Below are 52,692 nucleotides of genomic sequence, written 5' to 3'. Positions count from 1 at the left end.
GGGCACGTCCCAGTCCATAAACAGGCCCGCGTAGAGGGGCTTCAGGGTGTCGGCGGTCAGGTTCTTAAGCGTGTACTCCAGCACCACAAAATCGCGCCGCCCGGGCTTGGCCCAGGCGTAGGCCCGCTGGCGCACGCCTACTCCCACGCTCCGGATGCGGCTGCCAGCCACTGGGATGGTGTCCTGGAACGTGGCCCGGGCTTCCTGGTCGGCCCGGGGGCCGGGCTGCGTGCGCACGGCCTGGCTGGTGCTGAAAAACGATTGCCGGGCCTGCCCGTTTTTGGTGCGCAGGCGGTCCGATACGCGGGTGGCGCTGGTGGCCAGTATCAGGCCGCCCTCGCTCAGAATGTTGCCGCTGTTGCGGTACGTGACGCCGGTGCCCACCGTGCCCGCCAGGTTATCGAAGGCCAGGTTGCCGCGGCTGGTCATCGTCACGGCCAGGTCGTTGGCGTCGAGCACCACATAATCGGGGTTCACCACGATGTTCACAAACTGGTCGTACTGGTAGCCGCCGCTGGCCGAGAGGCGGTAGCGCAGCGTAACGGTAGTATTGAGCGGGATGCCGCTCTGGGCAATAGTCAGCCGGAAAGGGGCCGTCGAGTTGCTGGCGCGGCCAAGGGTAAGCATGCTGCCCACGACAAAGGCGCCCTGGCGCACCGTGACGTACGGCGAAAGCGAGGTGAGCGACACCGTGAGGCCGGTAATGGGCTGCAGCAGGTTTTGCACGTCCACCGCCAGGCGCACGGTATCGCCGGGAAGGTAAACGCTACGCATAGGGGCAAAGGTGCTGGCTACCACACGCGCCTCCTGGCTGTTGCCGCTGCTCAGGGCCTTCTGCACGTTGAGGCAGCCAGTGCCCAGGCGCCCCACCCAGGCCGCGTTGGCGGGCAGGGCATCGATGTTGTCGGCCGATTGGCGCAGCTGCGCGGCCACTTGAGCCTGCTGTGAAATGCGGAAACTGCCAGCGCACCAGCGCCGCCGCTGCCGCCACCAGCGGAGCCGAAAATGAGGTGCCGCCCACGGCTACATAGTCGGCCTCGGCCTGGCCGCCTCCAGATACCGTGTGGTAGCCCTGGGTGGTGAGAATGCTCAGGCCCGGCGCCACCAGGTCGACGCGGTGGCTGAAGGTGGCGTTGGGGCTCTTCTGGTTGGTATTGCTCACGCCCGACACCGACAGCACGTGGTCGTAGGAAGCAGGGTAGAAGAGCAGGTCGGCGTTGGTGTTGCCGGCGGCGGCCACGAGCACGGCGTCGCGGTTTACGGCGGCGTAGGTCATGGCGTCCTGCTCGTAGCGCGAGTAGCCGCCCGGGCCGCCCCAGGCTCATGTTAATCACCTTGCAGTTGTGGTCGGCGGCATAAATCACGGCCTCCACGCCGGCAAAGTTGCCGGCAGGGGTGTTGGGGTAAATGTTCAGCGGCAGAAACCGGCACTTGTTGCCCAGGCCGGCAATGCCCACGCCATTATCCGTGCGGGCCGCGGCCACGCCTGCTACCAAGGAGCCGTGGATGATGTTGATGTCGTAGCCGGAGTCGTTGTCGTTGTTGGCCAGGTCCCAGCCGGTGAAGTTGTCCATGTAGCCGTCGTTGTCGTCGTCGCGGCCGTTGATGGGGTCAGCGTAGTTGTGCTTAATCTGCTGGCGCAGGTCTTCGTGGGTCAGCCGCACGCCGCCGTCGGTGATGCCGATGACAATGGAGCTGTCGCCGCGGGTAATGTCCCAGCCCCGATAGGCCTTGATTTGCTTGAGGTAGTACTGGCTGGCCGAGAGGCTGGTCAGCGTGGAATCGGCGAACGGGTCGTTGGGCTGGTACTGGGGCTGGCGGATATAGAGCGGCTCCACGTACTCCACCAGGCCGGTGCCCAGCAGCACGGTGCGGGCACGGTCCAGCGTGAGGGTGGTGGGCACCTGAAACTGGTAGATGCCGCGCAGGTCCACGCTGCCCGGCTTCTCCACGTTGGGGGGCGGCCCGCGGAAACTTCTGCACCACATCGGTGGCGTCGAGCGCGCGCAGGGCCGCCTGCAGGGCGGCCGGCGGCTGGCCCGGGCGGAGCTTCACCACGAAGCGGCCGGGTACGGTAGGGGGCCCGGCAACGGCTCCCGCCGGCCAAACCAGCCCAATTAGCAGCAGACAAAATAGCAGGCGTAACATTTTTCCCATCAATTAAAATAATAGATTATTCAGCGTTAGTAAAGATACCCTTATACGCGGTATTTGGTGCTCCCAGGCTGCCGGAAAAAGCGAAAATCGGGCTGCTGAATAAAACAAAGTACTAACAAGTTCACGGCGGGTTTGCCAGTGAGTGAAAGCACTGTTGGGGCTATTCGCAGGCCGCCGGATTTGCGACAAGGCCGGCGCCCTGCCGTAACTTGCGCAGCGGCGGTTTCGCCGTTCCACCATCACTAGTCTTACTTCCCACCCACGATGATTGCCAAGCACCAAGCCACCCTCGACGCCGCTGTGCAGGCCCTGCACGGGCGCACGTTCTTCGCAGCCTTTCCCGAAAATCCTTCGCCCGAAATCTACGGGGCCGACGCCGACGCCCAGGGCCGCGAGCGATTTGCCGCCCTGCGCGGCCAGCACTTTGCCGAGCTCCTGCAGGGCGAGCCCGAAGGCTGGGTGGGGCAGGAGGAGTCGCCCTACGAGCAGCAGGCGCTGGGCATCCAGTACCCCTTCTACTCGCCCCAGACCCTGATAAAGAATGCTCAGGGCGCCTTCGATGAGTGGCGCAAGGTGAAGCCCGCCCTGCGCGCGGCCCTGCTCACCGAGGCCCTGGAAGGCATGAAGAGCCGCTTCTTCGAAATTGCCTACGCCACCATGCACACCACGGGGCAGGCCTACATGATGTCGTTTCAGGCCAGCGGCCCCCATGCCGCCGACCGCGCCCTCGAGGCCATCGCGGCGGGCTACGAAGAGCAAACCCGCTTCCCCGAAGACACCCGCTGGGAGAAGCCCATGGGCAAGTACAACATTGCCCTAAACAAGACCTGGCGCGCCGTGCCAAAGGGCCTGTCGCTGGTGATTGGCTGCTCCACGTTCCCGACCTGGAACACGGTGCCCGGCATGTTTGCCTCGCTCGTGACCGGCAACCCCACCATCATCAAGCCCCATCCCAAGGCGGTGCTGCCTATTGCCATCGTCATTGCCGAGGTGCAGAAGGTGCTAAAGGAGCACGGCCTGAACCCCTGCATCTGCCTGGCCGTCGACGCCAACGACCGCCTCATCACCAAGGAGCTGGCCGAAGACCCGGCCGTGAAGCTGATTGACTATACCGGTGGCACGCAGTTTGGCGAGTACGTGGAGAGCCTGAAAGGCAAAACGGTGTTCACCGAGAAAACCGGTGTCAACAGCATCATCCTTGACTCCTGCGACGACCTCGACAAAGTAGCCCAGAACCTGGCCTTTTCCGTGAGCCTCTACTCGGGCCAGATGTGCACCGCGCCGCAGAACTTCTTCATTCCGGAAACGGGCGTGAAAGTGGGCGACACGCAGGTGCCCTATGAGGAAGTAGTGCAGAAACTCTCGGCCGCCGTTACGGGCCTGGCCACCAATCCCAAGGCCGGCGCGCACGTGCTGGGCGCCATTCAGAACCCCGCCACGCAGGACCGGGTGAAGCAGGCTGGCCTTCGACGGCGGCCGCAGCATCCTGGCTTCCGGCACCGTGGACAACCCCACCTTCAAAAATGCCCGCACCTGCTCGCCCAGCATTTTCGAAGTAGAAGCCAGCCGCGTGGAGCAGTACAGCCAGGAGCTGTTTGGCCCCATCATGCTGGTTATTAAAACCAAGAACACCCAGGAGAGCATTCACCTCGCGGCCCAGGCGGCCCGCGAGCACGGCGCCATCAGCTGCGGCGCTTACACCACCGACCAGACGGTTAAGGAGCAGATTATGGACGAGATGAGCCTGGCCGGTACGCCCGTGAGCTTCAACCTCACCGGCGGTATTTATGTGAACCAGAACGCCGGCTTCTCCGACTTCCACGTGACCGGCGGCAACCCCGCCGGCAACGCCAGCTTCACCAACCCGGAGTTTGTCATCAAGCGCTTCACGTGGGTGGGCTTCCGCGAGCCTGCGCTGTAGCGCCGGGCTTAAGAAAGAATGAAGAATGGGCGTACAAAACACCCCCTCCTCAGTTGAGGAGGGGGTGTTTGAGTGTTCGCTCAAACGGGGATGGTTGCCCTCGTTGAACGACACCCGAATGACTAACGGAACGAGTTGAGCTGGAATCGTTCGGGTATCGTTCAACGAGGGCAACCACCCCAGCTCAACTTGGCAGTTGAGCGTCCCCTCCTTAAAAAAGGAGGGGAGCTTTATCGTTCGCCCACTCTCTTTAAGTAAAAAAGCCGCCGCTTCTGATGAAGCGGCGGCTTTTTTACTTATGAGTTTTGCTTAAAAGCCCTTGGACCATTTCCAGTTTTTGGGGGCCTTAGCGGTTTTAAATTTCTCCTGGCTTTTTGGGTTCAGGTCAATGGTTGGGCGGATGTTGTTGACCTTTCTAAACTTGACTTTGGCGTTTTTGCCTTTCGAAGACTCGGACGTGTGCGTGTAGTAGTGTTTGGACTTCAGGTTGGGTCTTTTGCCTTCGGTTTGCGCGAAACTGGCCGAGGATGCCAGTAAGAAGAACATGAGAAGGGGAGAAGCTTTTTCATGGCAAATAATAACTTAGAGGATAGACGTGGGAGAAAATATGCTGGGGTAAAGCGGCCGGTGGAATGGGCCAATACTGCTGAAACGCAGATACTGTGTAGGGGGTTGCGGTTTTTTAGCCGTAGAAAAGCGCTATAGAAGCTTCCGGATATCCTCGCGCAGGGCGTCGATGCCGCGCCGGATTTGGGCCCAGACGCTCGGTTCGGAGCCGTCGGCCGGCATGGGGGCCTTGCCCAATTGCTCGGCCAAAAGCGCGCGCTTGGCTTCGAGGGATTCGGCGTGGGCCTCGTAGGTATTGGTTGAGCCGGCCGCGGTGGCGTGAGCCCGGTTGTGCAGGGTCTGGATTTTGGTATCTAGTTCGGCGAGGGCCTGGCGCAGGGCGTGTTCGGAGAGCTGGGGCGGGCGCTGGGCGTCGGGAGCGGGGGTGCTGGACATGGGGCAGGTGGAAAAACGGACCGGTGAGTTGCGGGTCGTTATTGTACTGCCTTGGGCTCAGAAAAGATGTCCACAGCGCCCACCGCCACTTCTCAAACTGCAAGCGGCTCTGACTTACAGCACCCTGGGCAGGCCGGCTTCCCGGGCCAGCGGTGCCGCGCCCGACTCCCATAGCGCGGCCAGCACGGCATTGGCGGTTTCGGCCACCTCCAGGTGGAAGTCTTCGTGCAGCCGGGCGGTTTGCTTCAGGGCCTCGTGGGTGCGCTTGGTGAGGTGCTGCAGCAGCGGCTGCGTGGGGCCGTGCAGCCGCGCCGTAACGGCAGCCTGGTGCCGGAACACGTTGGCCAACAGGCGCCAGCTTAGCTCAACTTCCCCAAAAGCATCTTCGGTAATCTTGGCGTGGTAGGCGAGCCGCGCCTGCAGCTGCCGCAGAATCACGAGCAGGTCGTTGGGGGTTTGGTGGAAGCCGCGCACGGGGTCGTCGACCTGGGCGCGCAGCACGGCGCGGCGGGTTTCCAGCGCGTCGGGCCCTTCGAGCAGGCGGTAGGCGAGTTGCTCGGTGAGCACGGCATCTTGAGCTACGAGGCGCGCCAGCAGCTGGTCTTTTTCTTTCTGCGGGAGTTGGAAAAGGGCTTTGCGCAGGTCGGGTGGGAGGGCGGGCATGTATTGGGTGGGAAATCGCAACCTCAAAATAACGCCGTCTATGCCATGCCCCAAGCTTGGATGACGCGCCAGCCGCTCAGCCCTACTATTGCTGTCAGCAGCCATACAGAAACTCGCCACTCGGGCTGCTGAAGCTCCTGCGGAAATTTGAGCCACGCAAAACGCCAGAATTTGGTTACCGCGTCATCAAAACGAATCCAGAATGGAGTAGGCGGTGGAGGGGAGGAGTGTAATGACCAACGTCATCACCGAGCCCGCAGCAATTAGGGAGAACTGTTAGTGATGGGTCGGGCGGTTTGTGAGCTTTTGTAATGACATAAAACGTAGTTGGGCTGCGTGTAATATCAAGCCAGTACCCCTTTTTTACGTTTTGCCGCATCATTAAATCGAACAGAAATATCAGGTTTGCATAGCGGGATGTCTGCTCCAAACGCACGCGTAGCCCACCGTCATGCAGGGTATCGGAAAGAATAGCCCGCAGATGCTCAGTGATTTTCTGCTGCTGACGGCCGTCAAGTTTACTGTTGCCCGTTAAGGTGCCTTCCCGCCACATGTCCCGTCGAAGTAATGAATCAGGGTTGGGAGCCATCCAGAGAATTGTAGGGCCAGACATCGCGTCGATACGGGGCCGAATGGGCATTGTCATCCGTATTGCATATCTAGGCTTTAATTGCTCCCTCCAAGGCTCAATTTCCACACTCCCCAGCCACAGCAATCCCGCCAGCGCCAGTAGGCCCGGCGGAAACAGCAGCTTGCGGCGGTGGCGGCGGGGTAAGTACAAGTTCATGGCCGAGTTAGAGAAGCGTGTTCGCGTCTTGCGGCGGAGCGATACGCCGGAACGAATGTAGAGACGCAATAATTTGCGTCTCCCGCCTGAACGGCAACGTGTGCACGGTGCGGCCAAGGACACGCAAAATATTGCGTCTCTACCTGGGCTTTAGCCAAAAAGCAAAGCCCACCGTTCCCCAGCGGGAGCGGTGGGCTTTGCGTGGGGCGCGCTGGCCGGGGCTAGCCGGCGCTCAGGGGCACGATGTTTTGGTTGACATGGAACAGGTTTTCGGGGTCGTATTTCGTCTTCACGGCCACAAGGCGCGGGTAGTTGTATCCGTAGGTGGCCTTTACACGGTCGGTGCCTTCGTCCATCATGAAGTTGACATAGGCACCGCCGGCACCGAGCGGATGCAGGGCCTGCCAGTAGTCTTTGGCCCAAGTGGTGAACTTGTCGTTGTTGGCCGGGTCGGGGTCGATGCCCAGGATGACCATCGACCACGTGGCATTGCGGTAGGACCAGGCCGTGGCATCGGGCGCCACGCGGCTGGCTGCGCCGTTGATGGGGTAGAGATGCATGGTGGAGAGCGGCGTGGGCAGCCGCTCGGCAAAATGCAGGTGAATGTCGATGGCTTGGTCGCTGAGCTCCTTCACAAAATCGGCTTTCCAGTAATACTGGTACCCGGGGGCCACCAGTGCGTCGAACATGCTCTGCAGGGCGGGCACGGGCAACTGGCCCACCAGGTCGAGGGCCGGAGGGTAGGCCTTGCGGATGGGCGCAAACTCGGCTTCGGCCCGCTCGGGCGGGCCGGTGTAGTTCCACACTATGCCGACCATCTTTTTCAGGTGCAGGTGCTCGGGGAAGGGCGGCCCGGGCGGCACGGTGAGGAAGACCAAAAAGCCGCTCACGTCGTCAGGGGCGGTTTTGATGAAGTCGCGGTACCAGCGCATCAGGGCGGGGGCGTCGCTCAGCTCCCAGAGCATGGGCCCGGCATACACCGTGCTGATGGGGTGCGACCGGAACAAGAAGGACGTGACGATGCCGAAGTTGCCGCCGCCGCCGCGCAGGGCCCAGAACAGGTCGGCGTTTTCTTCGGCCGAGGCCTTCACCAGGCGGCCATCGGCCAGCACCACGTCGGCCTCCAGTAAATTGTCAATCGACAGCCCGCACTTGCGGGTGAAGTGGCCCAACCCGCCGCCCAGGGTAATGCCGCCCACGCCGGTGGTCGAGACGATGCCGCTGGGCACTAGGGCGCCGAAGGCGTGCGTCACGTGGTCGAGCCTGGCCCAGGGTGCAGCCACCTTCCACCCGCACGGTTTTGGTGTTGGGGTCCACGTACACGCCGTTCATTTGCGACAAATCAATCACTAGGCCGTCGTCGCACAAGCCCATGCCGGCGGCGCTGTGCCCGCCGCCACGCACTGCTACCAGCAGGTGGTGCTCGCGGGCGTAGTTCACGCAGGCCATCACGTCGGCTACGTCGGCGCAGTAGGCAATGCCGGCGGGGTGCTTGTGTATCATGCCGTTGTGCACGCGGCGGCTGGCGTCGTATTCGGCGTCGTGGGGCTCAACCAACCGGCCCCGCAGGCTGGTGGCCAATTGCGAAATGGTTTCTTCGGCTATCATGGCAGTGACGGGAAAGCGACGCGGGCACGTCGATGGAAGGAATATGCCTAAGTTAGCCGGGAGCCTGGTGCTTTATTATTGGACAAATGGGACAGCCCAAGGGTACGCCGATTCGGTATTATTGAGTTGATTAAAAGCCGGATAGCCGATGATGGTAACTGTGCTGAATCAAGGTGGGCAAGTCGTGGGTAGCGCCGGTCGGCAGCTGCGAGGGAACCTCTCCGCACAGCTGCTTGACCTGCCGAATGAGATGCGACTGGTCGCAGTAGCCGCCGGCGTAGGCGGCGTCGAGCCAGGAGCTGTGGGTGGCTTGACGGGCCTGCAGCATCGCATTGCAGCGAACGATGCGGGCAAACATTTTGGGCAGCAGGCCAACTTCGGCCACGAATTTCCGCTCCAGCGTGCGCCGGCTCACGCTCAGGGCCTGGGCCAATTCGTGGATGGTCAGGTTGCCCTGGCGGCGTTGGATGAAGTGCACGGCGTCGTCCGTTACCGTGTCAGCAATCGGGCTTTTCTCCAGAAAGCGGAGCAGGAACTCTTGCACCACAGCCACCCGGCCCTGCGCCTCACCGGCCCACCGGACCTGGCTGGCCAGGTGCGCCGCCGCGCTGCCCAGCGCCCGCTCGGCATCCACGGCCCGATCGGTGAACGGAGCCACCGGCCTGCCGAACAGGTGGTGGAAACCCACCGGTTTGAAATGAACGCCGACCAGCTTCAACGCGCCGCTCGCCTCGACCACGGCGTACTTCCGCAGGGGCCGAAAACAAAGCTTTCGCTCAGCGTTTCGTTCGTTTGCTTGTCGTTGTCGAGCCGCAGCCGGTCGCCGTATTGCACCACTATGCCACTTGAACCCGTGGGCGTCAGCTTGACCCGTTGGTAGCCTTCCCACGGGTTGCCTTCCAGCACGTAGTAGCTGTCTACAAACGGCGCCAGTGGCCGGCAGGGCGGAAATACTTGGTACAGCATAGCCGGGGACGCCAGTAAATTCCTTCTTTTGCCGCTTGGCTGATAGACGGCAGGAGCAACACGTTGGTGTTAGTAATTTACTGATTTTACTCGATATTATTATAAGGAGTGCCAGCGGGCAGCCAACTCCCTAAACCGCTTCGAATTGAGCAACTTTGCAGCAGCCCGGCACCCAGAAAATTGGGCTGAAAACCTGTAGCCCGGCAACAATTTGCGTGCGCTGCCGGTCTGCGTCGTCCTACTTCCGCTGTCGTTCATGCCCTTTCGTTACCTTTTGATTTTGGCGCTGGTTCTGCCGCAGCTAGGCGCTGTGGCCCAAACCCAGCCCGATACCGCCCACGCCGTGGCCCTGCCCGAAGCTACCGTGACCGGCTACGGCCAGCGGCTGCCGCTGCGCCGGACCGCGGCGGCCGTGAGCGTGCTCGATGCCCGTGTTATCGAGCAGTTCAGCCCCACAGCCCTCACGCAGGCGGTGAACACCCTGCCCGGCGTGCGGCTGGAAGAGCGGGCCACGGCCAGCTACCGGCTCAATATTCGGGGCAGCACGCTGCGCTCGCCTTTGGGGTGCGAAACGTGAAGGTGTACTACAACGGCATCCCGTTCACGGAAGCCGGCGGCAGCACGCCGCTGAATCTGCTGGACCCCGCCATCATTGGGCGGCTGGAAGTATTGAAGGGGCCGGCGGGCAGCGTGTACGGCGCCGGTACCGGCGGTGTGGCCTTGTTTGGGACGCCGGAGGTAGCCGCGGGCACCAGGCGGGTGGCGGCGGGCGCCACGGTGGGCAGCTTCGGCCTGCGCCGCAGTACAATTATTGCCGAAACGGGCAGTGCCACCAGCAGCGTGCGCGCGAAGTATGCCCATCAGGAGCTGGATGGCTACCGCGAGCAAAGCGCCTTGCAGCGCGACGTTTTCGCCCTCGATGCCCGTACCGTAGCTTCGCCCAAAACCACCCTGGCGGCGCACTTGCTCTACACCGATATCAGCTACCAGCTGCCGGGCGGGCTCACCCGCGCCCAGTTTCGGGCCAACCCGCGGCAGGCGCGGCCGGGTACGCCCACGGCGCCCGGCACGGTGGCCCAGCAGGCGTTTTACGCGTCGCGCACGGCCTTGCTGGGTTTCACGCACGAATACCGGTTTACCGACCACGTGGAGCTGCGAACCACGCTCTACGGCAGCGGCACGGCCATTCGCACGCCGTATCTGGTAGATTATGAGCGGAACACGGCCCTGGGCCTGGGCGGCCGCTCGGCTCTGAGCTACCGTACGGCGCTGGCTGGCCGGGTGCTGCGGCTGCAGGGCGGCGGCGAGTACCAAGGGAGCTTCGCTAACGGCCGCAGCTACCAGAACCGCGCGGGCACGCCCGGTGCGCTCCGCTACGACGACGAAATCACGACCGGCACCGGCTTCGTCTTTGCCCAAGCCGACTACAGCCTCCCGGCCGACTGGCTGCTGACCGTGGCCGCGAGCTACAACCGCCTCGGCTACCGCATTGCGCGGGTGAGCAGCGCCGTCACGCAGCCCGGCAACTACCAGTTCCGGCGCAGCTTTCGGCCCGAGGTGTCGCCACGCGTGGCCCTGCTCAAGGAGGTCAGCCCCACGCTGTCGGTGTATGCCAGCGTGAGCACCGGCTTCTCGCCGCCCACCATCGAAGAAATCCGGCCCTCCGATGCCAGCTTGAACCGCGACCTGCAAGCCGAGCGCGGCACCAGCTACGAGGTGGGCACGCGCGGCAGCTTCCTGGCCAACTGGCTGCGCTACGAGGTCAACCTGTTTGATTTTGAGCTGCGCGAAACCATCGTCAGCAGCACCACCGACCAGGGCATTGTGGTGTTTCGGAACACGGGCCGCACCCATCAGCGGGGCCTCGAAGCGGCCTTGCGGGGCTGGCTGTGGCGCCAGGTTGAGCCAATGTCCAGCCCCGACGACGTGCCAACCACCGGCCTGAGCGCCTGGGTTAGTTATGCTTACAACAGCTTTCGTTTTGGCCGCTACACCAGCGCCGGGCAAGACCTGCGCGGCAACCGCCTCACCGGTACCACGCCGCACACCCTGAGCGCGGGCCTGGATTTCAGCGAGCGGCTCGGCTTTTATTTCACCCCCAACCTGAGCCACCAGGCCCGCGTGGTGCTCAACGACGCCAACACCGAAGAAGCGGCCGGCTACTGGGTATTCGGCGCCCGCGGCGGTGGCGCCGCACCCTGGCCGGCCGCCTGGAAACCAACGTGTACGCCGGCCTCAACAATGCCACCAACCGCGACTACAGCCTCGGCAACGACCTCAATGCCTTTGGCGGGCGGTACTTCCAGCCGGCACCGGGCCGCAGGCGGTACGCCGGCGCGCAGTTGGGCTGGAAGTGGTAAGGGGCGGAAAGCTAAAAAAGGCAGGTGCTTGGGGCCTGTGCCAATAGGCCGTCATGCTGAGCTTGCGAAGGACCTTCTCAAGGCTGAATAATTCGTGCAAACGTGAGAAGGTCCTTCGCGCTGCTCAGGATGACAACGAAGCGGTAGAGGTGCTTGGCTACGCCGAGCTTCGGGTCGACCAGCTCAGCATGACCTTTCATCTTACTGCCTATTTGGATAGCCTCTTATTGGGGAGCTTGCGGCTCGGGCTGTTCGGGTTGGGCGGCCTGGCCGGTAGGGTCAGCGGAGGTGCTTGCGGCAGCATATTGGAAGCCAATGACGCTTTTTTCGGGGGCAGGGGCTTCGGCGGCGCTGGGGGCCGGAGTACTGGCAGTGGGCTGGGCGGGCTGCACAGGGGTGCTCACGGATATTTCTATCGGGATAGAAAACGTGAGCTTGGTTGGGCTGTCCGCAGGTAGCGTGGAGCTTGCGCTGCCCAGGGCGCCGTAGCTGGCTTGGCTGGCGTCCGCCGCAGGAGCGGTGGCGGAAGGTGCGGCTGCCGCTGGAACGGTGGCGGTAGCAGCAGTTGGGGCTGGAGCGGGCGCCGCAGCGGTTGGAGCGGCAGCAAGTGGGGCGGCAGCTGCTGGTGCAGTGACTACCGCAGCCACTGGAGCCGTGATGACAATAGCCGCAGGAGTGGGGTTGGGGCTAGCCTCCGCGGCTGGGGCAGCGATGGGGCTGTCAGCAGCAGTCGGAGCCGCAGCTTGAGCAACGGGCTCTTGGTTTTGGGCGGCTTGGTTTTGAGCCAGTGGCGTGGAGGGGTCTTGCGTATCCATAAGAGTTGAAAGGAAAAAATGAAAATAAAAAGGGACGAGCCCAACTGAATTTTCACACATGCATCCTAATTCGCAGCGCAACTCATTTAGCCGTCGCTGTTTGTTTCCACGCGAGTAGCACCTATTTTCTCCTCACCGTCTACACTCAGGAGCTTGATTTCTGAACCTGTCCCTTTAATCTAAAGTTCAACATTATCCGCGATGAGTGCAAGACATATTAGATACATTTTAGTCCTTTCCTGACCTTCATCAACACGACATACTGCTTTGGTTACAACTAATTGATTTTCAATAATTAATACGATTTTCTAAAACCGGGTATTGTATTCGCTAGTGACGGGCTCCGCTTTAGCCCTGCTATCGGCTTTGTGCTCAAACAAAACCTGAGCTGTTTCTCCCGCACTTCATGCCGCGATGATAGCCAGGAGAAAGCACTGCGCCAGCGAATAGAAGCCCCGCAATGGGGGTAAGACTAGGTATAGGCTCAGACGCAAAAACGGCTTCCATCGGGTGATGGAAGCCGTTTTCTATATGGGAGAGCGGAGGGCTTTATTTGGGGCCTTGCTCTTCGGGCAGGGTAAAGGCGCGGTCGCTGGGGTCGGTGAGCTCGCGGGGCAGGTTTTCGTCGGACGCCGGCGCGGGGCCGGCATTCTTCAGTGCCTGGGTGTCTACGCGCAGGGAGTCGTCCATTTCATCGGCTTTTTCCTGGCCCGATGAGTTGTTGTCGTCAAGCACCTGGCCGTAGGTTTCGGCTTCGAGCATGGGCGTGGAAGCGCCGTCGCCGATGTTGGGGTCCTGGCTGTCGTTTTCGGTTTGGTCGGGGTTTTCAGGAGACATGGGCAAGTGAGTTAGCGGTGATTTGGGATTGGGAAATGGAGTGGCGCCGTTGGCAACTGGCCGCCGCAAGCCACTGGTAACGGCTCACGGCGGCCAGTTGCTTAGCGTTAGCTACCGGTTGTTTTCGGTGTCGGTGCTGGCCGATTCGTCGCGGGTGTTGTGCGTGCCACCGCCGGCGTAGCGGGGGTCGTCGAGGGCCCAGGCGGCGCGCTGCTCGTCGTTGTCTTCGTTTTGGGTGGCGCGCACGGCGGCCGGGTTTTGGTTCTGCTCCACGTGGCCGGGCTGGTCTTCGGGATTGGCGGGCGCCTGCTTGGCGTCCTTATTCCGGCTGCGGAATTCGCTGAACTCGTCGGGGTTGTCGTTGGAGCCGTCGCGGCCGGCGGGCTGCGGGGCCGCGCCCGCCGAGGGACCATTGGTGCCGGTGTTGTTGGTGGGATTTACCCCGCCAAACTCGCCATAGTTGGGGCTGGCGGCGTTCACAATCGGGTCGTTGGGGTTGGGCTGAGCCGTGGCCGCACGCTCCTGCTGGTCTTCGGGGCGGAAGTCATTTTCCGGCACATTCGGGGTGTTTTGCGTATCCATGGGAAAGAAGTAAAGTGGTAAGCAAAGCGGGACAAGCCCGTCGTTTGCTTCTTTACGCAAATCAGCCGCCGTCGGTCGTTTCTGCCCGCGGAGGCGGGATTTTCACCTTTGCCTACCCGCTGTTTAATCCCCGTAAGTCCTCTAAATCATGTCCATCCAACACAACACTGACGACCAGCAATTCACGATTTCCCGCGACGGCTACGAGGGCGAACTGGCCTATTCGTACCCTTCCGACGGCGTTATCGATTTCACCCACACCTTCGTGGACGAGGGGCTGCGCGGCCAGGGCGCTGCCGATGAGTTGGCTACCGCGGGCCTGTGCTTCGCCCGCGAACAATCCCTGAAAGTGAGGACTAGCTGCACCTTCATGGCCAAGTTTGTGAAGCGCAACCACGCCGACTACGCCGACGTGCTGGCTTAACGTGTGGTCTCATGCCCTTCAGTGCTTGTCATGTTAAGTCGGCTGTCGTACAAGAGCCCAGCGAAGCATCTTTACCTCAATACTATTCCAATCGTCTGTCATGCTGACGAAGGAAGCATCTTCTCACAGCCCAACGATTGGTTCTGACCTGATAAGATGCTTCGCAGGCTCAGCATGACAATCGGAGTAGAATAAACTTAGACCAGCTTAGCTAGACCTTATTTATATTATTGAGCTAAAAAGCCCCAGCCGTAATGCACGGCTGGGGCTTTTTAGCTCAATAACGATGCAGCTTATTGCACCACCACGCGGCCGGTGTATTCCACGTCGGCGCAGCTAACGCGCACGGCGTAGATGCCAGTGGGCAGGCCGCGCAGGTCCAGGGACGTAGCCTCGGTGGCGTTGAGCTGGGCCGTGCGCTGGCGCACGGGGCGGCCGAGCAGGTCCAGCACGGTGACGGTAGCGGTGCGGGCAGCGGTGCCGCTGGGCAGCCGCAGGCTGGGCCGTGCCGGTAGCGGGATTGGGGTAAATCTCGAGGGCGTTGCGCAGCACGGTGGCGGGGCGGTTGGCCGTGGCGACAAAGCAGCCGGCGCTGGCGTAGCTGCCCACGCCGGCGTAGTTATCCATGCCGATGGCCGTCCAGGTGGCGCTGCCGTAGGGGCCGTTCCAGCGGCCGCCCTGGCTGGTGTTGGGCAGGCGCACGAGGGTGTTGTTCAGGGTTGAGCCGTTGGAAACGGTCCAGGCGCCGCCGGTGGGGGCCTGCCCAATTACGCCTATGACGTCGAGCGTGTCGGTGCCATCAAACAAGGCAATGGAATGGGGCCCGTTGAAGAAATTCACGCCCGAGTACAGGTCCACTTCGGGCTGCACGGCCGTGCTGGTCAGGCCGGTGTTGCCGATGACGAACACGTCGCCGGGGGCCAGCGTGCCGGTGAGGTTGGCCACGGTGCCGCGGGCCGTGGAGCCCGACTGGTACAGCACCACGCTCTTGCCCGCCAGCGAGATAGTCGCATTGGTGGGGTTGTAAATCTCAAGCACTTTGGTGTTGCCCGAGCTCGACTCCACGTACTGCGAGAAGTAGGGCTTGGTGCAGGGCGCGCCGGCCGGAGCGGCGTCATCGTTTACGATGGTGAGCAGGTGAGCACTCGGCGTGCTCTTGATAATGGTGGCGTTGGAGGGCGTGCCCAGGAGCAGGCGCACGGTCTCACTAGGCTCGTAGGTGGCGTCGCCCACCACGGTTACGGTCACGGCCTGTGTGAGGTCGGTGGCGCTGGCAAAGGTGAGGGTGGCGGGGCTAACGGTGTAGTCAGCGGCGGAGGTAGCGGTGGTGCCGGCCACATCCACGGTCACGGGCACCGTGATGGGGAAGGTGAGGGTGCTGGGGTTGGCCAGCGTGACGTTGGCGATATAGGTGGTGGTGCCGGTGTTGCCTTCCGGCACGTTGCCCGAGGCGGCCGCGAAGGCCAGGGTGGGGGCGGGGCCGTCGTCGTTGGTGATGGTGAGTGTGTGGCTGCCGGGGCTGCCCACGCTGTTGCCGGTGCTGGGGTTGGCGAGGGTCAGCACCACGGTTTCGTCGGCTTCGGGCTGGGTGTCGCCGGTTACGGCGAGGGTCACGGTCTGGCTGGTGGAGCCGGCCGGGAAGGTGACCGTGGCGGGCGAGGCAAACGTGAAGTCGGTGCCGCTGGTGGCCGTTGAGCTAGCTGCGTCCAGGCTCACCTGCACGGTGACGGGCGCGGTGGCGGCCGGGCTCAGGCTGAGCGTGAAGGTGTAGATGCTGGTGCCGGCGTTGCCCTCGGTGAGGCTGCCGGTGGCGGTAGCGAAGCTGAACAGCGGGCCGGGAGGTGCCACGCTCCAGGCGGTGGCCACGGTGCCGGGGTAGGCGATGTAGGGGTTGAAGTTGCCCTGGCTGGCGGCTACGCGGTTGTTGCGCTCGATTTCGCGCGCATCAACTGGGTCGGCGAGGTGCCAGGCGTAAAGCGTGTTGATGTCGGCGGCCGAGCGATGTCGCCGTGGCCGGTCGCCACGAGGTCCGTCTGGCCGGCGTGCATGGTGTAGAAGTAAAAGATGGCCCGGGCCGCGTTGCCTTTGTGGTCTTCGCGGGGCTCAAACTGGGTGTTGGTGTCCTCGCTCCACTCCTCGATGCTGGCCGACGGAATAGTGGACTGGCTCACCAGGCCGCGCATCCAGGTTTGGGTGGTGGCGTCGGGGATTTCCGCAAACGGGTCGTTGCCGCGCAGGTTGTTCCAGTCGTCGTAGGTCGGGAACAGGTGGTGCATGTCGGACTTCATGCGCACCGTTTCCTTAAACCACGACTGCGGCACGGTATGTTCGCAGTTGATGGGCAGCGCGTTCGCCGGGCTGGTGTTGTTCGGGTCGTAGGGTCGCGCCTGGCTGTAGCCCGAGTACACGCACGTGATGGTGTTGTTGTAGTTGTCGGCGTAGTTATACATCTTGCCGCGGGCCACGTCGTAGCTCAGCTCCACGCGTTTGCCGTCGTACCAGTTGGCGCGGTACCAGTCGCGCAGGGCCACGCCCTGCAGGTTGGCGGGGGCGCGGCAGGCATCGCCGGTACGGTTTGGGCCAGCAGCGCGGCGGGCAGCAGCCCCAGCACGACCAGCAAAGAAGAGAAAAGGTGTTTCATGAAACTGACTTAGAGGGAGGGAAGTAACAAAGATAGAAACCGAACAAGGTGGTACAGTTAGCTCAACCGTTATTAAACCAAGAAGACTTCTGCTGTACTTTAGCTCACCCATTTTCTCACTCACCACACCTTTCCCACCATGGCTGATATCACCCCCGCCGAACTCCACCAGCGCCAGAAAGCCGGCGAAACCCCCACCATCATCGACGTGCGCGAGCCCTGGGAGCACGAGGAAGGCCGCATCGTCGGCGCCCAGAATATTCCCCTCGGCACGCTGCCCGAAAAGCTCGACGACCTCGACGCGTGGAAAAACCAGGAAATCATCGTGCACTGCAAAGGCGGAGGCCGCTCGGCCTCGGCCAAAGCCTACCTCACCCAGCAGGGCTTCACCAACGTGCGCAACCTGGAAGGCGGCTTCCAGGCGTATACGGCGGCTGGGATTTAGTCTGAACCTCATCCCCTGACCCTTGCCGGGCACAGCCCCGGTGGAACCTCACCCCCAGCCCCGGTTCGCTTGAGGCGCGAAGCCCGCGGAGAGGGGAGCCTGACGTTATAATAATAAAAGCCCCAGCTCAATTGAGCCGGGGCTTTTCGTTGTCAACAACTCTGAGCTGCCGTGGCTCCCCCTCCGGGAAGAGGGGCCGGGCGTGAGGTTCACCGCCGCAGCAGAAACTGCAGTGCCAGTGGCGTCCGCTTTTTCCAGGCGGCTTCGTTGTGCGGGGCGCCGGGGAAGCTGCGCGTTTGCCACGTACCGGGGCCGTAGTGGTGCGCCCGCAGCACACTGTCTACGCGCAGGCGGTGGGGCTCGTACCATGCATCGAGCGTGGCCGAGCCGTAGTCGAAATACAGCTTGGGCTTGCGCCGGCGCGGCAGTTTCTGGCCCAGGTACTGCACGATGGCCGAGGTGAAAGCCGGCGAGTTGGCTTTGAGGCTCAACGGCCAATGGGTGGAGAAGCAGGCCGCGCCGCCAAACACCTTGGGGTATTCCAGGGCCGCGTACAGCGAAATCAGCCCGCCCATGCTGGAGCCCGCCACGAAGGTGTCGGCCCGCCGGGGCGAAGTCGGGAAGTGCTGGTCCACGTAGGGCTTCAGCTCCCGCACGATGAACTTCAGGTAGTCGTCGGACAGCGGCGGGCCGGGGCGTTCCAGCTCAATTTGCGTACGTTGGGCTGCGCTCATGGCGTAGTAGGGCTTGGCCGGCGTATACTCGGGAAAGCGCCGCTCCGTATTCCAGATGCCCACCACAATGCAGGGGCGAACTTTGCCCTGTTGGCCCAGCACGGCCAGTGTGCTGTCGATTTCCCAGGCCACGCCGTAGCCAGCCTTTTTGGGGTCGAACAGGTTTTGCCCGTCGTGCATGTAGAGCACGGCGTAGCGCGTGCCCGGCTGCGGGTAGCCATCGGGCAGCCACACGTCTACGTTGCGGGCCTTCACGAAGCGCGACGGAAAATCGCCCAGGTGTTCTATCCGGCCCGGGTTGGTGGGGTTGGGCGAGTCGGCAGCGACGAGGGCGAGCAGCAGCGGCAGCGCGGCCGCCCACCGCCGGGGTTTCAGAAATTGAGCCATTTCAAGAGGAAAGAAAGCCGGGCGAAGCTACTGTTTTTCGGTCGCGACCTGCAATTTTCCGTCGGCCGCGTAGGCCAGGCTCGCCGCGGTCCACCAGGCTCGCGCACCGTGGCCGTAACCGCCGCCGCCTGCTGGGGCGCAAATGCCGCCAGCAGCTCCCTTGGGCTGGGCGCCGTTTGGCGCACCTGTTGCAGCACCGGCTCGCGCAGCGATGCCACGTCGGCCACCGTTTGGGCGGCTTTTTCTCGACCAGGCAGTTGTCGCACACGCCGCAGCGGGCCGGGTCGGCTTCGTCGAAGTAGGTGAGCAGCAGCTGCTGGCGGCAGCGGGTGCCCATCTGGTATTGGGCCACGGCGTTGACCTGGTGGCGGGCCAGGTCGCGGGCGGCCGTCATGCGTACCTGGTCGATGGGCAGCTTGGGCGCGTCGAAGCGCGGGGTGGTGAACAGGGCCTGCGGCGACTCCTGCCGGGGCTGGTAGTGCAGGATGCCGGCCGTGTGCAGGTAGCGCAGCTGCTGGCGCACCTCCACCACGCTGCGGCGTAGGTGCGTAGCCAGCGAGTTCTCCGAAATGGTCTGAAAATCGGCAAACAGCTCGCCGCCGTGCAGGCGCAGCAGGGCCTTTATCAGCTGGTCGTGCTGGGCGTTGGCCACCTGGAAGGCATACAAATCCTGGTGGTTCATAATCAGGTGCACGCGGGCCGGCGTGTTCACGGCCTCGTTCAGCTGCACAAAGCCTTCGAGCCGCAGAATCTTCAGCGAATTGTGCGCATCCACGGCCCGGATGCGGTAGGTTTCGGCAAACTGCTGCAGGTCGAACTCAAACGCGGCCAGCTCGCCACCGCCTACTGCCGTGCGCGAGTAGTTGGCCAGCGCCTGGTACACGCGCCGCACTGTATCGAGCGGCGGAAACGACTGGTTGGTGCGGCGGCGCAGGCTCGTCGGCGTCGTTGGGGCCGGCCAGCAGCACGGCAAAGGCGTACTGGCCGTCGCGCCCGGCGCGGCCGGCTTCCTGGTAGTAGGCCTCCAGGGTATCGGGGGCGTCGAGGTGAGCTACCAGGCGCACGTCGGGCTTGTCGATGCCCATGCCGAAGGCGTTGGTGGCCACGATAAGGCGCACTTTGTCGGCAATCCAGTCCTGCTGCACCTGGGTGCGCTTGTCCGACGGCAGACCGGCGTGGTAGGCGGCGGCCGAGAACTTGTGCTGCTGCAGAAACGCAGCCGTGTCCTCAGTCTGGCGCCGAGTGCGGGCGTACACAATGCCGGTTTTGCCGGGCCCCACGCCGCGCACCACTTCCAGCAGGCGGCGCAGCTTGTCCTCGGTGTGCAGCACCGAGTACGAGAGCTTAGGCCGGGCAAAGCTTCGCCGGAAGATGCCGTGCCCGGGCCGAAACTGCAGCTTCTCCACAATGTCGGCCTGCACCTGGGCCGTGGCCGTGGCCGTGAGGGCAATCACCGGCACGCCGGCCGGCAGCTTCTCGCGCAGCTCGGCAATGCGCAGGTAGGGCGGCCGGAAATCGTAGCCCCACTGCGAGAGGCAGTGCGCCTCGTCGATGGCCAGCAAACCCACGTTCATCTTCGCCACCCGCACCTGAAACAGCTCCGTAAGCAGCCGCTCGGGCGAGACGTACAGGAACTTCACGCTGCGGCCGTACACGCAATTATCCAGCGCGTGGTCGATTTCCTGGTGGCTCATGCCCGCGTAAATGGCCTCGGCCTTCAGCCCGCGCTTGCGCAGGTTGTCGACCTGGTCCTTCATCAGGGCAATGAGCGGCGAGACCACCACGCAGATGCCCGGCCGCGCCAGCGCCGGCACCTGGAAGCAGATGCTCTTGCCGCCGCCCGTGGGCAGCAGCGCCAGCGTGTCGTGCCCCGCCAGCACCGAATTGATGATGTCTTCCTGCCCCGGCCGGAACGCCGTGTGCCCCCAATGCTCGCGCAGCAGCGCCAGGGGCGAGGTTTCGGGAGGAGGGGAGGGCATGGGGCGAAGATAGTACCTCCGAAAAACTGAACGCTTCTGTTAGGAGCCAAAGAACGTCTTGGCGCGTTTTCTCAAAAAGGTTTTTCGATACGGCCGAGACTTACGGAGAGCTCAACGAAACGCTGGTGGGAGCGGGCACTGCCGTCGGTGCGCGAGCAGGTGGTCATTGCCACCAAGTTTGACTTCAAGGACGGCTCTGCTCATACGGAGGTAGATAGTCGGCCGGAACGCATCCGATTCGTTGTGGAGCAGTCGCTCCGTAGGATGAAGAGCGACTGCCCTCGTGAAAGCATTAGCCAGGGTTTTGGGCGACGGTGGCTAAGTTGTTCGGTGTTGTCATCCCACCTACCACAATTCTGATAATTCCAAGTCGTCGGCATACACGGCGTCGTTGCCGGTAGATGCGCCCGAAAACGTCAGGGCCACCCGACTCGTTGAGCTGATACTGGCCGGTAAATCCACGTTCCGGTTTATGTACTTCCAGGCTTTGTAAGGCCCGGCATCGCTCAGGTACACCCGCTGCGACAACAGCGGAATGGAATCGCCGGGATTGGTAATGGACAGCACCAGGGTAGCATCGGCCTCCCAGTTGGGCACCCACACCCACGCTCCCACGGTAAACCGCCGGGGCCGGTGGTCGCACAAGGTGCCCAAGGCAGCGCGGTAGGAGGCGCTGTATTCTTGATGGGCGTCAACGCGCACCGAAACGCGGCCCGAATGCGCTTTGTCCGAAGTGCGGGCCGGGCTCGCTTGCCTGGTTGAGTCACTGGCGGGCGTCTCGAAACCGGTGTGCATCAGGGGCCGCTGCATAACATCGGCCCGGCCATCGCGCGGGCGGCAGCCGGCTACGTTTAGCAAGGACAGCACCAGCAGGGCCCACGTTTTGGGGAAGGAGTTTGTCTTGGCCGAAGACAGGGGAGGCGCGTCGGGCAAACCGGGGAAGGGAGCTACCACGGGCGTAGAAGGTTGCGGCGGCGCAAGACCATGGCCGGGTGCTGCCCAACCACTTTGAACCCAGCAGCCAGGGCGGCGTGCTGCGGAGCAAGCTGCGCGTACACCCCTGGGGCCATCACCAGGTAATCGAGTTGGTCGGCGGCCATCCGATTCAGAAAATCCTCGGCCGTGACGGTGCCCGCGTCCGGCACGTACCATACCCGCCCCCGCCGGTTAAAATAAACCAACGAAAGGTTTGGCGCGGGCTCCTTGAACACCAGAATGTTGGCCGTCAGCGGCACGTTTGCCTGAGTCATTTCGGCTGCCCCACCGCGCATCCACACGTGACCGAAGGGCGAAAACGGCAGATAGTCGTCGCTCATGCGGCGCTGCAGCCGCTCGTAGCCATCGGCTAAGGAGAAGAACACTAGGGCGCCCAATCCCACAGTCGTGACGTAGCGAATTGTGCCGGCGTACTGCCCCACGTTCAGCAACGCCACGACCAGGAGCAACAGCGCCGGCGGGATGAGCGGGCAAATGATGTAGTAGTCGTGGTCCATAAACTGCGCGCCCATGAGCTGCACAAATACATAGCCCAGCACCACCACAGCCAGCAGCAAGAAGGCCAGGGGCAAGTGGTGACGCAGCGTGCGGCGCCCGTATACCAGCAGCAAGACGCCACACACGGCCAGGGTATAGTACTGCGCCTCCGTGCCGTACTCAGGAAGCCAGGAGCGCCGCACACTATACAGCACGTTGTGCAGCGTGTCCGGGTCCGTAATGGGCCGGGCCGTAGCCAGAAACAGCTCCGACTGGTAGGTGGCGTTCAGGTACTGGGTGCGAAAAAATAAGCCGCAATAAGGCCCAGCACCACCCCGGCCGCGCCCAGAAAGTACAGTCGCTGCCGGACGCTCAGCAAGGCAGGCTGAAAGAATCCCCACAGCACGGTGATACCCAGCACAGCCCCCAAGTGCAGGACCATCGTGGTCTTAATCAAGGCTGCCAATCCAAGCAGCAGCACCGCAGCTTGCAGGTCGGTGAAGCGGCGCTGGTCAAAAAACGCAGCCAGTAGAAATAGCCAACAAAACTCACGCTCAGGGCAAAGGGGTCGGGCAAGGTGCTGCCGGCGTAAAAGGCAAACACAGGCGAAGCCAGCAAAAAAGCCCCGGAACCAGCCCCGCCACAAAGTGCCCCGTTCGCTCAAAAACCAGTCGAAACAGATAGTAAAAGCCGAGCAGCACGACGGCAACGTCCAGCAGCCGAAAGAGCAAGCCGATGCGGCTGCGCCCAAACACCACACCGCCTAGTGCCGCCACATAGGCTTGCAGTGGAAATTCCACGCCCGTAATCCCGCCAATGGAAGCCAGGTTGGAAGTGCGCGGCGTGAAGAAGTCGAAGCCGTAATCGTAGTAGTTGAGAGCCAGGGCAAGGCGGTCGGCCTGGGCCCAGGCGTGGATGCCCCCGGGCAGTTCCGTTAAGTACGGCGCGTAGAGGGCCGCCCCCACCACCAGGAAAAACAGCGCCGCCGCCGCATGGGAAAGGCGAGAACGAAAGGAACTCACCGAAGCAACTGAAAAAAACATCGAACCAAATAAGCGGGCACCTGCCGTGGATAAGCCGGTCAAAAGTACAGCGGCTGTGCTGGCCCACCGGGGAAAGCAAAAGGGCCTGGCGCGTGCCCGCCCACCGGCAGCGGCCCTGAATTTTTTGCGGCCAACTAAAAGCTGAATAGTAAACGGGGCGTTGATTGAATGCGGTGTCCTGAGCTGGGAATTGAGCTAAACCTACACACCGAGCATCCTCTCCACCCTCATTGCGGCAAAAGTCCAGTGCCTGCTGCGCAAATAGCCCACTGCCCCTGAGCAAGGTCAACAAAAAAGCCCGGCACCTTGCGGTACCGGGCTTTTCAAGTCTCTAAGCCGAAGCTCAGGCTGCAGCCTTCTCACCGTTCTCACGGTCGTCGATGGCCTTGCGCAGCTTGGCGATGGCCTGCACCGCGCGCTCCTCGTCGAGACGGTTGATGTTGAGCAACATCTTGGTCTTCTCGGGGCGGGTAATCACCGGGTGGTTCAGCAAGCGGATGATTTCCTCTTTCTGCGCCGCGGTGGCGTACTGCACCGGAGCAGCTTGCTCGGCGGCTACGGCTGGTACCTCGGCGGGCACCACCTGCATGGCCGGCACTGCCTTGGCTACGGCCTCAGCAGGGGCAGGAGCCGCGGCCGGCGTGTTGGTGTTGTAGTCCATTTCTTCGGCCGGCGTGGGCTCGTAACCCGCCGCGCGGATAATCCACGCCAGGCAGTTGCGGTACGCCTTGCCGATGGCCCGGGTCTGGGCCATGCTCATGATGGCGAATTCCTGGTAGAACTTCTTGCCGCTCTCCTTATTCGAGCACACGGCAAAACCAGCACCTACCGTAATCTGATGGCGGATGTCAAACAGCGTCACCTTCGCCTGGTACTTCATTTCCTGGTCGCTGCTCACGTTGATGACGTGCTCCACGATGGGCACGATGCCCAGACGCGAGCCAGCGTACTGCCAGCCTTCCACGTTCACGAACTCCTTGCCCTGCACATTCGTGGTGAGCTTGTTGTCCTTGATGAACTTGGCGAGGTCCTTCGCCAGGTCCAGCGTCTCATCGGAGCGGCTGATGTCGTAGCTCTCGATTTTAACTTTTTTGGTAATGTCCTTGGTGGTTTTGGTGGCCTCGTTCATAGCAGTGTTCTTTATTAATGTGTCCAACTGATGTTCGGATGTATAACCCACGGCTTGCACGAAACGTGCCAGAAAAGCCAGAATTTTTAGTAAATTTTATCTCTGTATATCAGGTGATTGTATGCATTAACGAAAAATATAAAAACTAACAGGGTTGGGAGAGGCAGGTTCGTTGGGCGAGTGCCGGCCCAACTACCCTTAATCAAGCCCCAACGTGCCGCCCCTAAGCTCATCCAGCTAGCCGGCCTGACGCTTTCCGGCAGAGCCAGGCCACCCGATTTAAGGTTGAAACCAGTATATTAAAGGAGGCAAGCCAAAGCCGTAGTGTTACCGTCGAGTGTGAATAGTCTGGCCTAAGTGCGTGTCTGGATATAGCCAAAACATCCGTTGAACGTCATGCTGAGCGCAGCCGAAGCATCTCGCGTGCCTCAGTAAACTCAATCCATAAGATGAGTAGCGCAGGCGAGATGCTTCGGCTGCGCTCAGCATGACACAAAAACGAATTTCCCAAACACGCTCTACGTTTTGCGCGGACACACGCAAGGGCTAGGAGTAGCCCACATCAAACCCAAGGACTGCCAAAACGCTCCAAAATGCAGGGAGCGCCTGCTGTGACAAGAGCGGCCCGCTCGGCGCTGGGCCATCCGCTTTCCGGATAACCTTTTAACCTTGCTCAATTATGAAACTGCTGCTTGGGTTGAGCTGGCTGTGCTGGCTTTGGGTTGCCGCTTCCGCCGGCGAGCGGCAGGTGCAGGAAGCGGACATCCGCTTTAAGATTAGCAACGCCGGGCTGCCGGTAAACGGCACGTTTTCGGGGTTGGAAGCCACCATTCAGTTCGACCCCGCGCACCTGGAGCAGGCCCGCATTCGGGCATCGGTGCCGGTGAGCACCATTAACACGGGCATCGCCCTGCGGGACCGGGATTTGCAGAAGCCCACCTACTTCGACGCCGCCCGCTACCCCACCATTACCATGGAGTCGACCTCGTTTCAAAAAACGGGCCCCAACCAATACGAAGGCCTCTTTAAGCTAACGATAAAGGATGTGCAGCGGGAAGTGAAAATGCCCTTCACGGTTTCGGCCGACCACAAATTTGAAGGCAAAATGCGCCTCAATCGGTTGGATTACCACGTGGGCAAGAAAAACCTGATTATGGCCAACAACGTGGACGTAACTATTCGGGTGAAAGCCGCCCAAGCCCACTAAAGTGTTGGAGGCTACCCGCCCTCCAGAATGTGGCCGTCGCGCATCACAATCTTGCGGTCAGCCATATCGGCCAGCTGCTCGTTGTGCGTCACAATCACGAAGGTCTGGCCCAATTCCTTGCGCAGCAGGAAGAAAATCTGGTGCAGCTCCTGGGCGTTTTTGGTGTCGAGGTTGCCGCTGGGCTCGTCGGCGAAGATGATTTCGGGCGAGTTAATCAGGGCGCGGGCCACCGACACGCGCTGCTGCTCGCCGCCGCTCATTTCGCTGGGCTTGTGGTCGGCCCGGAATTCCATGTTGAGCATGGCGAGCAGGCTCGCGGGCCCGCACGCGCACTTCTTTTCGGAGCGACCGGCCAGGTAGGCGGGCAGGCACACGTTCTCGAGGGCCGTGAACTCGGGCAGCAGGTTGTGAAACTGGAAGATGAAGCCAATGTGGCGGTTGCGAAACCGGGCCAGGTCGTTGCGCCCCAGCGAGCTTACCGACTCGCCATCAAACAGCACTTCGCCCGAGTCGGGGTTGTCGAGCGTGCCCAGGATGTGCAGCAAGGTGCTTTTGCCCGCGCCCGAAGAGCCCACAATGCTCACGATTTCGGACTTCTCAATCGTCAAGTCGATGCCCTTGAGCACGTTCAAGGAATTGTAGCTCTTGTGAATGTTTATAGCTTGCAGCAACGGCGGGCAACGATAAGCGTGAATGATGGGGTAGTGACAAAGCTACGCAGAATCTGAGCGCAGCGCAGCTCAACCGTACGCGCCTCGCAAGCCGCCGGCTGGAAATCGTATTTTGCCCGTGACTGAGCTCTTCCTTATGCCCCAATCACCCTTCTCGTGGCGCCGCTGGTGGCCGCTGGTTTTGCTGGGCGTAGTGCCGCTGCTGGCCCTGTGGGCGTGGCCGCGGCACCCCAGCCGGAGCATCGGGAGCAGCTACGAAGCGCGTTTGTCGGCCGCGGAGCTGGCTGGTTTCGGGCCGGCCCGCAACGGCGCAAGCGGGCTGGCCGCAGTTGCGTTTGACAGCACGCGCCTGCGCGGCGTGAGCTGGGTGGGCGGCGACTCCATCACCACCGCCGAGCTGGAGCCCTGCTCAAGGCCCGCGTCACGTGGATAGCCCAGATGCCTTTCGGCTGGCAGGGTGGGGCCGCCGAGCCCTGATTCGGGTGCGCACCGAGCGACGCGCCGGCCGCGGCGGCTACTGGGGCGAAAGCGACGCCGGCCTTATTTACACGGCCCAGGCGGCGCGGCAACACGGCATCCGCACCCTGCTCAAGCCGCACCTGTGGGTGCGCGGCCGCGGCGCCTGGCCCGGCGACATCAACATGGCCAGCCCGGCCGACTGGGACGCTTGGTTTGCCAGCTACTCCAGCTTTATCCTGCATTACGCCCAGGTGGCCGAAGCCGCGCATTTCGATGGCCTCTGCATCGGCACCGAGCTGCTGCACGCCACCGAGCCGGCCCACGACAAGGCCTGGCGCCGCCTCATCCGCCATATTCGGCGCGTGTACCACGGCCCGCTTACCTACGCCGCCAATTGGAGCGGTGAGTACCAGCAAATCCGGTTCTGGGATGCGCTGGACTACGTGGGCATTCAGGCTTATTTCCCCTTGAGCACGGCCCCAAGCCCGTCGCTCGACACGCTGGTGCGCGGCTGGCAGCCGCATTTGCGGGCGCTTTCGGCGTGGCTCAGGAAAACCAAAAAGCCCGTGGTATTCACTGAAGTGGGCTACAAAACCACTGCAGACGCGGCCGTGCGGCCCTGGGAATGGCCCGAGCGCACGGCCGCGCTGGCCACCCCCGACGAGGCCACCCAGGCCCGCTGCTACGAGGCCCTGTTCCGGGCCTGCTGGGGCCAGCCGTGGCTCAAGGGCATGTTTATCTGGAAATGGTACCCCGGCCTGGCGCCCGACGGCCCGGCCCGCCGCCACGCCGATTTTACGCCCCAGCACAAGCCCGCCGAAGCGGTATTGGCCCGGTGGTATGGGCAATGACGGGCTAAGGCGTACTTTCGCGTCAGCAACCGAAGGTCAGCGAAGAATAACCCACCCCTTTACCGTTTTTATGAACATTCACGAATACCAGGGTAAGGAAATCCTGAAAAATACGGTGTCCGTATCCAAGAAGGCATCGTGGCCGATACGCCCGAGGAGGCCGTAGCCGCCGCCGAAAAACTGACTGCTGACACCGGCACCGGCGGTACGTCATCAAGGCGCAAATCCACGCCGGCGGCCGGGGCAAAGGGGGCGGAGTGAAGCTCGCCAAAGGCATTGACAAGGTGAAAGATATTGCCAATGACATCATTGGCATGCAGCTCATCACCAAGCAGACCGGCCCCGAAGGCCGTAAGGTGCACAAGGTGCTGGTAGCTCAGGACGTGTACTACCCCGGCGTTTCGGAGCCGAAGGAATACTACATGAGCGTGCTGCTGGACCGTGCGTTGGGCAAAAACGTCATCATCTACACCACCGAGGGTGGCATGGACATCGAGGAAGTAGCCGAGGCGCATCCCGAGAAAATCCACCGCGAGCACGTGGACCCCGCCGTGGGACTGCAGGCCTTCCAGGCCCGCAAAATTGCCTTCAACCTTGGTTTGGAAGGTGAAGCACAAAAGGAAATGGTGAAGTTCGTAACAGCCCTCTACAAGGCCTACGACGAAACCGACAGCGCCATGTTCGAAATCAACCCCGTGTTGAAGACCTCGGACAACAAAATCCTGGCCGTTGACGCCAAGGTGACGCTGGACGAAAACGCCCTGTACCGCCACAAGGATTTCGTGGCCCTGCGCGACTTCAACGAGGAAGACCCCCTGGAAGTAGAAGCCAGCCAGAACAACCTGAACTACGTGAAGCTCGACGGCAACGTGGGCTGCATGGTAAACGGCGCCGGCCTGGCCATGGCCACCATGGACATCATCAAGCTGAGCGGCGGCGAGCCGGCCAACTTCCTCGACGTAGGGGTGGAGCCAACGCCCAGACCGTAGAAGCCGGCTTCCGCATCATCCTGAAGGACCCGAACGTGAAGGCCATCCTCATCAACATCTTCGGCGGCATCGTGCGCTGCGACCGGGTGGCCAACGGCGTGGTAGAGGCTTACAAAGCCATCGGCGACATCCGCGTGCCCATCATCGTGCGCCTGCAAGGCACCAACGCCGAGGAAGGCGCCCGCATCATCGACGAAAGCGGCCTGAAAGTGTCCTCAGCCGTGCTGCTGAAGGATGCCGCTGCCCGCGTGAAAGAAGTGCTGGCTACCGCTTAGTTGTCGGTTGCTCGTTGTTAGTTGTTTGTAAATTTGTAAAAAGGCCCGCCTGATAGTTCAGGCGGGCCTTTTGCTTTTGCCGATGAAGCGAATTAGGACTTCATTTTAGGCGGTGATGTCGAGTGGGAAACCTCACCCCCGGCCCCGGTTCGCTTGAGTCGCGAAGCCCGCGGAGAGGGGAGCCATAGCACAAGGCTCAGCTCAATTTTTAAAACAGAAAGCCCCAGCTCAATTAAGCTGGGGCTTTCTGTTGAATGATTAACGTCAGGCTCCCTCTCTTTTGAAAGGCGCCGGGGGTGAGGTGCCCCGGCTGCGCACGGCCGGACGACTTCCGTCGAATTCCTAAACGGCTCTCAGTTGAGCTAAAAACTGACAACGAGCAACTAGCAACGAGCAACTATTTATGCTCCGCTACGCCGATGTTATCTTCAGCGTGCACCGGTACGGGCTTGCCCATCACGCGCAGGCTCAACTTCCATGTTGCCGCGGGTGCCAACCGAGTAGGGGCAGATTTTATGGGCCTGGCGCACCATGTCAATGGTTTTGGCCTCGTCGAACTTTTTCAGGTCCACGTCGAGCACGGCGCTCAGGCCGTACCCTTCGCCTTCCTGAAACAGCGTCACCGAACATTGTACCGAGCTTTCCTTGTCGAGCCGGTCGCCGGCCTTTTGGGCAATAACGAGCAGGGCCTGCTGAAAGCACGAGGCGTAGCCGGCGGCAAATAATTCTTCGGGGTTGGTGGCGCCTTTTTTACCGCCCAGGCCTTCGGGAACCGACATGTCGAGGTCGATGATGCCCGTGGCCGAGCGCACGTGGCCGCTGCGGCCGCCAACGGCCGAGGCGTCGGCCGTGTACAGATTCTTTTTCATAAATACTGCGTAGAGAGTGGGTGTTGTTAAAGAAAGAAGACTGCTGACTTAACTACTTTCGGGCCCGTTGGGTTGTGCGCCCGGCCGCGAAGCGGCGAGGAATTGTGGCCACAGATTTGGTCCCCCTCGCTTTTGAGGTTACTTTTGCAGTCCTATCCCGATTTGGTGATGTCGTACAACGGATAGTATGAGAGTTTCCGAAGCTCTTGATCTAGGTTCGATTCCTAGCATCACCACTGGAAAGCCCTCTCACATTGCGTGGGAGGGCTTTTGTTTTTTAAACGGGATTCCAGGGTGAAAACGGGCCACCAGCTATTTCTTGCCGGGGGCCGCCTGGAACTGCGCCAATGGCACTCCCAGGGTATCAGCGGGGTAGAGACTTAGGGTATTGCCGCGTATGCGATAGTGCTGCGCTTTGTTTAGGGCTTGTAAGAAGGCGACCTCGGCGGGGAGGTCGGGGCAGGCGCTGCGAGTCGTGGCCAGCGGGCCCAGCCGCAAGCGGCCCACCACCGGCGCGGTGTAAGGCCCCGAAAACTTATTGCAGCCCGCCCGGCCTTCGGCGCGGGCGCGGCCATCGTGCAATACCAGAAAGGGCGTTTGCTCCGTGAAAGCAGTCGGTTTGCCGTTGAGTTCGCTGAGCTCCCACCGGATGTCGCGCAAGGGTGCCGCCGTGGGCGCCGTATTATCGACGGCCGCGTCTACCGGGCCGCCCGTGGGCCGTTCGGCCAGGTCGTAGCTGCACGCCGTGGGCACGAGCAACACCACCGCGGCCCAACGCAAACAAGCAAGTGGCTTCATCTCAATCGAGGCTAGAATGAAACAGTTGGCTTGTTTACGTGAGCAAACTGGTTTGGTAGACAAGCACCTGCGCTAGCTCATCCACGGCTAACGGGGAGACAGGAGGAGGCGGACATCAACCGGGATTTTTGGCAAAATCTCTTGCCGGAGTTTGCTGCGGCAGGCTTCCCGCGGCTACGAGGCCGCGGCCACGGGCTTAGCAGCAGGAATTGAGCTGACCGCCCGGCGGCTCCGGAGCAGGTTAAACAGCGGGTGCTCCACCAGCTTGTACAAGGCAAACGAAACCAGGATGTAGCCCAGCAGCCGCACCCACACGTTGCCGCTGAGGTAGGCGCGGAATCCCTGGTCGATGATGCCGACATGAATCAGGTAAAAGATATAGGAGCTTTTGCCCAGCTGGTCAAACAGCTTGGTTTCCAGCAACCGGCGCAGCCAGGTGCGCTCGAGAACCAGCCCGGCGAAAAGCACCGCCACGGGCAAGCTGTAGGGCAGGTGCCAGGCCGTATCCACGGGCCAGTTAGTTTTTTTATCCCACAGATTGAGGCTGTAGAACAGCTGGAAGGCCAGCAACCCCGCTACCCCCGCCACCGTGAGCCACGGCCCCACCCGCGCTGCGGGGTGCCGCCGCAGCCAGATGGCCAGGGCCATGCCCGCGGCGAATTCTGACGCGCGCCCAAAGAAGGTAAACGCAAACAAGTGCTGGCCACCGGCCATGAAGCCCATGTAGCGGTAGGCGGGCAGAAGCTTGACGAGCAACACCCCAAGGCCCAGCAGCCCCACCACCCAGGGCACCAGCCGCCACGCCCGCTGGCGCACCGTGAGCAAAATGAGCGGCGCACACAGGTAGAACGTTTCTTCCACCGTCAGGCTCCAGGCGGTATAAACCCCCATAAATTGTAAGCGGTCGAAATAGGCACGCGTGAGCGTCAGGTTGGCGAACAGCGCGAAGAGCTTGTCGCGCGCGATGAGGGAATCCCACTGCTGCTGGTAGTCGTACCAGGTCCAGGGGCTGCCCACGTATTGAATCAGGGCAAACGTGACCACGGTGAGCAGCAGGTACATGGGGTAAATGCGTGCCACCCGGTTTTGCAGGTAGGTCCTGGCCCAGGCCCAGGCTGGGCTGGAGGCTGTCCTGGTAGCGGACGGTGATGAGAAAACCGCTGAGCACAAAAAAGATGGCTACGCCCGTGTCCCAGAACTGCACGAAAGTGGTCAGGGGCCCGGCGGAAGCCTCCTTTTCGCTGTAATGGAAAAAGAAAACCATGCCGGCGGCCAGGGCCCGGATACCGGTGAGGGCACCGAAGTATTGTTTGGAGGAGGAAGCCGTCACGGATGGAATGGGGCAATCGGAAAGCCTATGTTTCGGACAAACGCACTACTAAGTTTAATCATCAACGGCCACTTTTCGTCGGCAACAGTGGCGTAAAGCGGCCGGTGTTGCCGCGCTCTGGAAAGGCCGGAACCGGCCCGGCGAAAGTAGATTCATCAGCTCAATTGTTGGTAGAAACTGCTGGGCGAACGAGTCGGGCACAGGGGTCTGGCGCTGCCCGCTTCCGTGAGCTACCGGAAGTGGGCTTGAGGTGACTAACAGAGCCGGCGCCAGCGGTAGCGAAAACCATTCTGAAACATAGCGGTTAGCTATGTTGTGCTTTAACAATGAGATACACCCAATCGGGCTCAAAATACGTACAAGCATAAGTAGTTGAGTTAATTTCTTTTCACCCAATTTTCAGACAATGAACATCAAACCACTCTTCGCGACGCTTGCCCTGACAGTGGCATTTGCGGCCCCCGCTTTTGCTCAGGACGAAATGAAAACCAAGAGCGATGCCGAAAAGACCAAAACCAAGGCCGACGGCTCGACGACCAAAACCAAGATGGCCGACGATGGCAAGATGAAAGTCAAAGGCAAGTCGGATACGGGCGATAAGATGAAATCCAAAACCAAGCCCCGCAAGGGCGAAATGGGAATGGGCACTGACGCCACCGGCGGCAGCATGGGTACCTCCACCACGACTACTACTACCACTTCGACCACTGCCACCACCGGTGGGGTAATGGTAGGCGGCGCCATGATGACAGCCGACAAAGACATCGTAGATAACGCCGCCGGCAGCTCCGACCACACCACGCTGGTGGCCGCCGTAAAAGCCGCCGGCCTGGTAGAAACGCTGAAAAGCGCCGGCCCTTTCACGGTATTTGCCCCCACCAACGCGGCTTTCGACAAGCTGCCCGCTGGCACGGTAAACTCCCTGGTGACGCCCGAGATGAAGCCCACGCTCACCAAAATCCTCACTTACCACGTCGTGCCCGGCCGCCTCACCGCCGACCAGCTCACCAACGGCCAGGTGCTGACCACCGTGCAGGGCGAGCAGCTCACGGTGATGAAAAGCGCCAGCGGCGTGATGCTGAAAGACGCCAAAGGCGGCATGGCCACCGTGACCATCCCCAACGTCATTTCCAGCAACGGTGTCACCCACGTCATCGACACGGTGCTGATGCCCGCCAAATAGTTGAGCTAAAGCCGAGCTGGATAGCCCCCGGGTTGTCGGGCCAAGCCTTGGTATTCCTAAACAAAAATCCCCGCCAGACACATCTGGCGGGGATTTTTTGCAATAAATAGGGGCGTGACGGCCTGGATGCCTTATTCCAGCAGCAGGCGGCGGCCCACCGTGCTGCCATCGGCCAGGGTCAGGCGCACGGTGTACACGCCGGCCGGTAGGTAGGGCAGCACCAGTGTGGCCTGGCCAGACTGCGCCTTGGGCTGTTCCCACACGGTGCGCCCCACGGCGTCGAGCACGGCCGCGCGCGCAAAGCCGGGCCCGACAATGGTGACGCTGCCCCGCGCCGGGTTGGGGTAGAGGCTGTAGGCCGCGGCCTGGCGGGCTGCCGCCGTTGCGGTGGCCACGTTGTTGTTCATCACGGCGCGCATCATCAGGGCGCCGCGGCGGGCGGTGCCGCGCGGCACAAAGCTGACGGTATCCCAGGTGCCGGTGTTGTCGCGGCGCCAGAGGTGGGCCGGTGGGAAGCTGTTGTTCAGGTCGAGGCCGTAGTGCAGGTCGCGGCCCTGCGAGGGCTGCGAATAGCCCACGTAGAACGTTCCCGTGACGCGCACGGGCTGGTCGAAGGCGATTTCCACGTACTGACCGGCCCCGGAGGCTTGGGAAACGGGAATAACGACCGTCTTGGTGGCCAGGGCCGTAAGCGCGGGCTTGCCGCCGTTGTCTTCCCACACGTTGATGGTGACGGCCCGGCTGGCCTGGTCCGAGGCCGTGAACACCGGGTACAGGCGCAGGGCCCGCACGTAGTCGGGCCGGTTGAGGTCGATGCGATACGCAAACGCCGAGGCCTGGCCGGTGGAGTAAGGAATCAGCTGGGTGATGTTTTCGGCCGTGCCGTCGTCGTACGCATAGTAGTTGTTCAGCTCAACATCGCGCGAGATGGTGTCGTTGGAAAGCGTGTGCGGGTTGGTCTCCTGGGAGTTGAGGGCCAGGGTGTAGCGCATGGTTTTGGCCTCGGGCGTGGTGGGGATGGCCACCCGGTTGGGCGAGCCGAGGACGCTGTCTTGCCGCGGTACGGTGGTAAATTGCTTGGTCCGCTGGGCCCAGGTGCCCAGGGCCGCGCCATTGGGTGCCTGGCGCACTGTGCCTACCACCCCAATGGGCACGGGCAGCACCCCAGCGCTGAGGTTGCTCACGTTTACGCCCAGGCGGGTGGTGATTTCGCTGTTGGCCGGCGTGGCGGCATTGAACTGCCACACCGGCATGGCCGCATACCGGCGCAGCGGGCTATTCAAGCCGCCCGAGGGGTTGAGCCCTTTCAGGCCCGCACTGGTGGCAAAATCCACGAAGGTGGTGTCGGCCATGCCGCGGGCACGGCCCCGGTCCAGCACCACGTAGTCCACGCTGAAGCCGTCGCTGTTGTCGGAGCGGTTGCCGGTGGCCACAAACATGAACTGGAAGTCGCCATGCAGGTACTTGGCCTGATTAAGGTTGATGACTTCCTGGCGAAAAGCCGTGACCTGGTTAACGCTGCGATACACCCAGACCGACTCCCAAGCACCGCCACTCACTTTGGCGAAAAGCTCCAGCCGCACGGTGGTGTTGCCGATGTTGCGGTTGGGGGCACCTACGATGCTGCCGGCCTGCCAGGCGAAGCTCAGGTACACCTGGTCGTTCACCGAAAGGCCGCTGAGGTTGATGGGCTGTGACACCAGCGAGTCGAGGGTGCCGTAGGAGCTGGCCACGGTGCCGCTGTAGCTGCGGCCGCTGGCCCGTAGGCCGTCGAGCGTGGCGGCCCCGCGCGTGAGGGGCTGCACCGCGAGGCGGTTGCTCACCAAGGCGCCGCCGGTGGGCAGCCAGTTCTGGACTTTGGGAGCGCCTTCGAGGGGGAGGTAAAATCGTCGAAGAAGGGCAAGGCGACCGACGCCGTACCCCGCCGCTGCGTGAGGGTGCGCTCGCGCGCCGCCGGGGCAAATACCGCCCGGGCGGGGTCGGCAGAAAGCGGGAGGGAGGGTGCCACCTGGGCCGGGGCCGCGCCGGCTCCCAGCAGCAGGGCCGGCAGCACCAGGCGGCGATACGTGCGGAAGAGTGTCATCATAGAAACCGGGTTTACGAACCTAACGACGGCGGTAGAAAAAATAGTGCGGAAGCCAAAAGCGGTGCCTTGCGCCCCGGGCCGCCAGAATAAATCCTATACGGCCGGGAAACGCAAAGCACCGCTTGGCGCTGCTCCATTACGGATTACTTCGCCACCCAGATGTCGACCAGCTGGCCCATGCGGATGGTGGCATCGGGGCCGGCCAGCGGGCGCTGGCGCACCACCGTGCCGGGCACCTGGCCGTCTTCGGCGGCCTGCTCAAACACTTCGCCTTTTTGCAGGCCCTGGCCGATGAGCAGGGTGATGGCTTCGTCCTCGGGCATGTTCACGAGGTTGGGCACGGGGAAGGTCTGGTTGCCCTGGCCGTCGCCCACCACGAGGTCTACCTTGGTGCCTTTGGCAATGGGGGCGCCGGGCGCAATCTCCTTGCCGTTGACCAACTGCTTGAGCACGGCATTCTGCGCCAAATCGGGCACCAGGCTGAATCTGGCCCACCACGAGGTCGTAGCTCTTGAGGATGAGCATGGCGTTTTTGGAGGAGCCGTCGGTGAGCTTGGGCATCTTAATCACCGGCGGGTTTTTCATGCTCACCTGCAGGTAAATTTTGCGGCCTTCCTTCACCTTCTCGCCCGGGGCGGGGTCCTGCACCAGCACCGTAAACGGCCGGATGTTGGGGCTGTAGCTGGAGTCGTCCACGAAGTAGTTCAGGTTGCGCTCTTCGAGGTAGTTTTCCAGGTCGGCCACGTTCATGCCCGTCACCTTGGGCACCGTGATGGTTTCGCCGTGGTGGGTGCTCATGGGCAGGTACACGTAGAAAAAGCCCAGCACGAGCAGCCCGCCCGCCACCGCAATAAGAAGCAGGTGCTTGAAGACGTCGAGTGGGGTGTCAGCTTTTAGGAATGCCATTGTATGAAAACTAGCTGGAAGCTATGTGAGATAATGAAAGAACGTCATGTCGAGCACAGCCGAGACATCTTGCGTGCAATAACTAATTAGTTACCCCGAGCAAGATGTCTCGGCTGCGCTCGACATGACGGTTAGGCGTTGACTTGCGCTCTCTCCACCCGCGCCTTGCCGAACTCCAGAATCCGGTCGATAAACTGGTAGGGCGTGTAGCCGGCCAGAGCGGTTTGGTGGAAAATACAGGTGGCGGGCGTCATGCCGGGTAGGGAGTTGACTTCGATAATCAGCACCTCCACCTGGCCGTGCTGGCGCACGCGCACAAACGCGTCGATGCGGGCGTAGCCTTGAATGTCGAGCACCTCGGCCACGCGGTGCAGCACTGCCTTCACCTCGTCGGAGATGCGCTGGCGCTCGGCGGGGTCAGAGGCATAGCGGGCGGGGGTAATGTTCTGGCCTTCGCCGGCCAGAAACTTCTCCTCCAGGCTCAGCACCTCGCCGGTAGCCAGGGCCTCGCTGGCCTCGAACACTTCAATCTTGAGCTGACCCTGCTCGTCATAAGACGTGAGCAGGCCCCCCGTGATTTCCAGGAAGTGCGCGGCGCCGTCGCGACTGATGAGGGTTTCGACCAGGAAGGCATCCTTGCGCGGAAACTCCTCTTTGAAGCCCAGGCTGAGTACTGCGGCCGGACCCGAGAGCAAGTCTTCTTCGGTGCGAAAAATCAACTGGCTAAACGCTTCCAGCTCCAGCCGATTCTTGATTTTCTTCACCGCCGAAGAGCAGCCGTCGTCGGCAGGCTTGGCGATGAAGGGGTAAGCGAATTGGGCTTCGAGCGAGCGGTAGAAGCTTTCGGCGTCGGCCTGCCACTCCAGCTTGCTGGCCATGCGGTGCTCGGCCACCAGCAGGCCGGCTTCGCGCAGGCGCTTGTTGGTTTCGAACTTGTTGATGGTGACGCTGCTGCTAGCCACGCCCGAGCCGTTGTAGGGCAAGCGGAGCTTCTCGAGCTGTTGCTGCAGGGCGCCGTCTTCGCCGGGCCGGCCGTGCAGGGCAATGAACACCTCATCAGCCAGTTGAGCCAACTCTTCGAAGGAAATGCGGCGCGGCAAAGCCAGAGCCTGGCCTGCGTAGGTGCTGGTAATCACGCTGGCCTCGCGGCGGATGCGCTCCAGAATGGGGTGCGGGGCCTCGCCGGCTTCGGCGTGCTCAATTTTCTCGCGGATGTCGTCGGCGTTGTCCTTCAGCATCACGTTCACGGGCAGCACGTAGAGGCGGTGCTCGTCGGCCGAGCCGGTGAGGAACACCGGCACCGGCGCGTACTTGGCCGAGGAACTGAGCTTCTCGTAGATGTTGCGGCCGCTTTCCACCGAAATGTGGCGCTCCGACGAGTAGCCGCCCATTATCACGGCCACGCGGATACGCTCGGTGGCTTCGTGCTGGCGGCCGGCTACGGCTTCATCCAGCTTGGCCAGCAGTTGAGCCAATTTCACCGGGCGCAGACCGGCGCGGCGCCGCGCGGCCAGCGATGTGCGGATGAGGTAGGTGAGGAACTGCGAAGGATTTAGCCCAATTTCGGCCGCCTGGTGGAAGAAGAACGACGCCGGCAGCATGCCCGAAGTAGTGTTCGGGTCGTTCAGAAACAGCTTGCCATCGTGGCCCACGAAGCCATCCAAACGGGCATACACCTGAAAACCGAACGTGCGGAACATCTCCTCGCAGGCCTCGCGGATTTCCTGAATCTTCGCCTCCGGCAAATCAATTGGCGTGACCTTGCGGGCCAGGCCGGGCAGGTACTTCGAGCGGTAGTCGAACATCTCCTCGCCCTTCACAATCTCGGTGGGGGGCAGGGCTAGGGGAGGCCGTTGGGGTCTTCCACCACAATGCAGCTAAACTCGCGGCCGGCCACGAAGCTCTCCACCAGCACTTGGGTTTCGCCGTCCACGTTGGTCAGGAGCACCTGTTCGGCGCTTTCCAGCCGCTCGTTGAGGGCGAATAGCAGGGTTTCGGGGTGGTAGATGATGGTTTCTGGTTGCTGGTTGCTGGTTGCTGGTTGGTCGTCGTTTAAACCAGAAACCAGAGACGAGGAACCAGAAACCACCACCGGCAGGCCAATGCCCTCGCGGATGTCCGTGAGGTGCTGCACCCAGGCCAGCTTGTCCTGCTCGCCGAGGCGCTGCCACTCTTCGCGGGTCACGCGTTTGCGGAACAGGCTGCGCTCGATGGCGGCCTCAAACTTGGCCAGGTTATCGGTTTTGAGGATGCTCACGCCGATGCTCGAGCCCTGGCGCGGCGCCTTGAGCACCAGCGGCAAGCCCAACTCGCGCACCAGGTAGGCGAGCGTGGCCGCGTGGTCGGTGGTGTCCCATTCTTCGGCCTTGATGACGCGGAAACTGGGCGTAGGCCGGTTTAGGGCGTGCAGCAGGTTTTTCTGCGCGATTTTATCAATGCCGAAGGCCGAGGGTAGAATGCCCGAGCCCGAGTACGGGATGCCCAGCCACTCGAGCATCCCCTGGATGGCGCCGTCTTCGCCACCTGGCCCGTGCAGGGCCAGAAACGCGAAGTCCATGAGCTGCGGCAGCTCCTGCGCTTTCACCTCGCGGCCCACCTTGGCAATGGCGTGGAACCGCTCCTCGTGGCTCAATTCGCCCAGGCTTTCGATGTACACCTGCAGGTGGTGCACCGAGGCCGGCTGCGACTCCACGGGCGGGTAAAAGTCCCGAATGGTGCCCTTGTAAATAAACTGCCAGTCGAGCAGAATAAACTGCCCGAGGCTATCCACGAAGATGGGCACCGGTTGGAACAGGGCCTTATCTAAATTATCAAAGACGGTGCGGCCGCCGGCGAAAGAAATTTCCCGCTCGCGCGAAGTGCCCCCGAAAAAAATGCCGATTTTCATAAGTACCGCAAAGGTAAGGATAAGGTGAGGGGTTGAGATTGGCCTTCGCCGAATTGTAGCCCAGGATTGAACGACCAACTCCCCTCCTTATTTAAGGAGGGGATGTTGCCGCGCTCGCGGCAACGGGGGTGGTTGAGTCGTTGAACGACACCCGCACGATTTCAGCCCAACTCGTTCTGGAATCGTTCAACGAGGGTAACCACCCCAGTCCGAGCTAAAGCTCGAACATCCCCTCCTTAAAAAAGGAGGGGAGTTTTCGTTCTACTTTGCGGGCTCAAACCACATTTTCAGCTTCCCATGAACACCCTCGATACCTACAATTTTGCCGGCAAGCGCGCCGTGATGCGCGTCGATTTCAACGTGCCACTCGACAAGGACCTACGCATTACCGACGACACCCGCATTCGCATGGCCACCCGCTCGGTGATGAAAATCCTGAACGACGGCGGCTCGGTGGTATTGCTTTCGCACCTGGGTCGGCCCAAGGGTGGGTACGAGAAAAAGTATTCGTTGGAAAGCCTCGTGGCGCGCCTCTCGCAGGAGTATGGCCGCGAGGTGCAGTGGGGCGGCGATGTGCTCGGTGCCGAAGCCGCGCAGCGAGCCGCGGCCCTGCAGCCCGGTCAGGTGCTGCTGCTCGACAACGTGCGCTTCTACAAGGAGGAAGAAGGCGGCGACCCCGCTTTTGCCGCCAAGCTGGCTCAACTCGGTAACGTCTACGTGAACGACGCCTTCGGCACGGCCCACCGGGCGCACGCCTCCACGGCCATCGTGGCCAGGCTCGTTTGCCCCGCAGGACCGGGTGGGCGGCTACCTGCTGCAGTCGGAGCTTGACAACGCCAAGAAAGTACTGGAGAATGCCGAGCGGCCCTTTACCGCCATCATGGGTGGCGCCAAGATTTCCGATAAGATTCTCATCATCGAAAAGCTGCTCGATAAGGTCGATAACCTACTCATTGGCGGCGGCATGGCATACACGTTTTCGGTGGCCGAAAACGGCCACGTGGGCAGCTCCCTGCTCGAAGCTGACAAAGTGGACCTGGCCCGGGAGCTCATCCAAAAGCCAAGGCCAAGGGCGTGAACCTGGTGCTTCCCACCGACTCGCTCATCGCCGACCGCTTTGCCAACGACGCCAACGTCGAAGTGGCCGGCAACCACCACATCCCCGATGGCTGGATGGGCCTCGACCTGGGCCCCGACAGCCGCGAAACCTTCGCCGAAATCATCCGCAACAGCAAAACCATCTTGTGGAACGGCCCCATGGGCGTGTTTGAGATGAGCAATTTCTCGCTCGGCACCGAGTTTGTAGCCCGCGCCATTGCCGAGGCCACGGCCAACGGCGCCTACTCCCTCATCGGCGGCGGCGACTCGGCGGCCGCTGTTCAGCAGATGGGCTTTGGCGAGCAGGTGAGCTACATCAGCACGGGCGGCGGCGCGCTGCTCGAGTACATGGAAGGCAAGGAGCTGCCCGGCGTGGTGGCCCTGGGCTAGCTCAACTTCGGCTGAAAAGTGAAAAAGCCCCGGCTGCACAGGCAGCCGGGGCTTTTTTGTTAATAGACTGGCGCATCAGGCCTTTTTCTCCAGCAGGCGCAGCAGCTCGTCGGCGGCGTTTTCGATGTCCTGGTAACCCTGCTGGGCGGCTCGCTCTTTAGCGGCAATCAGGCCGTCGCGGTGCACGGTTTTGAAGTCGCCGTAGGGGAATTTGTAGCGGCCCTTGGAGTCTTCGCCCTTGGTCATGTCGAGGCCCAGGTGCCAGTTGCCGTACTCCTCGATTTTATGCTGCTCAAGAAAGGCGTTTTCCTGGTCCGAGTCGGGGTTGTGTTCGCCCCAATGGCCTTCGTCGTTCTTGATTTTGCCTTCTCGAATAAGGCGGCGGGCGTAGGTAACGGCGGCTGGGTTGAGGGAGGTGCTCATGAGAAAGGGTGGTTGGTGGACCAGCAGAAGTACGGAGCCCCACCCCCGGGTTTCTAGCGCCCAGCTTACCCCAAATGGCCTATTCCTGCCTCGCGGAGGCTCCGGCGCTACAGCTTGCTCTGCCGAATCAGGCCCCGGTAGATGCGCAGCAGCAGCGGCTGCGCTGCCCCCAGGCGGTAGAGCAGCGTGAGCAGAAAAAACACGCCCTGCAGCCGGAAAACCCCGTTTTCGCGGTACTTACGGGCCGAGGTGAGGACCGTGGCCGGCAGCACACGCAGGCGGGCGTGCCGGAGCAGCCGCCCGATGATTTCCTGGTCTTCCATGATAATCAGGTCCTCGCGGTAGCCGCCGGCTTGCTCAAGCACCCTTTTGGTCACAAACAGGCTCTGGTCGCCGAAGCGGACGGCCGCCACGTTGAAGCGCGTAAACCAGGCATTGGCCTGCAAAAACCAGTGTCGCTCGTCAAAAGCCAGGCGGAAACAGCCGCAGCCATAGCCCGCCGCTACGGCCGCCCGGATGTGATGTAGAAAGCCCACGGGCGGCAGCGTGTCGGCGTGCAGGAAATACAGGATGCTGCCTCGGGCGGCCCGGGCCCCGCAGTTGGTGGGCCGCCCGGCCTTTGCGGGGGCAGGCCAGCACGCGGGCGCCGGCCTGCCGGGCCAGCTCAGCGGTAGCATCGGTGCTGTGGCCGTCGGCTACGATGATTTCCACGGCAGCATCGGTGGCGGCGCCGGCGTGGTGCAGGTGCTTGAGCAGCGTGACTATGGCGTCCGCCTCGTTATAGGTGGGGATGATGATGCTCACCAGGGCCAGCGTTTCGGTCGGGCTGGTGGTGAGTGGCATCATGGTGTATTGGAAATGGGATTTGTTGGGCTGGGAGTGGGGAGGCAACGTCTGTCATGCTGAGCTTGCCGAAGCATCTCGCGCGCCGGAACCTCACCCCTGACCCCCTCTCCAAAAAGAGGGGGCACCGGTTCTGCGCAAACGTAGCGCGGACTCTGTAGTCCGCGTCCGCGCCAACGATACGCGGACTACAAAGTCCGCGCTACACTCGGCTGGCTCCCCTATCCTGGGGAGAGGAGCCGGGGGTAAGGTTCCACCGAGCGCGATGCTGCGCGCTGCATGAAGTTCAATTTATTTTACGGAGAGACTCTTAATTCAAATAAGGCGACTCCAGCTCCTGGCCCATGCTTTTGAGCGTGTCGGTGGTGCGGCGGCCGGTGAGGCGGGTGCTCAGGGCCTGGGCTTCGCGGGCGCTGAGCACGTTGAGCTCGCGCAGCCAGGCCACGCGGCGCAGCTGTGGCTCAATCATGCCCAGGGGGTTTACCTGGCCGTACTCGTCGCGCAGGTAGGTTTTGGTGCGGCGCTCCAGCTCGGCGACCAAGGCACGGAACTGCTTGCGCTGCCAGGGCCGGCCAGCCAGCGTGACCGCCAGGTGCGCGGTTTGCAGCCGGAAGGTGCACCACTGCTGCTCGAAGCGAATCCACATGGCCAGGGCATTCACGCCCACAATCACCCACCAGGCATACAGTTGGAAGCCGGCCTCGCCGGTGGCCAGCCAGGTACGCCAGGGCCCGTAGCCCAGAAACACCAGCAGCACGCCCGTGAGCAGCAGTTGGTTGGTGGGGATGTGGCGGTGCTCGCCGGACTTCACCGGCAGGATTTCCTCGTAAGGGACTTCGGTTTCGAGCGTGGCCACGCCCTGCGGGTTGCGTTTGCAGACGTACAGGCTCTCGGCCCGCAAGGCAACTTGCGTGGTGCCCAGAAAAAGCTGTTTTTGAGTAAAAATCATTCGAAAGAAAAAGCGGCAAACAGCCGGCGCAACAACAGAAAAAAGGTAACGGAGAACGGGTAGGTTGAGCTAATTAAAGTCACTCTCCTTCGCGGTCTGTCATGCTGAGCTGCGCGAAGTATCTTATCGCCGCGGAACGAATCGTTGAGGCGTGAGAAGATGCTTCACAAGCTCAGCATGACAAACCAGCGCTACTTGAACGGACTCGGGGTAAAGCAAAGAACAAAAATAGCCACCATCACCCAGCCCAATAATTTGCGGCCGGGGCTGAGGGGCCGCTCGTCGGGCGCGGGCGGGTGGTAGATGCCAGTGAGGCGGCCGAGCAGGAGCCCGAAAATCAGCCAGCCCGGATTGCCGGAAATGCCCGGCGCGGCCACCGCAAACGCCAGCTGCCCGGCCCACACGCTGGCGGCCAGCAGCAGCCCCTGGCGGGGCGTGGGCATTATCCGCCAGAAGATGAGCCCCAGGTACAGGGCATAGACGGGCCCGAAGTAAAGCCATGTTTCCCCGTCGGTCTGGAGCGAAAACATGCCCAGACCAGCGTAGAAAATGAAGCCCAGAAACAGCCACAAGGCCAGCCGGTTGAAGCGGCGCCGGCCCATGAGGCCGTAGAGGATGTGGCCCCCGTCGAGCTGGCCCATGGGCAGCAGGTTGAGCGCCGTGAAAAACAAACTGAGCGCGCCGGCCAGCAGCACAGGGTAGTGCATCAGGCTCGTTGGGGTGGGGCAGCCGGGCCGCGTTGGCAAAGGTGCTTTCGAGGAACTGGTAGAGCAAGGGCTTGGCCAGGGTGATGCCTTCCTGGCCGGGCGGGTACACGTAGCGGGCGTAGTCGGCCCCGTACTGCGCGTACTCGGGGTGCACTTTAAACAGGTACTCCTCCAGCGGCGGCAGTGTGAGGAAGCCGTAGATGAGCAGGGGCACCGCCACCACAAAGCCCGCCAGCGGCCCCGCCAGCCCAATATCGAAAAACTCCCGCCGCGAAAAATCCGGTCCTTGATGCGGATGATGGCCCCGAACGTGCCCAGCCCCAACGGAAACGGAATGTAGTAGGGCAGCGTGGCCCGCACCCGGTTGTGCCGCGCCGTGAAGTAGTGCCCGAACTCGTGCACCGTGAGCACCCCCAGAAACGGCAGCGCAAACCACAGGCCGCGCGCCAGGCTCGGCACTCAGGGCCGCCCCGCGCAGCGCAAACACGTCGAGCGGCAGAAACCCCACATCGCCGCGCGTGAGCTGAATGCCCGCGAGCGTGGTGGTGACCAGCGTAACCAGAAACAGCCCAATGTGCACCACCGCCTGGCGGGTCGGCGAGGCTCGGGCCGCTCGAAGCGCCGGAACAGGTGCCGGGCCCGGGCGCGCTCCCGGTTCTGGCGCAGGGAGTCGAGCGCGGGGGTGGGAGCGGAGTGGGGCCCGCGCGCAAAATCAGGGTCAGGAACGGGCAGGGGCGTATTCTCGGGGAAAGGCACGGATGGCTTCGGGCAGGGCAGTGGTGAGGGTAAGGGGCGGGGCCAGGTGCAGCACCTGCAGCCCCAGGCGCCGGGCCGTGGCCACGTGCTGCGGACTGTCTTCAATGAACAACGTATCCGCCGCCTGCCAGTTCATTTCGTTTAGGGCGTACCGGAAGATTTCCTCGCCGGGCTTGCGGAACCCCACTTCCTGGGAATAAAAAACGCGGTCGAGCACGTCGGCAATGCCGTTCCGGAAGCCGTATTTGGTGGCCAGGCGCTGGTTGATTTCGGCGATGTGCAAGGCGTTGGTGTTGCTGAGCAATGCCGTTTGGTGGCCTTGCCTGCGCAGCTCGCCAATCAGGGCCAGGCGCTCGGCCGGTACGTCGAGCAGCATGGCGTGCCAGGCGGCGTCGAGCTCGGCATCGGTGGCGTCGAGGTCGTAGGCTTCGCGCAGCCCGGCCCGAAACTCGGCCGGGGAGAGCTTGCCCGTTTCAAACAGGTCAAAGAGTTCAGCCTGTTGGGCTTGCGAGAATGCGATGGTGCTGCCGGCCCGGCTCAGGCGGCGCATGGCGGCGGGAGTGGCCTCGTAATCAATGTCGATGATGACACCGCCAAAGTCGAATAACAGATGAGGTAGCATGGGTTGGCTTGTTTTTCCGTGGGCGAAGGTCGTACTTTTGTCGTGTTGGAGGGCCGGCAACGGCAAGGGTTGAGGTGAAAGATGACTGCCTCCGGCACCGGGCCTATAGCTCAATCGGTTAGAGCAGCTGACTCATAATCAGCAGGTCACTGGTTCGATTCCAGTTGGGCCCACAAAAAAGCCCCTCGCGCTATCGCGAGGGGCTTTTTTAATGAGTTGCACCCCTTTTGCACCCCAATTACTAAAGCGGGTAAGGGTTCGGTGAGAAAGAATGTCGTGCTGTCCCCACTAGACCGTCATGCTGAGCTTGTCGAAGCATCTCTCCGGGGAACCTCACCCCCGGCCCCTCTCCAACAGAGAGGGGCGGCTGACGGTCTGTAGCGCGGACTGTGTAGTCCGCGTCCCGACGTCCGTTTGATAAAGACCATTCCGGACGCGGACTACACAGTCCGCGCTACACTCGCGCATCCTTGGCTCCCCTCTCCCCAAGGAGAGGGGCCGGGGTGAGGCCAATCGAGTATACGGACCTTGAAGCCGCGCTAAACCGGCTAACCTTGAAATGCCGTTGGTAACCAACGGAGAGCTTTTCCGGCCCTCAGCCCCGGTTTGACGTACTCGACCAGTCTGGACTTAAGTCCCGGAACAAATCGTATGGCCACGCAACCAGCAGGGAAAACCCGAAAACACCACCGCGACATCGTCGTTATCGGCGCCTCCGCGGGCGGGGTTACGGCGCTGCTCGAACTGGTAAAAACCCTGCCGGCAGATTTTCCGGCGCCCATTTTTGTGGTGCAGCACTTGGCCGCCGACAGCCCCAGCATTCTACCGCAGCTGCTCGATTCGGTGTCGGCGCTGCAGGCCCGGCACCCGAAAAGCGGCGAGGTGGTAGAGCCCGGCGTGATTTACGTGGCCGAGCCCGACCACCACTTGCTGCTGGAAGGCGACCAGGTGCTGATGATGCGCGGCCCGAAGGAAAACCGCTTCCGCCCGTCCATCGACGCGCTGTTTCGCTCGGCGGCCTACACCTACGGCCCCCGGGTGATAGGCGTGGTGCTCACCGGCTACCTCGACGACGGCACGTCCGGGCTCTGGAGCGTGCAGCGCATGGGCGGGCTGGCCGTGGTGCAAGACCCGCACGACGCGCAGCAGCCAGCCATGCCCACCAACGCGCTGGAGTTTGTGGCGGCCGACCACATTGTGCCGCTCTCGGAGCCGGGCTCGCTGCTTGTGCGCCTGACCGGCGAGCCGGCCCCCGCCAAGACCCGCCTGCCCGCCGCCGAGCTCGACCTGCTCAAAGTTGAGCTCACCATTGCCAAGCAGGGCGGCGGCTTCGAGCTGGGCATCATCGACCGGGGCAAGCTCACGCCCTTCACCTGCCCCGACTGCCACGGTGCCCTTACCCAGCTCATCGAGGGCAAGCTCATTCGCTACCGCTGCCACACCGGCCACGCCTACACCGTGAGCGCGCTGCTGAGCGAAGTGACCGAATCGGTAGAGAGCATGCTCTACATGTCGATGCGCGGGCTGGAAGAAACCAAAATGCTGCTCCAGAACCTGGGCAACCACTTCGAGCAAGACCAGCAGGATGCCGTGGCCCGCCTATTCTTCCGCAAAGCTGACGAAACCGGCAAGCAGGCCCGCGTGTTGCACGATTCCATCATCAAGCACGAGGCGATGAGTGGCGACCTGCAGTTTTACAAAAGAAATTGGGCTGACAGCAATTGAGCTAACCCAAGTGAGCTAACCCAAGCCGGCCTGCCGCCGCTACGCTTCGCTGAAATGGGCCTGCAGCACTTCCTCCACTTTTTGGGCGGTCAGGGGCTTGGTCAGGAGGCCGGCCACGGGCAGGGCGGCCAGCCGCTGCAGGTCGCGCGGGTGCAGCGAGGTGGTGAGCATGATGATGACCCGCTTCTGCGGCAGCTTCAGGTGCTGGTGGGCCTCCAGAAATTCCAGGCCGTTCATCACCGGCATGTTGATGTCGATAAAAATGAGCACCGGGCAGGTATGACTGGGTTCGGCGCACTCGGCGGCCAGCACGTCCAGGGCTTCGCGGCCGTTGCGGGCCACGCGCACCAGGTCGGCAACGGCTAATTTCTCCAGCAGGCGGCGGTTGAGGTAGTTGGTGGTGGTATCGTCGTCGACCAGAAGGGCGCAGTGGAGCTTTGGCATAGTAGCGGCGGCGGAAAGTGAGCGAAACGGCAGCAGGCGCCAGGGCGAGCAGCAGCGGTATACGGAAAAGCTCAACCTTACGTCCAACAGGCGGGCCGGTTCCGCGCTAAAATTCCGCAGCGCGGCCACACCCCGGCCGGTGCGGGCAGGGCCTGGATTTGACATAAATCAAGGCCGGAATTGAGCCATCTCATTTTTTTTGAGTTGGTTGTAAGCGATATTTAGATGGGATAAACAGAACCTGAGCGAGGTGGCAAACGAGGCCTGGTCCTGTTGCGCGCCGCGCGCCTGCGCCAGCTCAAGTAAGCTGCTTGCCCCGCTCGCCATGATGTCTTCCATTGTTGTCCTGACCGATTCTGTGGCCCACCCCAACCGGGGCCTTGCCTACGCGGCAGAGCTGGCCGGGCCCTTGCAGGCGCAGGCGGTGCTGCTGCACGTGCGCTACGACGAGCTGCTCTCGCACCAGGAATACGTCTCCAACCACTCCACCCGGCGGGCCGACGAAGAGCGCAAGCAGGCCCTGAGCGCCCTGGCCGAAAGCCAGCCGGTGCCGGCCGAAGTCGAGATTTCCGAGGACTTCCTCTCCGACGCCGTGGCGGCCTCGGTGCGCCAGCACCAGTCGCAGCCTGGTGGTGCTGAGCCGGCCCCCGGCCACGGCCATGCCCACCGAGGTGGTGACCCGCGTGGTGGAAGACATGCTGCGCCAGGTGCACCTGCCGCTGCTGGTGGTGCCCGCCGAGGGGCCGGCTCCGGTGGCGTTGCACCAGGCTGGTGCTGGCCGTGGACAGCAACGAGCGGCTTTGCCCGAAAACGTCAAGGTGATTGACAAGCTGCTCGGCGAGCTGCACTGCAAGCTGGCCATCATGCACGTTTCGCGGGCCGAAAGCCACTCGGAGGCCGCCGGACGCCGGGCCGTGTACGAGGTGCGCCGCAGCGGCCTGGCCGCCCTGCCCGAAGAGGAAACCGCCCACCTCGTGTGCAATGCCGATGCCGCCACCGGCATCCTGCAGGGGGCCGACGAGCCTGGAGGCCGACGTGCTGGTAGTCATTGCCCGCCCGCACAGCGTGCTGGGCAGCTTATTGCACCGCAGCGTGACGGCCGAGGTCATCAAAAAAGCACCATCCCGGTGCTGGTGCTCCCCGCCCTGAACTAGCGTATTTATTGGGCGGTTTCTGCCTGGGCCGCTGGCTTGGAGCGTGTTTGCGTTAGAGCAATTTCGGGGTTAGTGTCTGTACCCGTTCAGCGGGGCTACCCCACCCCGGCCCCTCCCCGGTGGGGAGGGGCCGGGGGTGGGTCTACGTGTCCTGCCCGATTAATATGAGGTAGAGACGCAATATTTTGCGTCTTGTCGTTGAACGACACCCATGTGGCGCGGACAAGGGGACGCAAAATGTTGCGTCTCTACTTCGTGCTAGCCAACTCAACCCGCTCATAGAGAGCCAGCGCGGTTCACGCGTGGGTGCTGGCTACTGGGGGCTGTCGCCTGGCCGGGGCTTGGGGCGGTTGAGCCGGGGTTGGGCTGGTTTGCCGGCTCTTCGGCTGGAGGCCATCGAGGGGCAGGGCGGAGGCGAGCAGGGCGGCGTGTGGGTCGGAGTCGTAGGCCACCGGCACGGGGTATTGCCCCCAGTGGTAGTCAACGGAGCCATCGGCATTGGGCACCACCAGGCTCGGGGCCATCCAGTGGCTCGCGGGCCAGCAGGGCAAAAAGCGCCACCACCCCCGAGCCCACGTGCATGCACCCGAAGCCCAGCGCGATGTGCCAGAATGGCACGGGCAGCACCTGGGCCGGCACCACCAGCAGGTAGAAGAGGTAGTAGGCCTTGCTCACAAACGCGCCCACCCAGTGCACCGCCGGGTGGTGGGCATAAAAATGCTGGCTTTTTTCGCGCTCGTAGTACTTAAAATCCCGAAAGAGAGCCCAGAACAGCACATAAAACGGGTACAACACGCGCATGTGCCGGCGCTGGTATAGCTGCCCGCCCCGGGTGGTGGTGAAGGGCGTGACGTGGACCAGGATGTACGGCGAGGCATCAGGCTCTCCGGCCGGCGCCTCGGCAGCGGGGGAGGGCGCAGGGTGTGCTCGTAGTGGTCCCAGAAGCCGTGGCCATCTACCAGGTGGGCGCCGCGCCGAAGCACGGCCCTGACCCACGGCCGGGGCGTGAACGAGATGCCGCGTGCGGCATCGTGCACGATGCTCATGGCGGCCCGCATCAGGAAGGCCCCCATGAAGAACCACAGCAGCAGAAACACGCCCAGCGGGAGCGCCACCAGCAGCAGGACGCCGTACGTAAGCCCAAAAAGGAGCGTAAAAAACGCGGTTTTTACAACGGCGGCGGGGGTGGCATACCGGTTCAGGCCGTGCGCTTCGAAGTACACATTTGCGCGGTGCTCGACGGTGTGGTACAACCTGGTCACCGACTCGGGGAGAAATCGGATGGTATTCATGGTTGTAACAGCTTATGGGTAAGAAATGCAGCCCGAAATCGCAACGCCCTAAAGATGAGAAAAGGTGCGCTACGGTTGCCGCAACCCAAGCAAAAGCGAAAAAAACGTAGCTGCACCACGTACCGTTCGCGCCGTTGAGCAGGCCTTTGCACGGCTCAGAAAAGATACCACCATCCGAAGCGGAACACTAATTGACCGCTAAGACTCCCGTTATTAATTTCTGCTGGTTCTGCCCCCGGGCGCGACTGTCCGGCTCGGGTCGGCGGTTTCTGCCAAAGCAGAAGCGTTGCTAGGAAATGAAATTAATTTTTACTAACTTATTCTCTTATTATTGCAATTACTGCTCTGCAGCAATCCCATGAGCACGCCCAGTGCACAGGTGCGGTTTTTCCAGCAGGTGAAGACCCAATTGCTTCCCCACCAGTCGCTGGTGGAGGAAGTGGCCGAGGTGCTGGGCCTGAGCATCGACAGCGCCTACCGGCGCATTCGGGGCGAAAAAGCCATCAATCTGGCCGAGGTGCAGAAAGTTGGGCTGCATTTTCACGTCTCCATCGACCAGTTTTTGTTTCCCCAGACCGAGGCCATCCTCTTCACGGGGCGGCAGCCGCTGCAGGACGAGCACCCCCTGGAGCAGTGGCTGGCCGACATGGAGCAGCAGCTGCAGCGCATTGGCAGCTTTGCCGCGGCGCACGTCTACTTCATTGTCAAGGACATTCCCCCGTTTTACCACTTCCTGTTTCCGGAGCTGGCCGAGTTCAAGTTTTACTTCTGGATGAAGTCCATCCTGCACGACGACAAGCTGCGCGGGGTCAAGTTCAGGCTCGGCGACGAGCGGTACCAGCGGCTGCGCGAGGCCAGCCAGCGCACGGCCGCGCTCTACCAGCGCGTGCCCACCACCGAAATCTGGAACGTGGAGAGCCTGAACAGCACGCTGCGCCAAATCAACTTTTTCAAGGAGTTCGAGGCCTTCGAGTCCGACGACGACGTGCACCTGCTCTACGCCCGGGTAGGGGAGCTCATCGACTACCTGGAGGCGCAGGCCGAGCGCGGCACCAAGTTCGTTCTTGGGCAGGAGCCGCGGGCTGCCGGCCCCGCCTACCGCCTGTTTATCAACGAGCTAATTCTGGGCGACAACACGTTTGCCGCCGATTTGGGCAGCACCCGCCTTACGTTTCTCAACCACAGCGTGCTCTACTTCGTGGGCACGCGCGACGAAGGATTCAACAGCTTTATGTTTGCCAACCTCGACAACCTGATGAAGAAGTCCACGCTCATCAGCGGGAGCGGGGAGAAAGAAAGAACCCATTTTTTTAACAGCCTGCGCCACCTCCTGCACGCCCAAAGCCTGGCCCTGCCTTAGCCACCGCTGGCCCGCGCCCAGCCCAACCGCCCCCGAGCATGGACTACCTGCGTCTAGTACCTGCCGCTTGGCGCCTTCGGTTTCCCCTGGCTACGGAGAAGGAATTTATTGACTATTACAACGTTACCACGCTGAGCGCGGTGCGCATCGCCCTGGCGGTGGGGGTTGTGCTGTTCGCGTTGTTTGGGGTGCTCGACCTGTACTCGGCCCCGCTCTCCACCTCCACGGCCTGGTTTTACCGGTTTGCGGTGGGCTGCCCGGCCATCTTCGTGGCGCTGGTTTTCAGCTACATCACCCCGCTGCGGGCCTTCCTGCAAGTGGTGATGAGCGCCATGTGCCTGGTGGCCGGCCTGGCGGTGATACTTATAATCAAGCACACCCAGCCCAGCGAGCCTGGCCTACGACCACTACTATGTGGGGCTGATTATCATCATGATGTTTACGGGCTCGTGGGTGCGGCTGCGGTTCTGGCACGCGCTGGTGGCCCACACCATCATCAACGGCGCCTACTTCGTGCTCATTTTCCACGACCGCGACATTGCCCAGGACCGGCTGATGCTCATCAACAACGCCGTGTTTCTGGTGTCGGCCTACTTCGTGGCGTCCCTCACGGGCTACATCTTTGAGGTAGACAGCCGCATCGATTTTCTGCAGTGGAAGACCATCGACGCCGAAAAGAACATCTCCAACGCCCAGCGTGCCGAGCTGGCCGAGCAGGCCGCCCAGGCTGGCGCACACCATTGGCGTGCTCCGGGAAACGCAGGCCCACCTGGTGCAGCGCGAGAAGATGGCGGCCCTGGGCGAGCTCACGGCCGGCGTGGCCCACGAAATCCAGAACCCGCTCAACTTCGTGAAAAACTTTGCCGAAGTGAGCAAGGAGATGGTGGAGGAGGTGCAGCAGGTGCTGGCCGATGAGCACCTCACCGACCTGGCCGCGGCCGCGGTGCAAAGCCTGCTGCACGACCTGGGCGACATGCAGCAGAAAATCGGGCAGCACAGCCTGCGGGCCGATGCCATCGTGAAAGGCATGCTGGAGCACTCCCGCAGCAGCGCCGGCAGCCACCAGGCTCACCGACCTCAACCACCTGGCCGAAGAGGCCCTGCGCCTGAGCTACCACAACCGCCAGGTGCTCGAGCCGGGCTTCACCGCCGTGCTCACCACCGATTTCGACCCGCACCTGGGCCTGGTAAAAGTGGTGTCGTCGGACATTCGCCGCGTCTTGATTAACCTGTTCACCAATGCCTTGTATGCCCTGGCTCAACGCAAGCACCAGCTGGGCAGCGACTACACCCCGCAGCTGCGCGTGGTGACGAAGCGCCGCGCGAAGTACATCGAAATCCGGGTGCGGGACAACGGCCCCGGCATGAGCCCCGAGGTGCAGCAAAAGGTGTTTCAGCCGTTTTTCACGACCAAGCCTCCCGGCGAAGGAACGGGCCTGGGCCTGTCGTTGAGCCACGACATTGTGGCCACGGGCCACGGCGGCACCCTCACGGTGGCTTCGGAAGAGGGCAAGTATGCCGAGTTCTGCTTGGCGCTGCCGGTGAAGTAAGTCAGCGGTTTTGCCGGGCCAGGGCCTGGTAGGCGGCCCTTCAAAACAACGCCCTCACCGCATTGCGCAGCCCAGCCGGGCGTTGCAATGCAGTGAGGGCGTTGTTGAGCCAATAATCTGAGGCTGTCCCCTTATTTGCCGAGTACCAGCTTTTGGGTGAGCACGTTGTGGTCGGTCACCAGGCGCAGCACGTAGAGGCCCTGGCTCAGGCCATTGGCTTCCAGCGTAATGCGTTGCGGCGTGCCGGCTACGCCCTGCCCGGTATAAAGCTGCCGCACGAGCTTGCCTTGCAAATCGTAGACGGCGAGGCTGACCTTGCCCGTTGCTGCCAGGTTAAATTGTATAGTTGCTCGCTGGGTAAACGGATTCGGGAAAGCCAGCAGGCTCGGTGGCCGTGCTGCCTGCCTTAGTGGCTGCCGCACCTGGCCCGGCAGTTAGGTTGCTCGCGAGGCCGGTCGCGGCGGAGTAGGGAATCAGGTTAGCGCCGGGGATGGGCTCCTGGCGGGTGCCGTCGGGCAGGGTCCAGGCCACGGCCAGGTAGCCCGGGCCCCAGTTCTGCTTGTGCAGGGCCTCGATGTAGTAGCGCTGGCCGGCCTGCAGCTGAATCGTGGCCGAGCGCTGGCTGGGGTAGCGGGTGAAGTCGCGGTTGGAGCTGGTCCAGCCCGAGCAGGAGGCGATGCGCACCATGCGGGCCGGGTCGGCGTCGGTGCTCAGGAAGAGCTCGGCGTCGTCGTCGCCCACGATGGCGAAGGTGTAGGCCCCGCTTTGGGGCGGGCAGACGAAGCCGCGCAGGCGGGCGCCGTAGTTGTAGGCGCTCTGGGCGGGGGATTCGAACGAGGTGACGGTGCTGCTGCTGGTCGGGGCGCTGCCCAGGGGCAGGGCGGCGATGCCGGTGGCCGAGACGTTGTCCCACTG

Annotated in this window: 63 protein-coding genes, 2 tRNA genes and 6 pseudogenes (2 of these 71 only partly in view); 23 read left to right on the top strand and 48 right to left on the bottom strand. The window is 62.3% G+C overall.

The window, feature by feature from the left end:
- From ACFQT0_RS21570 to ACFQT0_RS21560, 3 genes and pseudogenes are all read right to left on the bottom strand, one after another.
- On the bottom strand, positions 1-933 hold the 5' portion of the coding sequence (locus ACFQT0_RS21570) for a hypothetical protein (RefSeq protein ID WP_380205154.1). The gene continues 225 nt to the left of window position 1, outside the view; only the first 933 of its 1,158 coding nucleotides appear in the window; it begins with the start codon at positions 931-933; its stop codon lies beyond the left edge, outside the window.
- A gap of 67 nt (positions 934-1,000) precedes the next feature.
- Positions 1,001-1,276 (bottom strand): annotated as a pseudogene (locus ACFQT0_RS21565) (S8 family serine peptidase); the annotation flags it as partial.
- A 73-nt stretch (positions 1,277-1,349) separates the two neighbouring features.
- A pseudogene (locus ACFQT0_RS21560) lies at positions 1,350-1,988 on the bottom strand (S8 family serine peptidase); the annotation flags it as partial.
- Here ACFQT0_RS21560 and ACFQT0_RS21555 point away from each other — a divergent pair.
- The 3 genes from ACFQT0_RS21555 (at position 1,954) to ACFQT0_RS21545 (ending at position 4,078) form a co-directional block, all read left to right on the top strand.
- Complete coding sequence (locus tag ACFQT0_RS21555; RefSeq protein WP_380206184.1) at positions 1,954-2,121, top strand: hypothetical protein; 168 nt, start codon at positions 1,954-1,956, stop codon at positions 2,119-2,121. The pseudogene ACFQT0_RS21560 and the gene ACFQT0_RS21555 sit on opposite strands and share 35 nt — an antisense overlap.
- Before the next feature lie 300 nt (positions 2,122-2,421).
- Positions 2,422-3,777 carry an aldehyde dehydrogenase family protein gene (locus ACFQT0_RS21550; protein WP_380205153.1) on the top strand — a complete coding sequence of 452 codons (1,356 nt, stop codon included), beginning with the start codon at positions 2,422-2,424 and terminating at the stop codon, positions 3,775-3,777.
- Positions 3,659-4,078 (top strand): aldehyde dehydrogenase family protein, encoded by a 420-nt coding sequence (locus ACFQT0_RS21545; RefSeq protein WP_380205152.1) that lies wholly within the window; start codon positions 3,659-3,661, stop codon positions 4,076-4,078. The genes ACFQT0_RS21550 and ACFQT0_RS21545 overlap by 119 nt, the downstream gene beginning before the upstream one ends.
- Positions 4,079-4,387: 309 nt before the next feature.
- Here ACFQT0_RS21545 and ACFQT0_RS21540 read toward each other — a convergent pair whose 3' ends face one another.
- The 8 genes and pseudogenes from ACFQT0_RS21540 to ACFQT0_RS21505 all read right to left on the bottom strand — a co-directional run.
- Complete coding sequence (locus ACFQT0_RS21540) at positions 4,388-4,624, bottom strand: hypothetical protein (protein ID WP_380205151.1); 237 nt, start codon at positions 4,622-4,624, stop codon at positions 4,388-4,390.
- A gap of 153 nt (positions 4,625-4,777) precedes the next feature.
- Entirely contained in the window at positions 4,778-5,080 is a 303-nt protein-coding gene (locus ACFQT0_RS21535) for a hypothetical protein (protein WP_380205150.1), read from the bottom strand.
- A gap of 114 nt (positions 5,081-5,194) precedes the next feature.
- The gene (locus ACFQT0_RS21530) at positions 5,195-5,743 is read right to left on the bottom strand and encodes a hypothetical protein (protein ID WP_380205149.1); all 549 of its coding nucleotides are present in this window, start codon (positions 5,741-5,743) and stop codon (positions 5,195-5,197) included.
- Positions 5,744-5,918: 175 nt separating this feature from the next.
- Positions 5,919-6,530, bottom strand: coding sequence for a hypothetical protein (locus tag ACFQT0_RS21525; RefSeq protein WP_380205148.1), 612 nt, complete (start codon positions 6,528-6,530; stop codon positions 5,919-5,921).
- 221 nt (positions 6,531-6,751) lie between these two features.
- Positions 6,752-7,783, bottom strand: a complete 1,032-nt coding sequence (locus ACFQT0_RS21520; protein WP_380205147.1) for an FAD-binding oxidoreductase — start codon at positions 7,781-7,783, stop codon at positions 6,752-6,754.
- Positions 7,665-8,138, bottom strand: coding sequence for an FAD-binding oxidoreductase (locus ACFQT0_RS21515; protein WP_380205146.1), 474 nt, complete (start codon positions 8,136-8,138; stop codon positions 7,665-7,667). The genes ACFQT0_RS21520 and ACFQT0_RS21515 overlap by 119 nt, the downstream gene beginning before the upstream one ends.
- Before the next feature lie 130 nt (positions 8,139-8,268).
- Positions 8,269-8,616, bottom strand: a complete 348-nt coding sequence (locus ACFQT0_RS21510; RefSeq protein WP_380206096.1) for a helix-turn-helix domain-containing protein — start codon at positions 8,614-8,616, stop codon at positions 8,269-8,271.
- 210 nt (positions 8,617-8,826) lie between these two features.
- A pseudogene (locus ACFQT0_RS21505) lies at positions 8,827-9,104 on the bottom strand (DUF6597 domain-containing transcriptional factor); the annotation flags it as partial.
- A gap of 280 nt (positions 9,105-9,384) precedes the next feature.
- On the opposite strand from ACFQT0_RS21505, the gene ACFQT0_RS21500 reads away from it, so the two are divergent.
- Both ACFQT0_RS21500 and ACFQT0_RS21495 read left to right on the top strand, forming a co-directional pair.
- On the top strand, positions 9,385-9,681 hold the full coding sequence (locus ACFQT0_RS21500) for a TonB-dependent receptor plug domain-containing protein (protein ID WP_380205145.1): 297 nt from the start codon (positions 9,385-9,387) through the stop codon (positions 9,679-9,681).
- Complete coding sequence (locus ACFQT0_RS21495; protein WP_380205144.1) at positions 9,669-11,555, top strand: TonB-dependent receptor domain-containing protein; 1,887 nt, start codon at positions 9,669-9,671, stop codon at positions 11,553-11,555. The genes ACFQT0_RS21500 and ACFQT0_RS21495 overlap by 13 nt, the downstream gene beginning before the upstream one ends.
- Here the strand turns inward: ACFQT0_RS21495 and ACFQT0_RS21490 are convergent.
- The 4 genes from ACFQT0_RS21490 to ACFQT0_RS21475 all read right to left on the bottom strand — a co-directional run bounded on the left by ACFQT0_RS21490 (position 11,542) and on the right by ACFQT0_RS21475 (position 13,698).
- Positions 11,542-11,664, bottom strand: a complete 123-nt coding sequence (locus ACFQT0_RS21490; protein WP_380205143.1) for a hypothetical protein — start codon at positions 11,662-11,664, stop codon at positions 11,542-11,544. The genes ACFQT0_RS21495 and ACFQT0_RS21490 overlap by 14 nt on opposite strands.
- A gap of 24 nt (positions 11,665-11,688) precedes the next feature.
- A complete protein-coding gene (locus ACFQT0_RS21485) occupies positions 11,689-12,279 on the bottom strand; it encodes a hypothetical protein (protein ID WP_380205142.1) in 591 nt (196 codons plus the stop codon).
- A 549-nt stretch (positions 12,280-12,828) separates the two neighbouring features.
- Positions 12,829-13,116 (bottom strand): hypothetical protein, encoded by a 288-nt coding sequence (locus ACFQT0_RS21480; RefSeq protein ID WP_380205141.1) that lies wholly within the window; start codon positions 13,114-13,116, stop codon positions 12,829-12,831.
- Between the two features lie 111 nt (positions 13,117-13,227).
- The gene (locus ACFQT0_RS21475) at positions 13,228-13,698 is read right to left on the bottom strand and encodes a hypothetical protein (RefSeq protein WP_380205140.1); all 471 of its coding nucleotides are present in this window, start codon (positions 13,696-13,698) and stop codon (positions 13,228-13,230) included.
- Between the two features lie 148 nt (positions 13,699-13,846).
- On the opposite strand from ACFQT0_RS21475, the gene ACFQT0_RS21470 reads away from it, so the two are divergent.
- A complete protein-coding gene (locus tag ACFQT0_RS21470) occupies positions 13,847-14,122 on the top strand; it encodes a GNAT family N-acetyltransferase (RefSeq protein WP_380205139.1) in 276 nt (91 codons plus the stop codon).
- Between the two features lie 293 nt (positions 14,123-14,415).
- On the opposite strand, the gene ACFQT0_RS21465 is transcribed toward ACFQT0_RS21470, so the two are convergent.
- The 3 genes and pseudogenes from ACFQT0_RS21465 to ACFQT0_RS21455 all read right to left on the bottom strand — a co-directional run bounded on the left by ACFQT0_RS21465 (position 14,416) and on the right by ACFQT0_RS21455 (position 16,653).
- Positions 14,416-14,574, bottom strand: coding sequence for a T9SS type A sorting domain-containing protein (locus ACFQT0_RS21465; RefSeq protein WP_380205138.1), 159 nt, complete (start codon positions 14,572-14,574; stop codon positions 14,416-14,418).
- Between the two features lie 337 nt (positions 14,575-14,911).
- A pseudogene (locus ACFQT0_RS21460) lies at positions 14,912-16,057 on the bottom strand (Calx-beta domain-containing protein); the annotation flags it as partial.
- The gene (locus tag ACFQT0_RS21455; protein WP_380205137.1) at positions 16,036-16,653 is read right to left on the bottom strand and encodes an endonuclease; all 618 of its coding nucleotides are present in this window, start codon (positions 16,651-16,653) and stop codon (positions 16,036-16,038) included. The pseudogene ACFQT0_RS21460 and the gene ACFQT0_RS21455, both read right to left, overlap by 22 nt.
- Before the next feature lie 249 nt (positions 16,654-16,902).
- Between ACFQT0_RS21455 and ACFQT0_RS21450 the strand changes: the two genes are divergently transcribed.
- Positions 16,903-17,208, top strand: coding sequence for a rhodanese-like domain-containing protein (locus ACFQT0_RS21450; protein WP_380205136.1), 306 nt, complete (start codon positions 16,903-16,905; stop codon positions 17,206-17,208).
- 209 nt (positions 17,209-17,417) lie between these two features.
- Here ACFQT0_RS21450 and ACFQT0_RS21445 read toward each other — a convergent pair whose 3' ends face one another.
- The 7 genes from ACFQT0_RS21445 to ACFQT0_RS21415 form a co-directional block, all read right to left on the bottom strand.
- A complete protein-coding gene (locus ACFQT0_RS21445) occupies positions 17,418-18,329 on the bottom strand; it encodes an alpha/beta hydrolase (protein WP_380205135.1) in 912 nt (303 codons plus the stop codon).
- Position 18,330: 1 nt separating this feature from the next.
- On the bottom strand, positions 18,331-19,221 hold the full coding sequence (locus ACFQT0_RS21440; RefSeq protein WP_380205134.1) for a RecQ family zinc-binding domain-containing protein: 891 nt from the start codon (positions 19,219-19,221) through the stop codon (positions 18,331-18,333).
- Positions 19,148-20,308: a RecQ family ATP-dependent DNA helicase gene (locus tag ACFQT0_RS21435; protein WP_380205133.1), complete on the bottom strand. Its 1,161-nt coding sequence runs from the start codon at positions 20,306-20,308 to the stop codon at positions 19,148-19,150. The genes ACFQT0_RS21440 and ACFQT0_RS21435 overlap by 74 nt, the downstream gene beginning before the upstream one ends.
- A gap of 345 nt (positions 20,309-20,653) precedes the next feature.
- Positions 20,654-21,262, bottom strand: coding sequence for a hypothetical protein (locus ACFQT0_RS21430; protein ID WP_380205132.1), 609 nt, complete (start codon positions 21,260-21,262; stop codon positions 20,654-20,656).
- Positions 21,256-22,182 carry a hypothetical protein gene (locus ACFQT0_RS21425; protein ID WP_380205131.1) on the bottom strand — a complete coding sequence of 309 codons (927 nt, stop codon included), beginning with the start codon at positions 22,180-22,182 and terminating at the stop codon, positions 21,256-21,258. The genes ACFQT0_RS21430 and ACFQT0_RS21425 overlap by 7 nt, the downstream gene beginning before the upstream one ends.
- A 153-nt stretch (positions 22,183-22,335) precedes the next feature.
- Positions 22,336-22,803 carry a hypothetical protein gene (locus ACFQT0_RS21420; protein WP_380205130.1) on the bottom strand — a complete coding sequence of 156 codons (468 nt, stop codon included), beginning with the start codon at positions 22,801-22,803 and terminating at the stop codon, positions 22,336-22,338.
- 364 nt (positions 22,804-23,167) lie between these two features.
- Positions 23,168-23,953 carry a hypothetical protein gene (locus tag ACFQT0_RS21415; protein WP_380205129.1) on the bottom strand — a complete coding sequence of 262 codons (786 nt, stop codon included), beginning with the start codon at positions 23,951-23,953 and terminating at the stop codon, positions 23,168-23,170.
- 679 nt (positions 23,954-24,632) lie between these two features.
- Here ACFQT0_RS21415 and ACFQT0_RS21410 point away from each other — a divergent pair.
- Positions 24,633-25,160 carry a YceI family protein gene (locus ACFQT0_RS21410; protein ID WP_380205128.1) on the top strand — a complete coding sequence of 176 codons (528 nt, stop codon included), beginning with the start codon at positions 24,633-24,635 and terminating at the stop codon, positions 25,158-25,160.
- Positions 25,161-25,171: 11 nt separating this feature from the next.
- Here the strand turns inward: ACFQT0_RS21410 and ACFQT0_RS21405 are convergent, their stop codons facing one another.
- Complete coding sequence (locus ACFQT0_RS21405; RefSeq protein WP_380205127.1) at positions 25,172-25,831, bottom strand: ABC transporter ATP-binding protein; 660 nt, start codon at positions 25,829-25,831, stop codon at positions 25,172-25,174.
- Between the two features lie 136 nt (positions 25,832-25,967).
- On the opposite strand from ACFQT0_RS21405, the gene ACFQT0_RS21400 reads away from it, so the two are divergent.
- The 3 genes and pseudogenes from ACFQT0_RS21400 (at position 25,968) to sucC (ending at position 28,405) form a co-directional block, all read left to right on the top strand.
- A complete protein-coding gene (locus tag ACFQT0_RS21400) occupies positions 25,968-26,264 on the top strand; it encodes a hypothetical protein (protein WP_380205126.1) in 297 nt (98 codons plus the stop codon).
- 49 nt (positions 26,265-26,313) lie between these two features.
- Positions 26,314-27,141, top strand: a complete 828-nt coding sequence (locus tag ACFQT0_RS21395) for a glycoside hydrolase family 113 (RefSeq protein WP_380205125.1) — start codon at positions 26,314-26,316, stop codon at positions 27,139-27,141.
- 70 nt (positions 27,142-27,211) lie between these two features.
- A pseudogene (gene sucC / locus ACFQT0_RS21390) lies at positions 27,212-28,405 on the top strand (ADP-forming succinate--CoA ligase subunit beta).
- A 428-nt stretch (positions 28,406-28,833) separates the two neighbouring features.
- Here the strand turns inward: sucC and ACFQT0_RS21385 are convergent.
- Positions 28,834-29,274, bottom strand: coding sequence for an Ohr family peroxiredoxin (locus ACFQT0_RS21385; RefSeq protein ID WP_380205124.1), 441 nt, complete (start codon positions 29,272-29,274; stop codon positions 28,834-28,836).
- 164 nt (positions 29,275-29,438) lie between these two features.
- On the opposite strand from ACFQT0_RS21385, the gene ACFQT0_RS21380 reads away from it, so the two are divergent.
- Positions 29,439-29,510, top strand: a tRNA-Arg gene (locus ACFQT0_RS21380).
- A gap of 76 nt (positions 29,511-29,586) precedes the next feature.
- Here the strand turns inward: ACFQT0_RS21380 and ACFQT0_RS21375 are convergent.
- Both ACFQT0_RS21375 and ACFQT0_RS21370 read right to left on the bottom strand, forming a co-directional pair.
- Entirely contained in the window at positions 29,587-30,072 is a 486-nt protein-coding gene (locus ACFQT0_RS21375) for an META domain-containing protein (RefSeq protein ID WP_380205123.1), read from the bottom strand.
- A 174-nt stretch (positions 30,073-30,246) separates the two neighbouring features.
- The gene (locus tag ACFQT0_RS21370) at positions 30,247-31,242 is read right to left on the bottom strand and encodes an acyltransferase family protein (protein WP_380205122.1); all 996 of its coding nucleotides are present in this window, start codon (positions 31,240-31,242) and stop codon (positions 30,247-30,249) included.
- Between the two features lie 827 nt (positions 31,243-32,069).
- On the opposite strand from ACFQT0_RS21370, the gene ACFQT0_RS21365 reads away from it, so the two are divergent.
- Positions 32,070-32,585, top strand: coding sequence for a fasciclin domain-containing protein (locus ACFQT0_RS21365; protein WP_380206095.1), 516 nt, complete (start codon positions 32,070-32,072; stop codon positions 32,583-32,585).
- A 131-nt stretch (positions 32,586-32,716) separates the two neighbouring features.
- Here ACFQT0_RS21365 and ACFQT0_RS21360 read toward each other — a convergent pair whose 3' ends face one another.
- From ACFQT0_RS21360 to ACFQT0_RS21335, 6 genes are all read right to left on the bottom strand, one after another.
- Positions 32,717-34,408 (bottom strand): T9SS type A sorting domain-containing protein, encoded by a 1,692-nt coding sequence (locus tag ACFQT0_RS21360; protein ID WP_380205121.1) that lies wholly within the window; start codon positions 34,406-34,408, stop codon positions 32,717-32,719.
- The gene (locus ACFQT0_RS21355; protein WP_380205120.1) at positions 34,405-34,671 is read right to left on the bottom strand and encodes a hypothetical protein; all 267 of its coding nucleotides are present in this window, start codon (positions 34,669-34,671) and stop codon (positions 34,405-34,407) included. The genes ACFQT0_RS21360 and ACFQT0_RS21355 overlap by 4 nt, the downstream gene beginning before the upstream one ends.
- A gap of 143 nt (positions 34,672-34,814) precedes the next feature.
- Positions 34,815-34,994: a PASTA domain-containing protein gene (locus ACFQT0_RS21350; RefSeq protein WP_380205119.1), complete on the bottom strand. Its 180-nt coding sequence runs from the start codon at positions 34,992-34,994 to the stop codon at positions 34,815-34,817.
- Positions 34,930-35,577, bottom strand: coding sequence for a PASTA domain-containing protein (locus ACFQT0_RS21345; RefSeq protein WP_380205118.1), 648 nt, complete (start codon positions 35,575-35,577; stop codon positions 34,930-34,932). The genes ACFQT0_RS21350 and ACFQT0_RS21345 overlap by 65 nt, the downstream gene beginning before the upstream one ends.
- Before the next feature lie 131 nt (positions 35,578-35,708).
- Positions 35,709-37,397 carry a hypothetical protein gene (locus ACFQT0_RS21340; protein WP_380205117.1) on the bottom strand — a complete coding sequence of 563 codons (1,689 nt, stop codon included), beginning with the start codon at positions 37,395-37,397 and terminating at the stop codon, positions 35,709-35,711.
- A gap of 20 nt (positions 37,398-37,417) precedes the next feature.
- Complete coding sequence (locus tag ACFQT0_RS21335) at positions 37,418-38,464, bottom strand: D-alanine--D-alanine ligase family protein (RefSeq protein ID WP_380205116.1); 1,047 nt, start codon at positions 38,462-38,464, stop codon at positions 37,418-37,420.
- Between the two features lie 297 nt (positions 38,465-38,761).
- Here ACFQT0_RS21335 and ACFQT0_RS21330 point away from each other — a divergent pair.
- Positions 38,762-39,952: pseudogene (locus ACFQT0_RS21330) on the top strand (phosphoglycerate kinase).
- A 75-nt stretch (positions 39,953-40,027) separates the two neighbouring features.
- Here ACFQT0_RS21330 and ACFQT0_RS21325 read toward each other — a convergent pair.
- The 7 genes from ACFQT0_RS21325 to ACFQT0_RS21295 form a co-directional block, all read right to left on the bottom strand.
- Positions 40,028-40,375, bottom strand: coding sequence for a hypothetical protein (locus ACFQT0_RS21325; RefSeq protein ID WP_380205115.1), 348 nt, complete (start codon positions 40,373-40,375; stop codon positions 40,028-40,030).
- 107 nt (positions 40,376-40,482) lie between these two features.
- The gene (locus ACFQT0_RS21320; protein WP_380205114.1) at positions 40,483-40,911 is read right to left on the bottom strand and encodes a hypothetical protein; all 429 of its coding nucleotides are present in this window, start codon (positions 40,909-40,911) and stop codon (positions 40,483-40,485) included.
- A complete protein-coding gene (locus tag ACFQT0_RS21315; protein ID WP_380205113.1) occupies positions 40,838-41,221 on the bottom strand; it encodes a glycosyltransferase in 384 nt (127 codons plus the stop codon). The genes ACFQT0_RS21320 and ACFQT0_RS21315 overlap by 74 nt, the downstream gene beginning before the upstream one ends.
- A gap of 307 nt (positions 41,222-41,528) precedes the next feature.
- Complete coding sequence (locus ACFQT0_RS21310; protein ID WP_380205112.1) at positions 41,529-42,167, bottom strand: hypothetical protein; 639 nt, start codon at positions 42,165-42,167, stop codon at positions 41,529-41,531.
- Positions 42,168-42,358: 191 nt separating this feature from the next.
- On the bottom strand, positions 42,359-43,333 hold the full coding sequence (locus tag ACFQT0_RS21305) for a site-2 protease family protein (RefSeq protein ID WP_380205111.1): 975 nt from the start codon (positions 43,331-43,333) through the stop codon (positions 42,359-42,361).
- Positions 43,334-43,630 (bottom strand): hypothetical protein, encoded by a 297-nt coding sequence (locus ACFQT0_RS21300; protein ID WP_380205110.1) that lies wholly within the window; start codon positions 43,628-43,630, stop codon positions 43,334-43,336.
- On the bottom strand, positions 43,593-44,252 hold the full coding sequence (locus ACFQT0_RS21295; protein ID WP_380205109.1) for an HAD family hydrolase: 660 nt from the start codon (positions 44,250-44,252) through the stop codon (positions 43,593-43,595). The genes ACFQT0_RS21300 and ACFQT0_RS21295 overlap by 38 nt, the downstream gene beginning before the upstream one ends.
- Positions 44,253-44,351: 99 nt before the next feature.
- Here ACFQT0_RS21295 and ACFQT0_RS21290 point away from each other — a divergent pair.
- Both ACFQT0_RS21290 and ACFQT0_RS21285 read left to right on the top strand, forming a co-directional pair.
- Positions 44,352-44,425: transfer RNA gene (locus ACFQT0_RS21290), tRNA-Ile, on the top strand.
- A gap of 478 nt (positions 44,426-44,903) precedes the next feature.
- On the top strand, positions 44,904-45,977 hold the full coding sequence (locus ACFQT0_RS21285) for a chemotaxis protein CheB (protein ID WP_380205108.1): 1,074 nt from the start codon (positions 44,904-44,906) through the stop codon (positions 45,975-45,977).
- Positions 45,978-46,016: 39 nt separating this feature from the next.
- Here ACFQT0_RS21285 and ACFQT0_RS21280 read toward each other — a convergent pair whose 3' ends face one another.
- Together ACFQT0_RS21280 and ACFQT0_RS21275 are read right to left on the bottom strand one after the other, a co-directional pair.
- The gene (locus ACFQT0_RS21280; protein ID WP_380205107.1) at positions 46,017-46,421 is read right to left on the bottom strand and encodes a response regulator; all 405 of its coding nucleotides are present in this window, start codon (positions 46,419-46,421) and stop codon (positions 46,017-46,019) included.
- A 168-nt stretch (positions 46,422-46,589) separates the two neighbouring features.
- On the bottom strand, positions 46,590-46,760 hold the full coding sequence (locus ACFQT0_RS21275; protein WP_380205106.1) for a hypothetical protein: 171 nt from the start codon (positions 46,758-46,760) through the stop codon (positions 46,590-46,592).
- Between the two features lie 19 nt (positions 46,761-46,779).
- On the opposite strand from ACFQT0_RS21275, the gene ACFQT0_RS21270 reads away from it, so the two are divergent.
- Positions 46,780-47,247, top strand: a complete 468-nt coding sequence (locus ACFQT0_RS21270) for a hypothetical protein (RefSeq protein ID WP_380205105.1) — start codon at positions 46,780-46,782, stop codon at positions 47,245-47,247.
- Positions 47,240-47,575 carry a hypothetical protein gene (locus ACFQT0_RS21265; protein WP_380205104.1) on the top strand — a complete coding sequence of 112 codons (336 nt, stop codon included), beginning with the start codon at positions 47,240-47,242 and terminating at the stop codon, positions 47,573-47,575. Before ACFQT0_RS21270 ends, ACFQT0_RS21265 begins: the two co-directional genes overlap by 8 nt.
- 296 nt (positions 47,576-47,871) lie before the next feature.
- Here the strand turns inward: ACFQT0_RS21265 and ACFQT0_RS21260 are convergent, their stop codons facing one another.
- Positions 47,872-48,099, bottom strand: coding sequence for a hypothetical protein (locus ACFQT0_RS21260; protein WP_380205103.1), 228 nt, complete (start codon positions 48,097-48,099; stop codon positions 47,872-47,874).
- Positions 48,056-48,571 carry a hypothetical protein gene (locus ACFQT0_RS21255; RefSeq protein ID WP_380205102.1) on the bottom strand — a complete coding sequence of 172 codons (516 nt, stop codon included), beginning with the start codon at positions 48,569-48,571 and terminating at the stop codon, positions 48,056-48,058. The genes ACFQT0_RS21260 and ACFQT0_RS21255 overlap by 44 nt, the downstream gene beginning before the upstream one ends.
- 35 nt (positions 48,572-48,606) lie before the next feature.
- Here ACFQT0_RS21255 and ACFQT0_RS21250 point away from each other — a divergent pair, with 35 nt between their 5' ends.
- From ACFQT0_RS21250 to ACFQT0_RS21230, 5 genes are all read left to right on the top strand, one after another.
- Positions 48,607-49,005 (top strand): hypothetical protein, encoded by a 399-nt coding sequence (locus tag ACFQT0_RS21250; protein WP_380205101.1) that lies wholly within the window; start codon positions 48,607-48,609, stop codon positions 49,003-49,005.
- A 220-nt stretch (positions 49,006-49,225) separates the two neighbouring features.
- Complete coding sequence (locus tag ACFQT0_RS21245) at positions 49,226-50,227, top strand: helix-turn-helix domain-containing protein (protein ID WP_380205100.1); 1,002 nt, start codon at positions 49,226-49,228, stop codon at positions 50,225-50,227.
- 38 nt (positions 50,228-50,265) lie between these two features.
- The gene (locus ACFQT0_RS21240; protein ID WP_380205099.1) at positions 50,266-50,853 is read left to right on the top strand and encodes a hypothetical protein; all 588 of its coding nucleotides are present in this window, start codon (positions 50,266-50,268) and stop codon (positions 50,851-50,853) included.
- 224 nt (positions 50,854-51,077) lie between these two features.
- Positions 51,078-51,455, top strand: coding sequence for a hypothetical protein (locus ACFQT0_RS21235; protein WP_380205098.1), 378 nt, complete (start codon positions 51,078-51,080; stop codon positions 51,453-51,455).
- Complete coding sequence (locus ACFQT0_RS21230; RefSeq protein ID WP_380205097.1) at positions 51,379-51,777, top strand: sensor histidine kinase; 399 nt, start codon at positions 51,379-51,381, stop codon at positions 51,775-51,777. Before ACFQT0_RS21235 ends, ACFQT0_RS21230 begins: the two co-directional genes overlap by 77 nt.
- Positions 51,778-51,908: 131 nt before the next feature.
- Here ACFQT0_RS21230 and ACFQT0_RS21225 read toward each other — a convergent pair whose 3' ends face one another.
- Both ACFQT0_RS21225 and ACFQT0_RS21220 read right to left on the bottom strand, forming a co-directional pair.
- Positions 51,909-52,199, bottom strand: coding sequence for a T9SS type A sorting domain-containing protein (locus ACFQT0_RS21225; protein WP_380205096.1), 291 nt, complete (start codon positions 52,197-52,199; stop codon positions 51,909-51,911).
- Positions 52,111-52,692, bottom strand: partial view of a PA14 domain-containing protein gene (locus ACFQT0_RS21220; RefSeq protein ID WP_380205095.1) — the final stretch only. Its footprint extends 690 nt past the window's final position; the window shows 582 of its 1,272 coding nt (coding positions 691-1,272); its start codon lies off the right edge, out of view — the gene reads right to left on this strand; it ends in the stop codon at positions 52,111-52,113. Before ACFQT0_RS21220 ends, ACFQT0_RS21225 begins: the two co-directional genes overlap by 89 nt.

Origin of the sequence: Hymenobacter humi (assembly GCF_042665855.1) — a bacterium.
In the GTDB taxonomy this organism is placed as follows: domain Bacteria; phylum Bacteroidota; class Bacteroidia; order Cytophagales; family Hymenobacteraceae; genus Hymenobacter; species Hymenobacter humi.
Note: the sequence above shows the minus strand (reverse complement) of the source record. Positions and strands in the feature narration are given on the sequence as shown.

Excerpts from the sequence above, each read along its gene's own strand:
- ACFQT0_RS21415 (WP_380205129.1), bottom strand. The coding sequence starts at position 23,953 with ATGAACGAGGCCACCAAAACCACCAAGGACATTACCAAAAAAGTTAAA.
- ACFQT0_RS21335 (WP_380205116.1), bottom strand. The coding sequence starts at position 38,464 with ATGAAAATCGGCATTTTTTTCGGGGGCACTTCGCGCGAGCGGGAAATT.
- ACFQT0_RS21445 (WP_380205135.1), bottom strand. The coding sequence starts at position 18,329 with ATGGCTCAATTTCTGAAACCCCGGCGGTGGGCGGCCGCGCTGCCGCTG.
- ACFQT0_RS21345 (WP_380205118.1), bottom strand. The coding sequence starts at position 35,577 with ATGGCATTCCTAAAAGCTGACACCCCACTCGACGTCTTCAAGCACCTG.
- ACFQT0_RS21475 (WP_380205140.1), bottom strand. The coding sequence starts at position 13,698 with ATGGATACGCAAAACACCCCGAATGTGCCGGAAAATGACTTCCGCCCC.
- ACFQT0_RS21535 (WP_380205150.1), bottom strand. The coding sequence starts at position 5,080 with ATGTCCAGCACCCCCGCTCCCGACGCCCAGCGCCCGCCCCAGCTCTCC.
- ACFQT0_RS21325 (WP_380205115.1), bottom strand. The coding sequence starts at position 40,375 with ATGAGCACCTCCCTCAACCCAGCCGCCGTTACCTACGCCCGCCGCCTT.
- ACFQT0_RS21260 (WP_380205103.1), bottom strand. The coding sequence starts at position 48,099 with ATGGCCCCGAGCCTGGTGGTGCCCAATGCCGATGGCTCCGTTGACTAC.
- ACFQT0_RS21530 (WP_380205149.1), bottom strand. The coding sequence starts at position 5,743 with ATGCCCGCCCTCCCACCCGACCTGCGCAAAGCCCTTTTCCAACTCCCG.
- ACFQT0_RS21470 (WP_380205139.1), top strand. The coding sequence starts at position 13,847 with ATGTCCATCCAACACAACACTGACGACCAGCAATTCACGATTTCCCGC.
- ACFQT0_RS21285 (WP_380205108.1), top strand. The coding sequence starts at position 44,904 with ATGGCCACGCAACCAGCAGGGAAAACCCGAAAACACCACCGCGACATC.
- ACFQT0_RS21485 (WP_380205142.1), bottom strand. The coding sequence starts at position 12,279 with ATGGATACGCAAGACCCCTCCACGCCACTGGCTCAAAACCAAGCCGCC.
- ACFQT0_RS21450 (WP_380205136.1), top strand. The coding sequence starts at position 16,903 with ATGGCTGATATCACCCCCGCCGAACTCCACCAGCGCCAGAAAGCCGGC.
- ACFQT0_RS21540 (WP_380205151.1), bottom strand. The coding sequence starts at position 4,624 with ATGTTCTTCTTACTGGCATCCTCGGCCAGTTTCGCGCAAACCGAAGGC.
- ACFQT0_RS21400 (WP_380205126.1), top strand. The coding sequence starts at position 25,968 with ATGCCCCAATCACCCTTCTCGTGGCGCCGCTGGTGGCCGCTGGTTTTG.
- ACFQT0_RS21240 (WP_380205099.1), top strand. The coding sequence starts at position 50,266 with ATGGACTACCTGCGTCTAGTACCTGCCGCTTGGCGCCTTCGGTTTCCC.
- ACFQT0_RS21350 (WP_380205119.1), bottom strand. The coding sequence starts at position 34,994 with ATGCCCGAGGACGAAGCCATCACCCTGCTCATCGGCCAGGGCCTGCAA.
- ACFQT0_RS21410 (WP_380205128.1), top strand. The coding sequence starts at position 24,633 with ATGAAACTGCTGCTTGGGTTGAGCTGGCTGTGCTGGCTTTGGGTTGCC.
- ACFQT0_RS21355 (WP_380205120.1), bottom strand. The coding sequence starts at position 34,671 with ATGATGACACTCTTCCGCACGTATCGCCGCCTGGTGCTGCCGGCCCTG.
- ACFQT0_RS21435 (WP_380205133.1), bottom strand. The coding sequence starts at position 20,308 with ATGCCCTCCCCTCCTCCCGAAACCTCGCCCCTGGCGCTGCTGCGCGAG.
- ACFQT0_RS21315 (WP_380205113.1), bottom strand. The coding sequence starts at position 41,221 with ATGATGCCACTCACCACCAGCCCGACCGAAACGCTGGCCCTGGTGAGC.
- ACFQT0_RS21385 (WP_380205124.1), bottom strand. The coding sequence starts at position 29,274 with ATGAAAAAGAATCTGTACACGGCCGACGCCTCGGCCGTTGGCGGCCGC.
- ACFQT0_RS21480 (WP_380205141.1), bottom strand. The coding sequence starts at position 13,116 with ATGTCTCCTGAAAACCCCGACCAAACCGAAAACGACAGCCAGGACCCC.
- ACFQT0_RS21295 (WP_380205109.1), bottom strand. The coding sequence starts at position 44,252 with ATGCTACCTCATCTGTTATTCGACTTTGGCGGTGTCATCATCGACATT.
- ACFQT0_RS21245 (WP_380205100.1), top strand. The coding sequence starts at position 49,226 with ATGAGCACGCCCAGTGCACAGGTGCGGTTTTTCCAGCAGGTGAAGACC.
- ACFQT0_RS21515 (WP_380205146.1), bottom strand. The coding sequence starts at position 8,138 with ATGATAGCCGAAGAAACCATTTCGCAATTGGCCACCAGCCTGCGGGGC.
- ACFQT0_RS21550 (WP_380205153.1), top strand. The coding sequence starts at position 2,422 with ATGATTGCCAAGCACCAAGCCACCCTCGACGCCGCTGTGCAGGCCCTG.
- ACFQT0_RS21275 (WP_380205106.1), bottom strand. The coding sequence starts at position 46,760 with ATGGAAGACATCATGGCGAGCGGGGCAAGCAGCTTACTTGAGCTGGCG.
- ACFQT0_RS21375 (WP_380205123.1), bottom strand. The coding sequence starts at position 30,072 with ATGAAGCCACTTGCTTGTTTGCGTTGGGCCGCGGTGGTGTTGCTCGTG.
- ACFQT0_RS21490 (WP_380205143.1), bottom strand. The coding sequence starts at position 11,664 with ATGAAAGGTCATGCTGAGCTGGTCGACCCGAAGCTCGGCGTAGCCAAG.
- ACFQT0_RS21525 (WP_380205148.1), bottom strand. The coding sequence starts at position 6,530 with ATGAACTTGTACTTACCCCGCCGCCACCGCCGCAAGCTGCTGTTTCCG.
- ACFQT0_RS21310 (WP_380205112.1), bottom strand. The coding sequence starts at position 42,167 with ATGATTTTTACTCAAAAACAGCTTTTTCTGGGCACCACGCAAGTTGCC.
- ACFQT0_RS21365 (WP_380206095.1), top strand. The coding sequence starts at position 32,070 with ATGGGTACCTCCACCACGACTACTACTACCACTTCGACCACTGCCACC.
- ACFQT0_RS21280 (WP_380205107.1), bottom strand. The coding sequence starts at position 46,421 with ATGCCAAAGCTCCACTGCGCCCTTCTGGTCGACGACGATACCACCACC.